This window comes from Pelosinus propionicus DSM 13327 (assembly GCF_900114615.1).
Lineage (GTDB): Bacteria > Bacillota > Negativicutes > DSM-13327 > DSM-13327 > Pelosinus > Pelosinus propionicus.
This window is the reverse complement of the sequence record NZ_FOTS01000043.1, coordinates 1-43738: the sequence shown is the minus strand read 5'-3', so window position 1 is coordinate 43738 and position 43738 is coordinate 1. Positions and strand designations below refer to the sequence as shown.

Sequence of the window (43738 nt, the reverse complement as noted above, 5' to 3'; positions counted from 1 at the left end):
GTTCTAGTTTACGGCTGGAGTAGATGCCGTTCATGTATCCATACACGAGAACTTTAAACAACCGTTTCGGTGATTTCTCGATTCTCCCCATGCGAGAGTACGCGGCGTACAATTTTCTGTAATCCATCCCTTCCATTACCGCGTTGAGTAAGCGTACCGAATCTTCTGCCGGGATCATTTCGCCAATATCCATGGGCAGAAGAAATAGTTGATAGGTATCCTCGTTTACTGTATAATCTGGTTGTAAATTCTTTTTCGTCATAAATTTGATTTTACAACAAAAAACGGCTTCTGACTCTTGTCAGTTGCCGTTTTTTGTTGCTTTTGGAGGCTGGCTTAATGCGACAGCCCCTTTTAGCATTTTTAAGGCTGAGGATGAATGAATCCCAATTTGATCTAGCTTGCTTTCTAATCCTAGACCGATATTCGATAAGCTGCTTTATCAGGAAATACTCTTAATCCTGATCATAGGCATTTAAAGCAATTGGTAAGGATTGGATCACCACATTTCCTGCTGCTGGCAGTCCTACTAGAATCGCACTTATGACTTCTTCTCTGGTCGCTCCTGCTGCTTTCGCTTGTTTTACGTGAAAAGGCAGACCGCCTTCCAGCCTCAATACAGCTAATACAGATAAATAAGAGAGCGTTTCTGTTTTCCTATCGAGCTGACTTGCTGCACCCCACTTTTGTACCGTCTCCATCCAGACCTTATGATATTCTGGAGCCTCTGTCAAAAAAGTCTGAAAGGCATTACTGATTAATAATTTATCACTCATTTTTTATCCTCCTATATGAAGTATTTCTTTTTAGTGCTTTAGGTTTTCTTGCTTTATATGTTTCGATCATCTTAACTGTTAGCTACACCGCTTGGAACATGTCCAGTTGGTACTACTTTTGATGCATTAATACAATAGGTGTGCTGGTCATCAAAAAAGATATGGGGATTAAAGCTTTCTAAAATCGCAGCTTTATCCAATCCACCTAAAAAGAAAGCTTCATCCACTGTGATTCCCCATGATCGTAATGTCTTAATTGCTCTTTTATGAGCAGGCGCATTTCGCGCTGTAACAAGTGCCGTTCGTATTGTCTTCTTCTTATCTTTATTAGCCTTCTGCACATTATTTAAGGCTGTCAAAAAAGACATGAAGGGACCAGGTAAAAGGGGTATTTCACTTTTTTCCGCTTCATGTTTTTTGAATTCTTCTAAACCCAGCTTCTGATATATTTTTTCTGCTTCATCACTAAATATAACTGCATCACCATCAAAAGCAACACGAATCTCTTCCATATCATCGTCTTGCTTTGCATAGGTTCCTGCATAAATAGTAGCACTGGCATGCCCATTTGCAAGAGCAAGTGCTACATCCTCAGGATTAGCAGATAAAAACAAATCCGCTTTAAAAGCTTTTAAATATTTATAAGGAGAACGTCCCCTAGTAAATGCAGCTCTGGTAATATCTAATTGATGCTGCTCTATAGAATTAAAAACTCTCAATCCAGTATTAGGATCATTTTTAGAAATTAGAATAATTTCTACCATAGGTTCTCCTGTCTCAGGATCTCGCAGCTTCAGCAGACGTTTTATTAATGGAAAAGCTACTCCATGATTCAGCAGCTCATTTTCATGTTCAATTTGATATTTGGTATACTGCTCTTCTCCATCCTCTTCGAAAATTTTATTACTTGCATCTAAGTCAAAAAGAGCACGTGAAGATATGGCAATTACTAACTTACCTTCTAATGTAACCGGCATGCTCACTCCTCCTGTTTGGATGATGACGCTAATACTTCATTCTATTTACCATAAAATAATAAACTCCTGCAAAGAAAACTTTGCAGAAGTTTATTATTTTTAAAGACATACAACTTTTATAACGGGCTCAAGATGATTGTACCATCCTGCGCTTTCAGCGTAACTGTATTGCCTTCCATGATTTCACCACGGACTATTTTTTTACTTAATTCGGTTTCGATAGACCTGCTGATTTGGCGGCGCAGCGGTCGAGCACCAAATGCAGAATCATATCCTTTCTTAGATAATAATGTCAAGACAGCCTCATCCCATACCAAAGTAATATTCATCTGCTTTTGCAAGCGCTTATTTAAGCTTTCCAATAGAATTCCAGCAATTTTACTAACTTGCTGCTCAGATAGAGCATTAAAGACAATAATATCGTCAATGCGGTTCAAGAATTCAGGTCTGAAATGAGATTTGAGCATGCTAAGTACTTTTTCTTTAGCCCTCTCGAACTCATTTTGCAAGATTTCAGCCGATCCTAAGTTGGAGGTCATGATAACAACCGTATTTTTAAAATTGACAGTCCTGCCTTTACCATCTGTTAGCCGTCCATCGTCTAATATTTGCAGCAGCACATTAAATACATCGCTATGCGCTTTTTCAATTTCGTCCAGTAAAATTACGCTATAAGGACGACGGCGTACAGCTTCTGTTAATTGCCCCCCTTCATCATGACCAACATAACCCGGAGGAGCACCAATTAAGCGCGCTACGGTATGTTTCTCCATATATTCACTCATGTCTACACGGATCATGCTGCGCTCGTCATCAAATAATACTTCTGCCAGCGTTTTAGCCAATTCCGTTTTGCCAACACCTGTTGGGCCAAGAAAGATAAAAGATCCAATTGGACGATTCGGGTCCTTCACCCCTGCCCTTGCTCTGATGATGGCTTCGCTTACAGCCTGCACAGCATCATCCTGTCCTACAACTCTTGAATGTAAAATGCTTTCTAAGTTCGCCAGTTTTTCTCGCTCTCCCGCTAACATGCGACTAACCGGAATCCCCGTCCAGCGGCTAACAATCTTAGCGATATCATCTTCACCGACTTCCTCTTTTAACAGGACTTTATCATTATGCTTTTTACTTAGTAATTCATCCTCATTTTTTAACCGTGCTTCTAACTCTGGCAGCTTACCGTATTTGAGCTCTGCCAAATGAGTAAGATCATAAGCCCTTTCTGCAGTCTCCATCTCGGCTTTAACAGATTCAATTTCTTTTTTCAAACCACGCAGGCGCAGTATAGCTTCCTTTTCTCCCTGCCACTGAACTTTCAGTACATCTGTTTCTTGGCGCAGATTTTTTAATTCTTCTTGAATCGTATTCAGTTTTTCCGAGGAAGAAGCATCACTCTCTTTTTTAAGAGCTTGTTCCTCAATTTCAAGCTGCATTACCCGGCGCAATATCTCATCTAGCTCACTAGGCATCGAATCAATTTCTGTACGTAATTTCGCACCAGCCTCATCTACCAAGTCAATCGCTTTGTCAGGCAAGAAGCGATCGGAAATGTACCGATCTGACAGTACAGCTGCCGACACTAGAGCACTGTCTTTGATTCGAACACCATGATGAATTTCATAGCGTTCTTTTAAGCCTCTTAATATCGAAATCGTATCCTCTACTGTAGGCTGATCAACAAGAACTGGTTGAAAACGGCGCTCTAAAGCAGCATCTTTTTCAATATGTTTACGATATTCATTCAAAGTGGTAGCGCCAATACAACGAAGTTCACCTCTTGCAAGCATAGGCTTTAAAATATTGCCTGCATCCATGGCTCCTTCCGCAGCACCAGCTCCCACTACGGTATGAAGTTCATCAATAAACAAAAGAATTTTTCCCTCTGATTTAACAATTTCATTTAAGACATTTTTCAATCGTTCCTCAAACTCACCCCTATATTTGGCACCAGCCACTAAGGAGCTAAGATCCAGGGAATATAAACTTTTATTCTTCAGTGTTTCTGGCACATCCCCAGCAACAATGCGCCGAGCTAATCCCTCTACAATCGCTGTCTTGCCAACTCCAGGTTCACCGATCAGAACAGGATTATTTTTGGTACGGCGGGATAGTATTTCTATTGCTCTGCGAATTTCTTCATCTCGGCCAATAACAGGATCCAATTTTCCCTGTTTAGCCATCTCGGTCAAATCCCGTCCATATTTTGATAATGCTTGGTAACCTTCTTCCGGATTGTCACTGGTAATCCGCTGTCCTTGACGATATTCTTTTACAATCTGCTGAATACGGCTGCGATGCAGTCCAAATTCCCTGCAGAATTCCACCACGTCACTGTCACCATCTTCTACAATAGCTAATAATAGATGTTCTGTACTAATAAATTGATCCTTCATACCAGTTGCAGTTTTCTCCGCTAAACCTAACACTCGAATCATTGCTGTATTCATTCGCAGACTGCCTTCTTGACCTCGAATAGAAGGCTGATTCGTGATTAATTTCTCTACTTTGGCCTTTAAAAGTTTAACATCAATTTGCGATTGGGACAAAATCTGCCCAATCATGCCATCGTCCTCTTTGACTAATGCTAATAATAAATGCCTGGTACTTACTTCTTGCTGGTAATGCAGCGCGGTTAGCTGCTGCGCTTCTGAAAGGGCAGCTAATGCCTTTTGCGTGTATTGCTCTTGATTCATAATGTCTACCTCCTCTATATAACAAACAGAACAGCCTTAATCATGTTTCTTTGTGGCGCAAAGCATAAATCTGTTTATAAAGCTCTATTTCTTCCTTTTTTTGATCTCTAGGAACATCAATCTGTATTTTTATATACAAATCTCCCAACGTTGCATTTTTCTTAAATCCTCTATCTTTTAAACGAAGTTTCTGGCCAGAGCCAGTTCCTGGCTGAATCTTCACCTCAACTATGCCTGATGGAGTACGTACGGAAACCAGATCACCTAAAACAGCTTGTTCCGGATAAATCGTCAAATCGCCCTCTACGTCAATCTGATTGATAACACGCCAATTAGACTGGGATTTCATCGCTGCATGAAGATACAAATCACCATTTGAACCAGCATTTGAACCTTTCCCCCCCATTCCTTTTAGACGTAATATCGTACCAGGATAAGACTTACCAGGAATTTTCACCTTTAGCTTTTTATGCTCTTCCGTAGATCCTGCTCCCTTACAGGTACTGCATATACCCCTGCTGGTAAAACGCTGGCCACCACAGGCAGCACAAATAACTGGTACATCAATTTGGACTTCTTTCTCTGCTCCCGCCATCAGCTCTTCCATTGTCAGGCTAATTGTGGCTTCCACATCGTCTCCTTCATATCTAGGCTGCTTTGCCTCATAATCTCTCCCATATCCACCTCGCCGGCTAGAAAACTCTTGCCCAAAAATGGATGAGAAAAAATCGCTAAAACCAAAATCATCCATTCCATCCATATGATACGTCTGATATCCAGCATTAGGTGGTGGTTGAAATTCTTGTCCCATCCGCCAGTTTTTCCCTAATTTATCATACTTTTCCCGATTAGAAGCATCACCCAATACTTCATATGCCTCGTTAATTTCTTTAAACTTTTCTTCAGCTTCTTTCTTTTCTTTCCCTTTTTGCACATCAGGATGATACTGCCTGGCTAGTTTACGATATGCCGTTTTTATTTCTTTATCAGTTGCAGTCTTTGGCACACCTAAAACTTCATAATAGTCAATAAATTTCATACCTATCACCTACCTTCTTTGTAAGCTGCAAATTTATTTTTACAGCAGTTTAAATCAAATTGCTTCAATTATAGTCTTTATACTATATTCTAAATTGAGGCGATATTCTTTGATCTTAATCAATGAATATTATATTTACCATCTAGTATTAACCTTATCATTTAATAATATTTTACCAATTTCCTTTATCAAAAGTCAATGTTTTTATTTGACTATTTGACTTTTGTTGGTGATTAATTACCTTTTTATTTTTTTGCAAGTTTACATTTTTTATTGACAGAAAATGATTTTATTGGTTAAATTAACTATAAACCAGCCTGCTTACTAGCTTAAATGGTTATTTTTTCAACCAGCATACTGAGAACCTCTCTCAATATGCTGGTTGAAAAAGGCACTGTAAGAAAATAATTTCGTTAGGGGTAAATGTATGGAAACAAGAAGATGGTCAATCAAATTTCAACTTTTAGGTATTTTTCTAATTTCGGTTGTTCTATTAATCGCGTTATCTCTTTTTTCTTCTTACAAATTCAGTGATATGGGAAATAGGGTAGAAAAAGTTCAATCCTACAGTATTCCAGAAGCTTTTCAAATTCGTGAAGCCTTTGCTCAGCTACAGCGGGCTCGCATTGATCGCTTAAAATATACGCAATACAATGACACACAGTATGAAAATGCGTATCGCATTGAAATTGCTGAAGTGATCAACTTGCTGACAGCCTATCGTAAAGCAGCTGCCAATACTGCCGCCCAAACGGCTGCAGATCAAACTCTTGCTAATGTGATTCACTTCCGCGATTATAGTGATAAAATTATTATTGCGCAAAAAGCTGGAGATAGACCTGAAATGGCAAAACAAATCAAGTTCATGGTAAAAACCTCAGAGGACCTTGATAAAGACTTTGAAAATTTATTTACAGTGCAAGATGGTATTATTAAAGAACAAACAACTTATATTGATGCAAGTGTAAAATTCCAAAATTCATTTGCAGTCGTAGCTAATATAGTCGTTCTTCTTCTCGTAATTGGACTACTCTTCTGGTACAGTAATCATATGAGCCGTCGATTAAATCACTTAAAAGAAGCATTAAGTAATATCGCTCATTTTGATTTAAGCACTGCCGATATTACTTCAACCATAAATGATGAAATCGGCGATATGAACAAAGAAATTGTCCTCATGAAAAACAACCTAAAAAAAATGGTCACTACCCTTCAGTTGAGTACAGACACGCTATCCTCTTCCAGTCAAGAATTAAACGCAACTGTAGAAGAATACACCGCTTCTGTCTCTATTGTTGCCTCTACTGTAGATGAAATTGCAGCAGGTGCAAATGAAAATTCTCATAGCATTGACGATATCTCTGGTACTCTTGCACGAATGAATGCTGGAAGTGAAGAGATGAATACGCAAGCTTTAGAAGTAAGCACCAATACAAATAACGCTGTAAATGAGGCCCAAAAAGGGATGGAATTACTTAGTAACGTGGTCAGCCAGAATAAAAATGTAAGCATTGCTATGGTAGAAATCACTACTGCAACGGATAAAATCTCTAATTCATCTGACAAGATCAAAGGTATCGTAGAAGTCATCAACTCAATTGCTGCCCAGACAAATCTTCTTGCTCTCAATGCAGCGATTGAAGCGGCGCGAGCTGGTGAAGCAGGCAGAGGATTTGCGGTAGTAGCGGATGAGGTTCGCAAGCTCGCTGAGCAGTCAGCTACTGCCACTACTGATATTGCACTCATTATAAATTCTATGAGTCAAGAAATTTCAACTGCAGTAGGAGTGGTAGAAAAAGCAAATTGGGAAGTAGGCAAAGGGAAAGAATCGATTGATCTGACGCAGAAAGAATTTGATTTAATTCATGAGAAACTATCCGTTGTGAAATCAGGTATTGAACAGATCACACAAGTCATTGCTGAAACAGCCTCAAGTACCCAAAATGTAGCATCTCATATTCAGCGGATTAGCTCGGTTGCTCACCAGACTTCTACAGATACCAGCGTTGTAGCACAAACCATTAATCAACAGGAAAATAATATTAATGAAATTCGCACCAATGCTGAATCATTAGCCTCCCTTGCTACAGATCTGAATGAAGTAGCTTCTACTTTTAAAATCGCTTAACAAAATGTAATGAAGACGGGCTGCGTAGATTTACAGCCCGTCTTCATTACATTTTCTATTTTAATAGTACGTTTTCTAAAGAGAATGCAGCAACATCCTCCAAAGAGTTTATCCTAATGCATCATTGAGATCGGCAATCAGATCCTCTATATTTTCCAGTCCCACTGAGAATCGGAGTAAATTATCGGGGGTTTTACTTTGAGGTCCCTCAATAGAAGCCCGATGTTCAATAAGACTTTCTACCCCTCCTAGGCTTGTTGCTCGTTTAATGATTTTTAAACGTCCAATAAAAGCTAACGCTTCTTCTTTATTGCCCCGAATTTGGAAGGATAGCATACCACCAAATTGACTCATCTGCCGCAAAACAATATCATGTCCTGGATGATCGACTAGCCCTGGATAATGTACTTTCTGGATTCCAGGATGTTTTTGTAAAAATTTTGCAATCCCGAACGCATTCTCTGAATGATTTTTCATACGGCAGCTTAGGGTCTGAATCCCCCGTAACACTAGCCAGCAATCAAACGGTGCAGGAACTGCTCCGCCGATTTGCTGCAGCATGCGAATTTTATCAAAAAAAGCATCTTTTATTTTACTGATTACAGCACCACCCAAAACATCACTATGCCCTCCGAAATATTTAGTCGTAGAATGGATAACAATATCAGCCCCCAATTCCAAAGGTCTTTGCAGTATAGGCGTTGGCCAAGTATTATCACAAACGCAAAGGGCTCCTGCTTCATGAGCAATGGCTGATAAAGCAGAAATATCGGTTATCTTTAATAAAGGATTCGAAGGAGTTTCTAAATAGATTATCTTAGTATTCGCTTTCATTACTGCCCGAACTTGAGAAAAATCATTTACATCCACATAACTTACCTGCAATCCCCACGGTACTAAAATATCTTGTAATATCCTCGTAGTTCCATGGTATAAGTCCTGGGATACAACGACATGGTCTCCAGGAAGCAATGCTTGAAATACATTCAAGATTGCTGCTAAACCGGAGGAAAATGCAGCAGCTCCTTCTCCCCCTTCTAAACCACACAAACACTTCTCCAAAGCATCTCGATTCGGATTGCTCAAACGACTGTAAACATGACCACGCGGATAACTGCCATCTGTGTCACGTTCAAAGGTTGTTGACAAATGTATAGGAGGTGCTATTGCACCTGTCTCTTGATCTATCTCATGCCCAAGATGAATTGCTTTTGTTTCAATTTTCATATCCCATCCTCCTCGTATTCTGTTAAACTCCTTTCTTCTTATAAAGAAAAAGGTTAAAGCCGGCAAAATCCCCGTACTTTAGCCTCCATTGCGCTGTTAGGTGATCGTCATTGATCAAATTAATTTAAATTTTACTATGGGTACGTATAGAAACTTTTACAATTTTATTACTACCTATAGTACAGTAGTTTATCACTTATCAATACTACTGTCTACCGCTAAAAGGCCAAACACTGCAGACTTGTTATCATAAGCTTTTTATCTTGTTTTGCTATACATGGGAAATGTTATTTGCCTTCAAAATAATTACAGCCCCAGCGAAAAAAAGCAATAAATGCTCTTGAGCATAGAAATGTAGTCAACATCGTATAAAAACTAGTAAACCAGCTCCAATTTAAATACTCAATCAGATCCGTATATACTTCAAGAGGATATTCGATAGCGGTAATCACTGCACTAAATATTCCTGCATAATAAATGATTGGCCATAATCCCCGTTTTCTTGTAACTTGATTATATAAAACGCATGCAGTAGGAAATACCCATAATTCAAACAAGATACTTGTATTATAGTAATGTGGCAGCAGCCGAACAGGATAGTCCAATAGCTTTAAGTTTACAACCGGACTCCCCCAGGCAAAGTCAATAACGGATTTAAAGAGAAAAACAACTATCCAATCCCGAAAATATCGCCAATCAACGACATAGATCAATAACATCAACGTAATTACTGCCGCTACTATGGTAATAATTGTCTCTACACTCAGCATTATTTTTGTATCCCCCACCGTTAATAGAGTTTTAAGATTATTATTTTATACGATTTACTTTAATTTATCCTTCCTCCCTCTGTAATTCATGATTCAAAAGCCTCACGGGTTCGTAGGATAAACCAATATTATTTTCTCAATACATAAGGATTAGTACATGTATGAGTTACATACACTAGTATATAAGTACTATAATAAGGTGGATGCTAAATGATAGAGTTATTTATTTTTCGGTTTTTATTAGTATGTGCTTTTATCATCAGCGTTTATCGCTTTGGAGATTGGAAAAATCTCCAAAACTATTATCCGACCATGCTTTTTGTCATGGTTGTCAATTTAAGTTCCTGTTTATTAACCTATCATCATGTTTTGTGGGGGTTTGGTCCGGATTATTTTATTAAAACATCTACTGTCGTTGAACTAATTAACTCATATATTGCTTTACCAGCTACAGTATTCATTTTCTTATCCCGTTTTCCTTCATCTGGGAAACTGTTTCAATATGCCTACTTTGCTTTATGGATTTTGATTTTTAGTACCATTGAATTGATCGATTATACATTAGGAGGAATCTCCTATCAAAATGGCTGGTCATGGCGTATATCCACCCTTTTCGATTTTGCTATTTTTTCTATTGTAAAACTTCATCATTCTAAACCTTTCTTGGCCTGGTCTATTACATTCTTTTTAGCAGCAATTATATTATATTTATTTGATTTCCATACCGCTGAGATGAAGTAAGCTACTTTTTTCCTTTTCTAATATGAAAAAGGATTTTTTAAGTACAATGGTAAATGTATAAATAAGGATTATAAATTGGAGTGCTATTGTGAAGATTATAAGTATAACAAATGACACCATTCATAAGGAACATATATGCTGCTGCTTATCTGATCAAAAATCAGAATCTGGTGTACGTCTCAAAAAGGAATGGCTAAGTAATCGGCTCTTGGAAGGTTTAATGTTTAAACGTCTCGATCAGAGAGGTAAAGTGTTTATTGAGTATCTTCCCGCTGAAAAAGCTTGGGTTCCGATCCATGCTCCTGGCTATATGATCATTAATTGTCATTGGGTGGCTGGCAGATATAAGGGAGAAGGCTGGGGGAAAAAACTCTTGGAAGAATGCGAAAAAGATGCGAAGGACTTGCATGGCATTGTTATCATCTCTAGCAGTAAGAAAAAGCCCTACCTTTCCGATAAAAAATTTTTAATAAAACAAGGCTTCGAAGTATGTGATACAGCTCCTCCCTATTTTGAGCTGCTGGTAAAACGGTTTTGTCCGACATCTCCTATGCCTCATTTCCATGATAATGCAAAAACCCTACGTGTTGGCTTTGGGCCTGGTTTAGACATCTATTACACTGCCCAATGTCCTTTTTCTATAAATTACGCTCAAGAAGCTCTTTTACTTTCTCAGGACTCTTGTCTTCCCATACGAGTTCATCAACTTACCACAAAAGAAGAAGCTCAAAATCATAGTTGTCCAGTAACCACTTATAGTGCTTTTTTAAATGGCCAATTCATAACACATGAGATATTAAATCAAGCTAAGATCTTAACATTACTATCGAATCAATAACTATTATAAATTTTTTAAAAAAATCACACATAAGCCGTATCCTTTTTTAAAAAAATTTGACTAATATTATAAGAAGCAGTAATTAATTATTTTAGGCAGGTCTTCAAAATCTGCTTAGAAATATAAGAAATCAAAAATGTAAAAATGAGGTGTCAATTATGTCCAAAGATTTTTATGCCGCTTTAAAAGCTAGACGTTCGATTTATAGTATTAGTAAAGAAGAAATTGTATCTCATGAAAAGATACAAGAAATCATTGAAGCTGCTGTAAAGCATACTCCATCTGCATTTAATTCACAAAGTACTAGAATACTCCTATTATTAGGAAAGCAGCACGATACTTTGTGGGATATTACCAAAGAAGCACTGAGGAAGATTGTTCCGGAAAATGCTTTTGCTCCTACAGAAGAAAAGATAAATTCTTTTAAAAGTGGATATGGTACTGTGTTATTTTTTGAAGATGAAACCGTGATTAAAGATCTCCAAACCCAATTTGCTCTTTATAAGGACAACTTTCCGATCTGGTCACATCATGCTTCCGGTATGGCACAATTGGTTGTATGGACTGGATTAGAAGCAGAAGGACTCGGTGCTTCCCTGCAGCATTATGGTGGTCTGATCGAAGAGCAAGTTATCCAAACGTGGAATGTTCCAACAACATGGAAATTGATTGCGCAGCTTCCTTTTGGAAAACCAACTTCAGCACCTGGTGAGAAAGAATTTAAACCTTTAGATGAACGCATTAAAGTCTACAAATAATATAAAAGCAGATCGATTCCTTCTAGAGTCGATCTGCTTTTATATTGAATTCATCATAAATATGAAAAAGTACAGCTTATGTAGAGGAATAATCCCTTATACATCGAATTATTGATAATGCTTTGCACATCCAACTTTTTAACGCTTTTGCTTAGACACCCTCTGACAAATCCCACTTTTTGAATTGCGTAAAAAGGCTGTAAAGGACTCCAGTTCTTCCGACTTAGGCAGATCTTGCTCCATTGCCTCTAATGCTTGCCCCGTATCCAATCCCGAATAATATAGCAGTTTATAAGCACGCTTCATCACTTTACGCGTAGCCTCCTCGATTCCAGCACGAAGCATTCCAATTTTATTAAGACCTGCTATCTTGGCAACATTTCCATCCACCATAATATAAGGAGGTACATCTTGTACCACTTTAGAAAAACCACCAATCATAGCATTTCGCCCGATTTTTACGAACCGATGGATTCTAGCAAACCCTCCAATCGTAACTCGATCTTCTACCATTACATGACCGGCTAGATTAACAGCATTGGACATTACAACATGATTACCAATCATACAATTATGAGCTACGTGACTATATGCTAATAACAGACAATTAGAACCGATTTGTGTTTTTCTCCCCTTGCCGATTCCTCTGTTAATGGTTACAAACTCTCTAATATGGGTATGATCTCCAATCCTTACGTAACCTTTTTCACCAATGAACTTTTTATCCTGTGGATCTGATCCAATCGATGCGCCGGCATGAATTCTGCAATTTCTGCCAATGTTTGTCCAGCCATCAATTACAGCATTTGCCCCTATCTTAGTACCGTCTCCTATGCTGACATTGTTTCCAATGATTGCACACGGTCCAATCTCAACGTCCTTGCCAAGTTTAGCATTTGGAGAAATCACTGCTGTTTCATGTATCTTATTTAAAACCAGTATCTTAGCTTGATTTTGTATCACACTCAATGCACCGCCTTATCAAGATAATGGATTAATGAAAATTCTAGACCACTATACTATTTTATAAATTCATTAAATTAAGTGATTGATTCCATTTCTTCCACTCTGTCCGCTGAGTCGTTGTTAACTTGCCAGTGATTAGATTTATTGCATTTACAGTTTTCAATTTCTGCCTCCTTTGTTCCCAGGAAAGAGAAGTATCCGAAACAACAGACCAAACTCGCTGCTGTGATTTTATCAATGACTTAACAATATCCGTTTGCTGCTTTTCCGTAAGATCTAATTGTAGCATCATCATCGTGTATCGTTCTGTAAGCTGCTGACTTTCCTCCATTTGGCTTTCAAAGATTTCTCGATCTTTTAAAGGGAGCACTTGTGTAATTTTACTGCCTGCATCCATTCGAATCTCTTTCATTTGGCTTAAGGAATCCGCATAGTTGTATAAATCATCGAAATTATACAGATCATCAACCATTTTTTGTTTCCCTCGCAGCGCTCTCATCTGCTTGTCTGCATCTAGAATAATTCCATCAATTTGATCTCTTTGTTCTTTGGAAAGATTCAGGTTTATCCATAGTGATTCCTGATACATATTCGATACACCAATTTGCGCGGAACAAATCCCGAAGCCTAATATAATTTCAAAAAACACAATACAACATATAAATGTCTTAGCTATATGCAACGTCCTGCACTCCTTCATCCATTTTCTTCTTGTTATATGATGTCTTCATCGTCTTCTTAAGAATATACGACAATTTTAGACGTATTAATATTATTGATCTTATCGCATCTATCTTTTTTTTTTCATTGAAAATGAATATATTTATCAAAATTTGTTTTTTTTTACAATTTAATCGCTAGTAAAGAAATAATTATCCATTTCATGTCGAATAATTGTATTTTTTATGAAAATATCAAATCTAATTCAAACATTCTTTTTTTAAAATAGAAAAATAATCCAAGGAAGGCTAATTTAGACAAGGAAGTTACCATAAGAGGGTAAGCAATGAAAATTTTACTAATGGAAGACGAATCGAGAAGCAATGGAACGATGTCCCAACTCTTAAAAAAGCATGGTTATGCAGTTGATACTGCAGGAGATGAAGAAACAGGGGTGGAAATGGCCACAACACAAGTCCATGATATTATCCTCCTGTACCGCTCTTTGCCATGCAGTAACAGCATCTCCTTTTTAAAGAAAATTCGCAGTCTAAAAATTAATACTCCTGTTCTTTTTCTTATTGAAAAAAATATGCCCAAATATCGAATTGAAGCATTAGATGCTGGTGCTGACGATTCACTGGCAAAACCATTTTTTACAGGAGAATTGCTGGCTAGGCTGCGCGCCTTGAGCCGAAGAAAAAATAAGGATTTTGTCGGAGATAATATTTGTGCTGCAGGTCTTACTCTTCATCCGTTAAAAGGCAAAGTAATAAAAGGCAACCAAGCCATCCATCTCACCATGAAGGAATCATTACTTCTGGAAATGTTAATGCGCAATTTCGGTCAAGTTATTACCAAGGAACGAATTATGGAAAAGGTTTGGAGTTACAATTCTGAAACCAATATTGCCAATATCGACCTTTATATTCACTATCTGCGTAAAAAATTGAACTCATCTAATATTAAAACGGTAAGAGGAGTCGGATATTTTCTGCAGGAAGATACTTGTATATGATCTTTTACAGCAAATTCTACTTCACAAAATCAAAGGAACTAGACCATCTTTTCAGATATGGTCTAGTTCCTTTGCCCTATAGTAAATTAATTCTTGGTTAACTTACCTAAACTGCACTCTTCTTTATTGACAATACTAAAAAACCATATAGTATAATTGATATACATAAAATTTGCATACCAATTATAACAATGATTCAGAGGTGAATACAATATTGCTCCAAATCCTTGATAGTATGTGTATTCTTTTAGCCAAGTCAGAACAAAAGCATTTTTCTTATACAAAGAAAATGTTAGATCAATCAGGTTTAGAGCTCTCCCCTGGTCAATTAGTCGTTCTCTATTCCTTATTCGCAAAGGATAATATCTCCATATCAGAACTTAGTAAGAGTGTCTTGTTAGATAATTCAACTCTTACTGGTCTGATTGATCGTTTGGAAAAGGCAGGTTTTGTGATGCGCATTGATACTCCCAAGGATCGGCGCTCGTATCAAATAATCCTAACAGAGAAAGCCAAAAACCATAAATCAACAATATTGCAGGTAATGGAACAGATTGAAAATAAAATGTTAGAAGGTTCTAGTGAAGCAGAAATCATTATGTTTCGCAGCATTTTACAACGCATACTAATTAATTTCAGCGGCTAAAACAATGTAAAGATAAGGTGATAGAAGCGAAATGCCTCTATCACCTTATTTTATTACATCCATTACTCCAGTATTTTACTTACCAGTAAAGTTTGCTTTGCGTTTTTCAATAAAGGCAGTCATACCCTCTTTTTGATCCTGTGTTGCAAAGCACAGACCAAAAACTTCTGCTTCGTAGGCAATTCCTGACGTCAGATCAACATCCAGACCTCTATTGACTGCTGTTTTACAAACTTGTACGGCAATTGGTGCTCTTGCTATTATTTTCTGAGCCATTGCTTTCGCTTTACCAATTAGTTCATCGGGAGCTGCCACCTGATTTGCCAGACCAATTCGATATGCCTCCGCAGCATCAATCATATCACCAGTAAACAATAATTCTTTTGCTCTACCTTTGCCCACCAAACGCGGTAACCGTTGGGTTCCGCCGAATCCTGGTGGTATACCTAAAGACACTTCTGGCTGACCAAACTTTGCCTTTTCCGAAGCAATGCGAATATCGCAAGCCATGGCAAGTTCACATCCCCCACCTAATGCATAGCCATTTACTGCTGCAATAACAGGTTTGGAAAAATTCTCAATTTTATTAAATACGCCTTGTGCTAATTGCCCCCATTGCCGCCCTTCTACTGCTGTCTTATCTCTCATTTCAAGTATATCTGCGCCAGCAACAAAAGACTTTTCACCACTGCCAGTAACGATAACCACTTTAACAGCATCATTTGCAGCCAGTTGATCAAACATTTGATCCAATTCATGCACCGTTGCAGCATTTAACGCATTTAAAGCCTTTGGACGATTAATGGTAACTGTACCAATACCATCACTATCAATCTCTACTAATAAATTTGTATAATCTCCCATAACGAACACCTCTCCTTAATTTTTTAGGAATATTGCACTCAGATCAAGCACTCTTTATTTTTTTAAATTCCTCTGTTAAGATTGGCAATACTTCTAATACATCACCGACAATACCATAGTCAGCCATTTTGAAAATTGGTGCATCGGGATCTTTATTAATTGCAATGACAATATCAGATGACGACATGCCTGCCAAATGCTGAATTGCCCCTGAAATACCACAGGCAAAATAGATTTTGGGTCCTACAGTTTTCCCCGTCTGTCCCACTTGATGCAATGCCGGCTTCCATCCTGCGTCTACTGCAGCACGGGATGCACCAACAGAGGCACCAAGAACATTAGCCAACTCTTCCACAAGTGAAAAATTTTCAGGTTTGCACATTCCCCGCCCGCCAGATACGATAATCTCAGCTTCCTCCAAATTGCAGGATACGGTACAAACGTGAATCATGTCGATCAGCTTCGTCCGCATATCTTCTTGCTTTATTTTACTAACAACACGAATCAGTTCGCCTTTCTTAGTATAATCTAACGCAGGCTTCTTAAATACAGATGGCCGAACAGTGCCCATTTGAGGCCGATGTTCCGGACAGATAATTGTCGCCATGATATTACCGCCAAATGCGGGTCTAGTCCAAGAAACAAATCCGGTTGCCTCGTCAATACCAAGACCAGTACAATCAGCTGTTAATCCGGTTCCCACGCGGCATGCAACACGTGCCCCAAAATCTCGTCCATCGTTCGTCGCACCCATAAGAATAACAGATGGTTTATAATTGCTGATTAAATCAAATAATGTCGCCGTGTAACTATCCGTATTATATTGGGCTAATTCAGCAGCATCTACCAAATACACTTTATCAGAACCTGCTGCAAAAGCGTCCTGAGCCAATCTTTCCACGTTATGTCCAATCAGAACGCTCGCTAAACTTTGCCCCATACCATCTGCCAATTTACGCCCTTCACCTAGCAGCTCCAGACCAACATTGCGCAGTTTTCCTTCACCTACCTCCAGATATACCCATACATCTTTGTATTGGTGTTTATCCATAGCTACAACTTTATCTTCTTTTTCACGAAGAATTGCCTCTACTGGACAAGTATCAACACAAGCACCGCAAGCAGTGCACGCCTCCGTTATGTATGCTTTTTCGTCCTGCATTACAATGGCACCAAAGGGACATACAGATAAACAAGCACCACAGGCAATACATTCTTCTTGGTTCACTTTTATAGCCATTGTCCTGTCACCCTTCTTTTATATAATTTTCGCATCCGATAATTTTTGAATCAAAACAGAAACGGATTCCCATGCTGTAGCTTTTTGAATTACCACGCCTTCCGTGCGCTGAGGAGGAGTAAAAATTCTGCGGACTTGAGTGGGCGATCCCTTTAAACCAAGCTTTTGCTCATCTACATCAAGATCAGCCATGGTCCATACAGGGATTTCGACCCGATTGGCTTTCATTGTTGCTTTAATCGTAGGATATCTAGGTTCATTAATGGATTTTACTACTGATATCAGCAAAGGTAGTTTTCCTTCGATGATGCCATAGCCTTCCTCATACTCACGCTCTACAGAAACGGTATCACCATTCACTTCAATTTTAGCTACGTAGGTGATTTGTGCAATCCCCAAATGTTCTGCAATCTCTGGTCCGACTTGGGCGGTATCACCATCAATGGCTTGCTTGCCACAGAATATCAAATCATATGAACCAACCTTGCGGATTGCTGCCGCTAAGGTATAGCTGGTAGCCAAGGTATCCGCCCCGCCAAAGGCCCGATCGCTCACCAATATAGCTTGATCAGCTCCCATAGCCAAACATTCCTTCAATGCCTCTTTCGCTTGTGGCGGTCCCATAGAAATCACTGTAACCTTACCGCCATGCTTGTCTTTTAGCTGCAGAGCAGCCTCCAAGGCATTTTTATCAAAAGGATTAACAATACTAGGCACTCCTTGTCGAATCAACGTATTGGTTACTGGATCAATTTTTACTTCGGCAGTATCTGGAACTTGCTTAATACAAACAAGAATTTCCATCTCTTCGCCTCCTAATATAATTAATGCATTTCTATATAACCTTATACAATGCCCCATCGTCAAAAAAGTATCGTTTATTTCGATAGGGCATTGTACCTAACAGACCTGTAATTCTTATCGCAAAACAGCACCTGAAATAACCATTCGCTGAACTTCATTTGTACCTTCATAGATTTGTGTGATTTTGGCATCACGCATCATCCGCTCTACTGGGTACTCACGAGTATAGCCATAACCGCCAAATATTTGTACAGCATCTGTTGTAACGGACATCGCAGCATCCGAGGCAACTAATTTTGCCATAGCTGCTTCTTTGGAGTAAGGAAGATGATGGGATTTATGATAGGCAGCACGATACACGAGCAGCCTTGCTCCTTCCACTTTAGCTGCCATGTCAGCAATCTTAAATGCAATTGCCTGATTGCTGGAGATCGGTTTGCCAAATTGTACCCGCTCTTTCGAATACTTAATCGCTTGTTCCAAAGCTCCTTGGGCAATACCAAGAGATTGAGCAGCAACACCAATGCGTCCGCCATCTAAGGCAGTCATTGCAATTTTAAAACCCTGTCCTTCTTTCCCCAGCAAATTAGCAGCAGGAATACGGCAGTCTTTCATAAATACTTCACGTTGTACAGAGGATCGAATACCCATTTTTACTTCTTTTTTACCAAAGCTAAGACCAGGAGTACCTTTTTCAACAATAAAAGCACTCATTCCTTTTAAACCAGCCGCTTTATCAGTAGAGGCAAATATCACTTCGATTTCTGCTTCTCCGCCATTTGTATTAAAAATTTTAGCACCATTAAAAATATAATGATCTCCATCTTTAACTGCTGTAGTAATAGCAGCACTTGCATCTGTACCAGCATTAGGTTCAGTCAAACCGAAAGCTCCTAACTTTGTACCTTCTGCTAATGGTCTAAGAAATTTTTGTTTTTGTTCTTCTGTTCCATAATGAAAAATGGGCCAGGAACACAATGATACATGTACAGAAAGTCCAATACCTGTTGATGCACATACACGGGATATTTCTTCAACTGCCATAGCATATGATAAAAAGTCGCTTCCTGCACCACCGTATTCTTCTGGATAAGGCAGTCCTAAGATTCCCAGTTCCCCCATCTGATTAAAGATTTCACGTGGAAAATATTCTTTTTCATCCCGCTCTGCCGCCGTCGGTGCCACCGATTTTTCAGCAAAATCTCTTATCATGTTCCGAATGTCTTCCTGCTCTTTGGTTAATTCAAAATTCATAGTTTCTTCCTCCCACATTTTTACTGTTCTCATGAAAAATCTATGTGATACGCATTTTGCGTAAGCCACCAATCATTAAAAATTGATTAATACCAGATTCTCAGTTTACAAATATTTAGTTTGCATCCATATATCTTGCGTACAAACTAAATATTTGTTGTAAATCATCATAATTATTAGACTAGCGTGAATATTTACGACATGATTTATGTGTGCATACTACAAATTCCCTATATCTGGCGGACGAAATTGTTCTTTGGGCAATGTCATCAAATAATCAATGTTTTGCAGCATCCCGTCTTTTGCTGCAGGCAGTTTCCCATTAACATAGGCATAATTGGAATGATGATCACTATACAACATACTGCTTACTTCAAGATTTCAGCAATCTGGTTTCTTGTAAAGCGTCATGAGCATTCAGCAGTCGAAATGTACCTTGAAGATATTCCTCATACAGCTGCGTTCCAGACATAGGAATGAATGTACGAAGACGGATAAAATCCGGATTAATTTGATTGAGTGCTTTAGCACTATTTCGTGCATGATCCCTAGAACGCTCTCTTCCCCCAATTCCCAGCATGACATATTCACTAAGCTCAATGCCTGCTTTTTTTACCTTACGGCCTGCCAGAATTGTCTCTTTAGCACTTGCACCTTTGCAGATTTGCTTTAATACAATATCATCGCCTGATTCCATGCCTGAATGAATTCGAGTAAGGCCACTGTTCTGCAATAAAAGCAATTCTTCATCTGATTTTCGCAAGATATATTTCGAAGATCCATACATGGTAATTCGCTGTAAACCTGGGAAAGTCTCTTTCGCGTAATGAATGATTTCTACCAAATCAGAGGTTTTCATCAGAATGGTATTGCCATCAGGAAAAAAAAGAGTCTCCACTGTATTAGAATAGACTTTTTTTGCTTGGTTCAAATCTTCTTTAATCTCAGCAATCGACCGAATGCGAAATTCTTTCTCTTTATACATTCCGCAGAATGTGCATTGGTTATGCGGACAGCCAATCGTTGCCTGAATCAGTAAGCTGCCTGCTTCACTAGGCGGGCGGTAGACAACGCCTTCATAACGCATACTTCGACTCCTTTCACTTCAGCTTTGCCAGGTATTAAAATACAGTTGACGTTTTATTAAAAAAGCCTATTTGCAGCAATGTCATCAAAAAACAGCAACTACATCCTTAATCCAGAGTAATGCCCCTATTCGATCATTACTCTACAAAATATTGTTTCACTTAAAATAGACTGGTCGTCTATAAATAGATTCAACACTACTATCCTCTATAAATCAAAATCAATTATCATGTGATGAATCCGCCTAACTCACCACATGATTCAGTCTTGGTATGATTCGGTTAAAAGAATATTCAATAAATTTGTCAATTGGTCCAAGATCGCGATTCACCTGCATACGGATGAGTGCACCTTCCCAAGAAGTATAAAGAAATTCTGCCATGAACTCTGCATCATATTCTAATGAAATTTCCCCTATTTTTTGCCCTTCTTTTATACAAGCTACAAATAGCGCTGTCCATTTATCAAATTCTCGTTTTAATGCATCCCCCATAACAGCACTGGGGTTTTCCACTTCAATTGCCAGTTTAGCCACCAGACATCCTCTACCGCATCCATGTATCGCATAATAATCACGAATACCTAAAAAATAGTTTTTTATTCTTTCTCTAGGGGAACCTTCTTCATTTGCTAATTTCTCTGCAATGGAATTAGCTAATTGTTGTCCATAATACTCAATAATAGCTATCCCAAAGGCTTCTTTCGACTCGAAATAATGATAAAAAGATCCTTTTGGAACATCTACTGTTGTTAGTATTTCTTGTATTCCTACAGCATGATAGCTTTTCGCCACCATTGCTTTAGCGCCTGCTTTAATTAATTTTTCTTTTGTCGTGTTTTTCATAATTAAATAATAGACCAGTCGTCTTGAAAAGTCAAATAAATTTTAGAATAACATTAGACTTTTTGATCTGAGCTTAGTATGATATATAAGTAAGTTTTGCCATACTAAGAAAGCTGCCTTCTCTTTACATTACGAACAGAGTGAAGCAACCTTTGCAACAACTACATAAGGATGTGACAAAATGAATTTAGAAAACCTGCCTATTTTGATAATTTTGTGTTTATCAGTTATTGGTAATAACCATTCTGTATCAATTGCTGCTCTCATATTGCTTCTGATAAAACTTTTAGGATTGCATACTTGGTTTCCTCATATTGAAGCTCATGGCATTACAATAGGCATTACCATTTTAACTCTAGCCGTATTAACACCAATTGCTCAAGGACGCATATCCTTAATTGGGATCTTGGAAGCATTTAAGAACCCCATTGGCTTAGTAGCAATTATTGTTGGCATTCTCGTTGCCTGGATCGCTGCCCAAGGTGTATTTTTTATGAAAGAGTCGCCAGAAGCAGTCACGGCTTTGGTTGTCGGTACGATTGTGGGAGTGTGTTTCTTCAAAGGTCTGGCAGTAGGACCTCTAATTGCAGGTGGAATGGTATCTTTAATCATCAGTGCAATTGGAATGTTTAAAAATTAAGAAGCCTAGTACCGCAGCAGCGGTATTAGGCTTTTTCAGCTATTTCTGCATATCCTACATATCCTTTGCTGCAACCGGTCCTCTGGAAACTGCAATTCTTCCTGTGCGAACAATTTCAATAATACCAAAGTCAGTTAAGACCTCACACAAAGCATCAATTTTCGATTCTTCACCAGATAATTCTACAACTAAGGTTTCTCTATTCACATCTACAATTTTAGCACGAAAAATTTCTACAACATCAACAAGCTCTGATCGATTAGCTTTATTGGCACGAACTTTGATGAGAGCTAATTCACGCTGAATCGAGTCCACATATGTGAGATTTGCAATCTTAATTACATTAACGAGTTTCGATAACTGGTTGACTACCTGCTCTAATTCAAATTCATCCTCCACCTCAACACCAATGGTAATTCGCGTTGTATCAACTTCTTCAGTAGGTCCTGCTGCTATACTTTCAATATTAAAGGCACGGCGGCTGATAAGCCCAGATATATGGGTTAATACCCCTGGCCGATTCTCTACTAAAACCGCTAATGTATATTTCATCCAATTATCCCCCTCAAGACCATTTGATCCAGCCGCCCGCCAGGTGCAACCATAGGTAATACATCTTCTGTTTCCGGCAGAAGAACATCAATCAGCACTGGACCTTTCATCTTCAAAGCTTTTTCAAGTACAGTATCCAGCTCTTCTGATTTTGTGACTCTAAGTCCAGCAACCCCCATAGCTTCAGCAAGCTTTACAAAATCAGTACACCCCTTTGTACTGGAATGGGAGTAGCGTTTCCCATAAAACATCCGCTGCCATTGATTCACCATGCCAAGCACCTGATTATTCATAACGATAATTTTTACGGGCAAACCATTATCAGCAAGCGTTGCAAGTTCTTGACAATTCATCATAATGCTGCCATCACCAGTAAATAATATGACATTTTTCTCTGGTAAGGTTATCTGCGCCCCAATTGCAGCTGGCAATCCATATCCCATGGTTCCCAAGCCACCAGAAGTCAAGAAGGAACGCTGTGCATTAAAATTATAAGATTGTGCAGTCCACATCTGATGCTGTCCAACATCTGTTACAATGATAGATTCACCTTGAGTAAGCTCACTAACCTTCTCAATCACGGCTTGCGGCCGAATTCCTCCTGCTGGCAAACTGGATGCTAAAGGCTTTTCCCGCTTCCATTCCTGTACTAACCCCACCCAATCTGCTCTTGCCCACTGTTCTTTCCCCATATTACGCTCCGCTATTTTCTCACACAAAAGCGGCAAAGACCAGCGTAAATCTCCTATTACTTTAAAATCAGCACGGACATTCTTATTTACCTCAGCTGGATCAATATCAAAATGTATAATCATTGCTTCAGGAGCAAAATTTTGAACTAAACTGGTGACCCGATCATCAAAGCGAACTCCAATTCCCATTAGAAGATCACAGTCGATTGTCGCCATATTGGCAGCATAGGTTCCATGCATTCCCACCATTCCTAAGTGCTCAGATGCATCACTGGGAATACAGCCTAATCCCATTAAGCTTGATATGACTGGAATGCCAGTTACATCAACCAATCTGCGCACCTCTTCTGCTGTTCCTGAAAGATTAACACCGCCGCCTACAAAAATTACAGGTTTTTCTGCTTTCTCTAAGGCTTCAATCACTAAATCAATCTGGTTTGAGTCACCAGCAAATAACGATCGATATCCCCTGAGACAAACAGTCTCAGGATATACAAAATCCAAAGTATCATTGAAAACGTCCTTAGAGATATCAATTAATACGGGTCCTGGCCGTCCTGTTCGTGCAATATAAAATGCTTCTTTCATTACACACGGCAAATCCTGAATCTTTTTTACTAAATAATTATGTTTGGTAATAGGAGTCGTAATACCACAAATATCCGCTTCCTGAAAAGAATCTTTACCAATCAAAGACACTCCTACCTGGCCAGTAATCGCCACTAAAGGAATGGAATCCATATACGCTGTTGCAATACCAGTAACCAGATTCGTTCCTCCAGGACCAGAGGTGGCAAAACAGACGCCTGTTTTCCCCGTTGCCCGAGCATATCCATCAGCAGCATGCACTGCTCCTTGTTCGTGGCGGGTTAAAATATGGGGGAAATCAGTTTTGAATAAAGCGTCATAAAGAGTCAAAACGGCTCCTCCAGGATAACCAAATACAATATCCACCTCTTCCGCCTTCAAACATTCAATTACAACTTCCGCTCCCAGCATTTTCAAAATAAGTTCCCCCTTATTTAAAATAAAAGACCTCCGCCCCTTATAAAGGGACGGAGGTTAATCCGCGATACCACCCAAATTATTATGGTTTAAAACCATAATATCTCATAGGTACGAAGCACATACATGCTCTATACCTCGCCGCAATAACGGGCAGCAATTCCTCTAAAAGAGGCCCGGCGCAGCTTACTAATTCTTCAGCCCGCAACTCGTGGATGATTTTCATTGTATTTCATATTGCCGGCTTACACCATCTCCAGCTCGCTGTGAATATCACCAATACAATTACTCTTCCATTCATCGTCATTATAGTCTTCTTTTTGATTATAATACAAAAAATTCTTCACACTGTCAACAACATTCTTTATCAAATGGACATTTAATTACAGAAACACATAATCACTTCACAACTTTTGTTTCTACACCCATTAGCATTACAGCAATTTCTCATGTTCAAATACTTTCCGCAAAAAAGTAAGAGGCATATTTCCCGCCTTCAGATACATATTGTGAAATGCTTTATCCAATTCATATCCCTCTAGCTTGCCATGCTGTGCTTTGATCATATCTTCCTTTAATTCCCACACTAACTTATTGCCAGTAAGATAGCAAAGAGGATAAGCTCTTTCTTGAGAGTACCAGTTTAATTCCGCTTGTACTCTTCCTCCTACAAACCCCGTAACCTTTTGCAACAGTTTGCCAGCATTTATGAAGGGATCATTTGAAGTTATATCCACATCAATGCCTACCTCTAAATACTTTATATCTCCTGTCATAAAGTACAAATCAATCGCTACTCGCGCACCAATTCTAGAGATATCTCTTTTTGCGCAAAAGCGGGCTTCATCCGTTAATTCTCCCATATACCCAATGTCCAGCATATAATCTTCCAGCATCGTGGTCCAGCCTTCTGCATGTTCCAGAGCATCAAAGTGACGCCTTACTACAGATGGATGTTTGGCCGCAGTAGCAAGTTGTAAGTGATGTCCAGGAATCCCCTCATGAATCATCATCGAAGGGATCGATAGTTCCGTATGTTCATCTAGTAACTCTCGGCTCAGTGTAAGGTAAATCATACTTCTCTTTGTTCCAGGTCGAAAAGGCGGAGGAGAAACCATAGCACCGGCCGGAATAGAAGGAGCCATAAAAGCAGGTGTCTGCATAATCATCATATCCTGTCCTTCGCCGATAGGAAATAGTTCTTTTTCCTGAAGATATTTGATAAGCTTATCCTTTTCCTCTTCATACCGCAATATAATATCAGATAAAGAATCGTTATGCGTAAGCTTTACTTGATATCGTTGATTTAAGAAATCATGCAATTCTTCTAAGGTCGTAGTCTTCGGTAAATTATATTTATCAATTAACTTCCCACGCAAAAGTCCCAGCTCTTTTGCAGTGTCCTGCAAAAACTGAGCTGCCATCTTATGTAACTCTTCTAATGATTTATCAATCCCTCGTAACCTAATACACGTTTTAGCCTGCTCAGTACCAATAAAAAAATTGGTAGTTGTAGGCATTGCTTTGAGTTTATTTATATATTTCTCTAAAGCCTCATTAGCTTGCTGTTTTGCAGCTCCTAACCTTTCTAACTGGTTATATTGTTCATTCTTAGCCCAATTATAAACCGTCTCAAAGAATTCCGGCAGCCCGTTAACTTTTTCAATATCCATACTAACCCAACGTTCTACAGGCTCATCTAGCACCAAAAGCAACTGCTCCAGATATTGAGGTACTTTTTCCAGTCGTGCTGTAATATGATCTAATCTTTCGTGAGAAGGTCTGGGATCGTTGACAAACAGCAAAAATAATCCATCACTAATATCTGGACCAGCAGTAGGTTTTTGCTGCAGCTCCGTTTTACCATTAAAGTGGTAGGTAAGCTTAAAGATGGCAAATTCAACAGCTAATGCCGCTAGATCCAAGTCTAGCATTTGCTCAAACTCCAATACTCCTTTCGGAAAACTTACGATATCAGCTAATAAATTCTTTCCTTCAGCAACGCGGAGTGCAGCATTTTCCAAACTAGGATTAGGAAGATCATCCAAATGCTTATTCACTCCCAAACTCACACAAGAGTTCCCATCCTGAGTAAAGAAATCATGAAATTTTTCGATTAAAACATCATATTCTCTCATCCTAATTTCCTCCAGCTGTTAAAGCTATACTGATTTAGAAATTCTTACTATCTATATAGAATATATTTTATGTTAAAACCAATTACAATATCCATTGTATCAGAAAAATGCTACGTGTCGAAAAAATATAAACCATTTGAAAGGCAAAGGCACAAAGATTAGTTTTGCCGTTGCTTACTCTGTTCACAATGACAGATCGATCGATTTATAATTTTTTGATAAAAAACACGCACCTCACAAGTGAAGTGCGTGCTGTATATAACTTTTATTTTCTAGTTGCGACAGTTTCCAGATATTCATCATAAGTCATACGTTTGTCAATAATACCATCTTCCGTAATTTCTATAATACGGTTGGCAATGGTTTGCACGAACTCATGGTCATGAGCAACAAATAACATGGTTCCCTCAAAACTGATTAAACCATTGTTCAACGAAGTAATAGACTCCAAATCCAAGTGATTTGTCGGTTCATCAAAAATCAATACATTGGCACCACTCAGCATCATTTTAGAGAGCATGCACCGTACTTTCTCACCGCCGGATAATACATTGGCAGCTTTTTGACTTTCCTCACCAGAAAACAGCATACGACCTAAGAATCCTCGAACGAAAGTTTCGTCTGGGTCTCGAGAAAATTGTCTAAGCCAATCTACCAGATTTAATGTACTGTCAAAATACTCCGCATTATCTCTTGGGAAATAAGCCTGAGAAGTAGTGACACCCCATTTAAATTCGCCACTGTCCGCTTCCATTTCACCCATTAAGATCTTAAACAGTGTAGTCTTCGCCAAGCTATTAGCACCAACGAAAGCAATTTTATCTGCCTTTGTAACAACGAAGCTAACATTATTCAGCACTTTTTCTCCATCAATCGTTTTGCAAAGATTCTCAACGGTTAATAATTGATCTCCTGCTTCACGATCCGGTTTAAAAGCGATATATGGATATTTACGTGATGAGGGCTTGATATCTTCTAATGTCAACTTATCCAATTGTTTTCTACGTGACGTTGCTTGTTTTGATTTGGAAGCATTCGCACTAAAACGCTGGATAAAGCTTTGTAAGTCTTTCATTTTTTCTTCCGTCTTCTTATTGGCTTCTTTAGCCATTTTCAATGCTAATTCACTTGACTGCTGCCAAAAATCATAATTACCTACATACAGCTGAATTTGGCTAAAATCAATATCAGCAATATGAGTACAAACTTTATTTAAGAAATGACGATCATGGGATACCACAATAACCGTATTATCAAAGTTATATAAAAACTCTTCCAGCCAGCGAATCGATTCTACATCCAAATGATTTGTTGGTTCATCCAGCAGCAAAATGTCCGGAGACCCAAATAAAGCTTGAGCTAACAAAACCCGAACCTTTTCGTTACCGCTTAGATCTTTCATTAATTTCGTATGTAGCTCTTCACTAATTCCTAAACCAGTCAACATGCGGGCTGCTTCCGTTTCTGCATCCCAGCCGTTGAGTTCAGCAAATTCACCTTCTAATTCGCCAACCTTTATACCATCTTCGTCTGTAAAATCGGCTTTTGCATATAATACTTCTTTTGCTTCCATAATTTCAAAAAGTCTGGCATGTCCCATAATAACGGTTTTCAATACATCAATTTCATCAAATTCATAATGATTCTGTTTCAAAACCGCTAGGCGCTCACCAGCTGAAATAATAACCTCACCAGAATTTGGCTCAATTTCACCTGATAAGATTTTTAAGAAAGTCGATTTCCCTGTACCATTGGCACCAATTAATCCATAACAATTGCCTGGCGTGAATTTTATATTGACATCCTCAAACAATGCCCTTTTTCCATAGCGTAACGTCAAACCACTTGTACTAATCATATTTTTACCAGCCTTCCTTTTTTAAATGGTACTAAAATCTACTTATTTAAATTGACAGAAATAAAGAGCCTAACAGGCTCTTTATTTACTTATTTACTATATGCAAGAGAAAAATTATTTGCTAATTTTTCATAATCTTCCAAGATATTAACAACTTTAATTTTGTCAGCAGTAGTTGCTGACTCTAAATCGCTATTGCCAATTGCAAAGTGTATAATACTTTTTACTTGAAATGGATAATATCCTAATTGTAGCAACTTTTTATAAAGCTGCTGAATACGCTGTTCTATTCTCATTTGAATCCTCCCTAATAACCTATAAACTATAGCGGTAACCATATACAACACACCTTGTAAAATAACCACTATGTACTTAATCAACATTACCACCATTTTATAGGATATGCAGAGATAGGATTTATGATTACTCTTTTTTAAGGAGAACAACTCTAATCAACCAATCATTTTTTTACAATCGACTTTTTGTATCGCTTTGTCGGAACATACTCGATTACTTGCAATTACTATATAAATATAAGCCGTCAAATATGACGGCTCTTAGCTTTCGATATTGATCTTTGTCATTATAACATTATATTTTAAATATGTCAACATCTGTATTTCTCTTAGTACTGCATTTCCTAAATTCTCTTATTTAATGTTATGCTTTTGCAGCTTTTGATAAAATCCAGACCGATGAATACCTAAAATTTTAGCTGCTTTACTCTTATTGCCACCAGCTTCTTCTAATACCTTTAAAATTGCCTGCTTTTCTGCATCATCCAGCATCCCAGCCAAATTATCTGAAACCTCAATCGGTTCAATGTCTTTATTTACCTTCTTTACTATGGGAGGTAAATGTTCAGGAGCAATTAATACTTCATGATCATCCATCAAATTTAACGCTCTTTCAAGCACATTTTCCAACTCACGAACATTACCTGGCCATTTATAAGCCATTAATAGTTTTAAGGTTGCTGCTGCGACCCCTTCAACATCATGCTGCACACGCTTGTTAATCTTTTTTAACAGCATGTCACATAGCGCGGGTATATCTTCTGTACGTTCCCGCAAGGGAGGAATGGCTAAAGAGATAATGTCCAGACGATAATATAAATCTTGACGAAATTCCCCTTTTTCAATCATTTTTGTCAAATCTCGATTGGTAGCAGCAATCACCCGCAGATCAAGCTTTATTGTTCTGGTTCCCCCAACTCTTTCAAACTCTCGCTCCTGCAGCACTCTGAGCAGTTTAACCTGCATGGAAATTGGCATATCACCAATTTCATCCAAGAAGATTGTCCCCCGATTTGCAAGTTCAAATTTTCCTGGCTTCCCGCCTTTTTTAGCCCCTGTAAAGGCCCCCTCATCATATCCAAATAGTTCTGTTTCCAACAGATTCTCTGGCAGAGCTGCACAATTTACTTTAATAAAAGGACCATTGTTACGGATACCGCCATTATGAATCGATTGGGCAAATACTTCTTTCCCAGTACCACTTTCACCTAATATTAGTACCGTGGAATTTCCTTTAGCGGCCTTTAGTGCAATGGATTTTATCCATTGCATTTTCTCACTCGTTCCAATAATGCTGTCAAAAGTATATTTACCGCCATAGGCTTTGCGCAGTTCTTCCTTATAATACTCTAACTCGAATTCTAGTTTATTGAGCTTGTTTGATAGTATTTTCAAATCTTTTACATCTTTAAATACAACTTTTCCTACTGCCCCAACTGTTTCACCATCTTTCACAATGGGAATACGGGTTACTACACAATTATGGTCATTGATTCTTTGGATTTCTGTAATTTCTGCCTTACCATCCTGAGCGACCACATGCATGCGTGTATTTGGGATTACATCAACCACATGCTGTCCAATGACTCTTTCCCGTTCGGCTCCAAGAAAATCACAATAGGACTGATTAATCATTGTAATTTTACCACTCCGATCTACAATTACAATGCCTTCAAAAAAGCTTTCAATTGCAGATTCCAACGTACTTTTTAAATTCTTTACATTTTCTAACTCAACAGCAACGGTTTGCAATTCTGTGATGTTTTGAAAGACAGCGACTGCTCCAATCACCTTATTGCCATTTAAAATTGGCGATCGAGTCGTAATAATCTTGCAATTACCAATCGTTTGCTGCTGATTTACTTCAGTTTCACCTGTCTCCAATACCCGCATAAGTCTCGAATTCGGTAATACATGATCTACATGGTGTCCAATTACAGCATCAGCCGTTAATCCAGTAATAAATTCTGCAGCCGCATTAAATAATGTTACAATTCCTTCTGCATTTACTGCTGTAACACCATTATACAGCGACTGGATAATGGCTTGGGTATCCTCTACTAATAGCAAGGATCTGTCTGATAAATAAGTAACTACATCTGTTTGGTGTAATATACCGATTGGACGATTTTCTCCATCTACTACAGGAAAAAAAGGGCATTCATTCAAGGTAAATTCTTCTTTTAATTCACTAACACTCTTCGTATATAACAAAGGAACGATACGATTCGTCATAATATCTTTAACACAAAGACCGTCTATTCCACTAATCGCTACCGCCTTAATAAATCCTCTTTGGCTAATGAATCCGATTAATTTACCATCATCATCAACTACTAGTGCTTTGTCTGCACCAGCATTATTAAGAATGACTGCCGCTTCCTTCAACATCATAGTAGGTAACACTGTTACTACGTTCATGTTCATTAAATCCCGTATACGCATTTCCCACCTCCAAATGTCTTCTATATAATAAGCCATTAGACATTTCTTCTATTATTCCTGCTAATTGTTGTACTCATTCTTAGACATCCATACAATAGCTAATTTTCAATCTTTCAATTATAATTAAAAACACTGCACAAAAGACCCCGCCATATCAGAAACACGCCTTTATATTCTACAAAACTTCATTTTTGTGAGACCTTTTCTATCTTTCTAGTATAAAATGAGAGCCCCTGGAAAAGCTATTATTAATTATGTTCTAAATACATGTCTCTTTTCTTGTACATACTGTCTAAATATCTGTACAGATATTTATCTAAAAAACAGTAAACTACTAATATTCACCCTAATTTGAATTGGCATAAAATTTGCATATATTTAGAGATATCATGAAAGGAGGCTTATCAAGACAATAGCTTGCTTTTAGGTTCATATTTAAACTAAAATAGAGGAGGTCATCATTTTGGAAGTAGTAGGTATTATCTTAAGTTTATTTCTTTTAATGTTTTTTGCGTATAGAGGTTTTTCTGTTATCTTATTTGCCCCTGTTTTTGCTTTGTTAGCAGCCTCTCTGTCTGGATTGCCATTAATGCCAGCTTATACCGAACTATTTATGGCGAAAGCAGTCACGTATATTAAATCCTTTTTCCCCGTATTCTTACTAGGTGCTGTCTTTGGTAAAATTATGGAAGACACTGGCCTTGCAAAAGGTATAGCTCATACCATTATGAAATCCTTAGGAAAAGAGCGCGCTATTTTAGCAGTTGTTTTAGCTGGCGCAGCACTTACCTATGGCGGAGTAAGCTTATTCGTAGTTGTATTCGCAGTATACCCTTTTGCGTCTGCATTATTTAAAGAAGCAGATATTCCTAAAAGATTATTACCAGCTGCTATTGCCTTAGGAGCTTTTACAGCAACAATGGATTGCCTGCCTGGAACTCCACAAATTCAAAATTTGATCCCTACTAACTTTTTTGGTACCAACATTTATGCTGCACCGATCTTAGGTCTTATTGGCGGCATTTTGATCTTTACCTTGGGTACGATCTGGTTAGAACGCCGTCGTAAGCAAGCTGCTGATCGTGGGGAAGGCTATGGCACACATACATTAAACGAGCCTGAAGCATCGTCCTCAATCAAATTACCTTCTTTTAAAGTTGCAATTCTTCCACTGATAGCAGTATTAGTTATTAACTATGTTATGACACAAGTCTTCACATGGGATCCTAATATGCTAGAACCATTTAAAGCAATGAAACTGCCTTTAACTGCACCAGCTATTAAAAATGTTATTAGTATTTGGTCACTCATTATTGCTCTAGTATGTGGTATTTTGTTAGCAATTGCTCTTGGATTTAACAATCTAGGAAAAGGTACACTAGCTAAATCCTTAAATGCTGGTGCTATCGGCTCCTTACTAGCAATTATGAATACTGCATCTGAAGTTGGTTATGGCAACGTAATTTCTTCTCTTTCCGGTTTTAAAAATATTTCTAATGCGTTAATGAGTATTAAAGTCGGCGGTTCACCTTTAGTATCTGAAGCAGTAACGGTAAACATTCTGGCCGGTGTTACAGGTTCAGCTTCTGGCGGTATGTCCATCGCTCTGGACTTAATGGCAAAAGATTGGTTAGCTTGGGCAAACTCAATCGGCATGTCTCCTGAAATCCTGCACAGAGTAGCATCTATGGCTTCTGGCGGTATGGATACATTACCTCATAATGGCGCTGTCATTACTCTGCTTGCAGTTTGCGGAATGACTCACAAAGATTCTTACGGCGATATTTTTGTACTAACTGCTATCAAAACTTTGATGGTATTTGTAATTATTTTGATCCACACGACTACTGGAATACTGTAATAGAAAGTCTCTCGGAAAATCTCATGTATGACGGCGAAGGACAAGCATCTTTTGCCTGGTACAGCTATCTATCATTGCTTGTCGAGAGTAATCATCAATATAGGGGAGGGTCTTTTCATGATACAAGACGTAAAGTTCGCGGATATTCAGGTTGGAGACAAAGCCAGCATGTCAAAAACAGTAACGGAATATGATGTATATACATTTGCTGGATTAACTGGGGATTTTAATCCCGTACATGTAAATGCTGAGTTTGCTAAAACCAGCATGTTTAAAGAACGTATTGCTCACGGTATGCTGTCAGCAGGATTTATTTCAGCAGTACTTGGCACTACTCTACCTGGTGCAAATACTATTTACATGGGACAGGAATTGGCTTTCAAAGCTCCTGTAAAAATAGGTGATACGGTAACAGCTACCGTCGAAGTAATCGAAAAAATTGAAGCAAAAAATCGTTTGATTTTTAGAACCTTCGTTACCAATCAAGAAGGAACAATTGTGATTGATGGCAAAGCCACTGTCATGAAAAAATAAGATAACTTCCAATTCATAAAAAAGTCTCTTGGTATTCACAATGTGATGCCAAGAGACTTTTTACTATGTATTCTTTAAATTTTAAACTTATGTGCTGCGATTTGCAGTTCTTCAGCCATAGTAGTTAGACTACGGCTAGTAGCTGCGATTTCTTCCATAGATGCAGTTTGTTCTTCTGTTGCCGCTGATACAGTCTGGGTTTGTGCTGCCGTGTCTTGGGTGACTTCGTTGATTCCACGAACGATTTCAACAATTTCCTGGCTGCTGGCTAATACATCATCCCCTGATTTAGCGATTTCTGTCACTTCAGTGGTAATTACTTTCACTAACTGTATAATGTTCTGGAAAGCCAGTCCGGCATCAGCTACAACTTTACCACCAATCCGTACTTCTTCTGTGCCACTATGCATAGCTACAACAGCTTGATCCGTCTCAAGCTGAATCTCTCCAATTAATTGTGCAATTAATTTGGCAGCATCTTCTGACTGCTCCGCCAGCTTTCGCACTTCTTCTGCCACCACAGCAAATCCTCGGCCCTGCTCTCCTGCACGAGCCGCTTCGATCGCAGCATTGAGTGCTAAAAGATTAGTTTGCCCTGCAATTCCCGTAATGGTATCCACGATTTGTCCAATATGCTTAGAACGTTCGCCCAATTTTTCTACGATTTGCGCTGAGCTTCCTACTGTAGTTTCAATACTATTCATTTGGTGCTGTGCTGAGGTGATTAGTTTTTCACCCTCTACAGCGGCTGCAGTAGCTGCATCCGACGTAGAAACCGTATTTTTCGCATTGCTAGCTACCATTCTAGAGTCCGTAGATGATTTTTCCACTACAGCTAACGTAGTATGGATGGATTTTGCCTGTTTATCCGTGCCTGCAACCACATTCATAATCGAATCAGCTACCTGACCAGATGCCTGGGCTGACTGTTCTGCACTAACATATAATTCTTCAGAATAACTGGCAAGCAGTTCTGTCTTTTCTTGCACATTTACAATAAGGGCTTTCAAGTTCATCTTCATCTTAGAAAGAGAATCTGCAACATGTCCAAATTCATCACTTCTGGCAATGAGTATCGGATCATCTTTCCCCGTAAAAATTCCATCTGCCATAAGCTCAATATCATTCGTAATTTTGCTGATCGGTGAAGTAATCTGCTTCGTTAAATAAATGCTGAGTATGATCCCAAATACGAGTGCAACAAGGCTTAATACAATTGCAGTATAAATACCACTCGATACTTTTTGATTAACCTGACTAACTTCTGCAATTGCATCATTAGAGTTGGCCTCAACACTGGTATGAAGAGCTTGCTGTATTGCTTGAGCAAAAGGGGTCAATTCCCGGGTAATAATACCACTTGTTTGAGATAGGTCATTTGCCCTTACCTGATTTCCAGCAGTTTTTTCTTTGTATTGTTCCCTCAATACAGGAATTAGCCTAGTGACGACGCCACTTTTATATTTTTCTGTATCATCAATTAGTTTCTCTACATCTGCTCTTTTTCCTTGGGGCGTTAAACTGAGCAGCTGCTTTTCCAATTCAATGACTGATCCTAGCTTGTCCTCAAAGTTCTTGCTATACTTTTCGTCCCCATCTGCTATATAGCGCCTGATCTCCAATACTGCGCCTGTATATTCATTTTCAGCCTTTGCTGAAATAATGGCTCTGGCATTACTGGATTGTATATCGCCAACACCATCTTTTATTCGATCAGAAGACCATATAGAATAAATTCCCATAATAACGATTAAACCTAGAATAACTGCTAAAGACAATGAAATTTTTTGACCAATCTTCATTTCCAGCCTCCTTTTGCCTTAATTGATTTATTTTAACAGAAAACGACTATTTTCGCCTCTATCGAAAGTAATAGATCACAAACTTTTTTTTAAAAAAACCTCTTTCAGTAACTACATGTATTTTACTGCATGCATCTGAAAGAGGCTTTAATTAATGGTTATTTTCCGGAAAAATTAGCTTTTCTTTTTTCTACAAATGCAGCCATGCCTTCTTTTTGATCTTCTGTTGCAAAGCACAAGCCAAAAACTTCTGCCTCATAAGCAATTCCTGACGCAAGATCCATATTTAGCCCTTCATTCACAGCAGCTTTTGACAACTGTACAGCAACAGAAGCTTTCGCTATAATCTTTTCTGCCATAGCCTTAGCTGCATTCATCAATTCATCAGGAGCTGCCACTTTGTTAACCAGCCCAATTCGATAGGCTTCTCCTGCATCAATAATATCACCAGTATAAATCAGTTCTTTAGCACGTCCTTTACCGACCAGCCGCGGCAAACGCTGCGTACCGCCAAAACCAGGCGTAATTCCCAAAGAAACTTCTGGCTGTCCAAATTTCGCTTTCTCGGAAGCAATGCGAATATCGCATGCCATTGCCAGTTCACATCCACCGCCTAGCGCAAAGCCGTTAATGGCAGCAATTACTGGCTGAGGCAAACTTTCCAGTTTATTAAATACTTCTTGACCAATCTTGCCAAAATTACGACCTTCAATAGCAGTTAACGACTGCATTTCAGCAATATCAGCCCCTGCAACAAATGACTTTTCACCACTACCAGTTATAATCACAACTCCAATGGAAGTATCTTCTTTGACACAATCTAACAGATTGTTTAATTCTTGTAACAATTCTGTGTTAAGAGCATTCAATGCTTTCGGTCTGTGTAACGTAATCAATCCAATACTGTCTTTAACCTCAAATAAAAGATTCGCATACTGGTTCATATATAAACACTCCTATAAATTAATTGTAGTAATTTACACAAGGACTAAGGCTTATGCCAATCTATTTAGCATAAGCCTGCCTTTTTCCATAATCAAGCGATGAATTCTTACCTCTCCAGGCAACGATTCCATCTGACTATGCTTTTTATTTTAACGTATAGTCATAAAAACCCTTACCGGATTTGCGTCCTAAATAACCTGCCTGTACCATTTTTTTCAATAATGGGCATGGGCGATATTTAGGATCACCATAACCTTCATGCAATACTTCCATGATATACAATACAGTGTCATTACCAATTAAGTCAGATAGTGCCAAAGGTCCCATTGGGTGATTAAAGCCTAATTTTGCTACATTATCAATGTCTTCTGCACTGGCTACCCCTTCCATCAAGGTGAATACTGCTTCATTGATCATTGGAATCATAATACGGTTACCAATAAAGCCAGGGAAGTCTGCAACTTTTACCGGTGTTTTGCCTAATTGTTCTGCAAGAGCTTTTACGGAAGCATATGTTTCTTCACTCGTTGCTAAACCGTTAATAACTTCTACTAATTTCATTACAGGTGCTGGATTAAAGAAATGCATACCAATGACTCGATCCGGACGTTTGGTAGTCGCTGCTACTGCAGTAATCGGCAAGGAGGAAGTATTCGTTCCTAAAATCGTGTGAGCAGGGCATAATGTATCTAAGGTTTGAAAGATATCCCGTTTAATGTCCATATTTTCTACAGCAGCTTCAATAACAAGATCAACATTGCAAGAAGCATCGTTTAATTCTACCACTCCAGATATGCGTTTAAGAATTGCTTCTTTTTCTTCAGCAGTTAATTTATTTTTTTCTACTGCACGAGTTAGATTTTTTTCAATTCCTTTGATACCTTTTTGCACAAACTCATCTTTGATATCCCGTAATATTACGTCTAATCCACCTTGTGCCATGACTTGAGCAATACCGCTCCCCATCTGTCCTGCCCCAATAACTAATACGCGTTTAATTTCCATCAAAAAATCCTCCTCTAATTTTAAATAAGTATGATACAATGCTACTTTTATGATAAAAATATGCCAAAAACATAAAAGACTTGAACCGCAGAGGCGCAGAGATCACAGAGGGAGTCGCGATTAAGGATCTTCGAATCCCCTCTGCGTACTCTGCGCCTCTGCGGTTCACTCCACACTTGTTCAACTAACAAGCTTCATGATGACCTAACCAGCTGTCTTGACTTTTTTAATCTCATCAATTAAAGCCGGTATAACTTCCATTACATCGCCTACAATACCGTAGTTGGCAATTTTGAAAATGGGTGCTTCTGGATCTTTATTAATCGCAATCACAATGTCTGAAGATGACATTCCGGCTACGTGCTGTATGGCACCAGAGATGCCACAGGCAAAATAGACTTTAGGACCAACGGTTTTGCCTGTCTGCCCAACCTGATAAAGTGCCGGCTTCCAACCTGCATCAACTACTGCACGGGATGCACCAACGGCTCCCCCCAGCACCTCAGCCAGTTCCTCAATTAAGGCAAAGCTTTCCGGTTTTGATAAACCGCGACCACCCGAAACAATAATTTCTGCTTCTTCTAAATTTGCCGATGCAACACCTTCGCGAATGATTTCCAGCAATTTAGTGCGAATATCCGTCATTTTCACCTTACTGTCTACTCTTATGATTTCGCCAGTTCGTGAATAATCCGGTGCTGAACGTTTAAAAACATTAGGGCGTATGGTTCCCATCTGTGGACGATGATCGGGGCACAAAATGGTTGCCATAATATTGCCGCCAAATGCAGGACGAGTCCAGGCGACTAAGCCTGTGGCTGGATCAATGCCAAGATTGGTGCAATCCGCAGTCAATCCGGTGCCAACCCGCCCAGCTACTCTTGGTCCTAAATCTCTTCCATCATTGGTCGCCCCCATCAAAATAACCGCGGGTTTATACGTGTGAATCAAATCTGTCAACGTAATGGTGTAGGCATCAGTACTATAATGAGAAAACTCTTTGCCTTCTACCAAATAAATTGTATCAGCCCCCCGGGCAAATACTTCTTTGGTTAATTGATCCACATTGTCGCCAATGAGTATTCCTGCCAACTCCTGCCCCATAGCATCTGCCAGCTTGCGGCCTTCGTTTAGCAATTCGTACCCCACATTACGCGCCTGTCCGCCAACTTGTTCAATATAAACCCATACGCCTTTAAATTCATCCTTATTCATGGAAACATTTTTTTCTTCCACTTCACGATGAATTGCCCCTACAGGGCAAACATCAATACAAGCACCACAAGCGGTACACGCATCCGTTATCAGCGCTTTGCCATCTTCCATGACAATCGCACCAAAGGGACAGGCGCTCACACAGGCAGTACAGCCAATACATTCTTCCGGGTTAACTTTTACAGCCATTTTTCTTCACCCCCCACTTTAAATAATTTTTACATCAACTAAACGTTTGACAAGCAGCGCAGCAGCTTCTCTTGCCGTATCCGCCTGCATGATTTCACCCTGCACACGGCGTTCAGGAGTAAAAATTCGACGTACTTGTGTGGGTGAACCTTTTAGTCCAAGGGCATCCCGATCCACTTCCACATCATCTACGGTCCATATGGGTATTTCTTTTCGGTTTGCTTTCATTGTGCCTTTCACGGTAGGGTAACGCGGCTCATTAATGGATTTCACTACAGTCAGTAAAACAGGCATTTGCGCCTCAATCACTTCATAACCTTCTTCATGCTCGCGCTCTACACGAATTACCTGCTCATCTACAGCAGTAATTTTAGATACATACGTAACTTGTGCAATCCCCAAATGTTCAGCAATTTCAGGGCCAACTTGAGCAGTATCCCCATCAATTGCTTGTTTGCCGCACAGGATAATATCCACCTTCCCCATTTTTCGCAGACCAGCTGCCAATGCATGACTGGTAGCTAAGGTATCGGACCCGCCAAAAGCCCGATCACTTAGAAGTATGGCTTCATCAGCACCCATCGCCAAACACTCTTTTAATGCTTCTTTTGACTGTAAGGGACCCATAGAAAGTATGGTAACTTTACCACCATACTTTTCTCTGAGCTGCAACGCTGCTTCTACTGCATTTTTATCAAAGGGGTTCACAATACTTGGAACTCCTTGACGAATCAGCGTATTGGTTTCTGGATCAATTTTTACTTCCGTAGTATCTGGCACTTGCTTGACGCAAACTACTATGTCCATCACATAACCCCCCCATTTTTTATCACATCAACCTCTACATCGCCGGAAAAGAATTTCGAAAAATTTTTGCAGTTATAACATTATTTTAATATCGCACCGGAAATAACCATCCGCTGTACTTGATTGGTTCCTTCATAAATTTGCGTAATTTTTGCATTACGCATTAAACGCTCTACTGGATATTCCCGACTATAACCATAGCCGCCGAAAATTTGTACCGCATCTGTAGTAACTTCCATAGCAACATCCGATGCATATAATTTTGCCATAGCAGCTTCTTTGGAATAAGGCAAGCCTTGATCTTTCAAATAGGCTGCGCGATATACCAAAAGACGAGCAGCATCAATTTTAGTAGCCATATCAGCCATCATAAATGCCAATGCCTGATTGTGCGCAATTGGTTTGCCAAATTGCACTCTTTCCTTAGAATACTTAATAGCATGATCAAGGGCTCCCTGGGCTATTCCTAATGCTTGAGCAGCTACGCCGATGCGACCGCCATCTAAGGTACTCATTGCGATCTTAAATCCTTCGCCAATTTTACCTAACATATTTTCTTTTGGTAAACGAACGTTTTGGAATACTAATTCATTTGTTAAGGAAGTATGGATGCCCATTTTATGTTCTTTTTTTCCAAAGGTAAAGCCAGGCATATCCTTCTCTACGATAAATGCAGTAATCCCTCTTGTTCCTCTTGATTTATCAGTCATAGCAAAAACCACATAGGTTTCAGCCTCACCACCATTGGTGATAAATACTTTGCTGCCGTTTAAAATATAATCATCGCCATCAGCTACTGCCACGGTTTGCTGGGCTGCTGCATCCGTTCCCGCATTGGGTTCGGTCAAACCAAAAGCTCCCAGTTTTTCGCCTTCCACTAACGGCACTAAATATTTCTGTTTTTGTTCTTCCGTGCCATAGGCATAAATCGGCCAAGCACATAAGGACACAGTAGCCGATAGAGTAATGCCTATACCATCATCGACTTTTGATAATTCCTCCACTGCTAAGATGTAGCTTAAAACATCACCTTCAGCACCACCATAAGCCTCTGGAAAACAAATACTTGTTAAGCCCATTTCTCCCATTTCATTGAACAGTTCACGAGAAAATTCTTCCTTTTCATCCCGTTCTGCTACACTTGGTGCCAATCGTTTCTCTGCAAAATCACGTGCCAATTTTTGAACCATTTGCTGATCTTCTGTTAACTGAAATTGCATATTGATAAGCCTCCTCTTTTTTGTGAAAAATGTCACATATTTATTTCAATATCGTGTCAATAGCTTATCTATTGACACGATATTAGGACTACTTAAATTATATTAAACGCGTTCAACAATCGTCGCTACACCCTGTCCGCCACCGATACATAAGGTCGCCAAACCAACCTTAGCATCTCTTGCCTCCATCGCATGAAGCAGAGTTACTAAAATACGAGCTCCACTTGCGCCAATCGGATGACCAATAGCAATGGCACCACCATTTACATTTACTTTATCCGGATCAAAGCCAAGCTCCTTGCCCACTGCCAAGAATTGAGCAGCAAATGCTTCATTTGCCTCAATTAAATCAAGATCAGCAACAGACAAACCAGCCTTAGCTAAAGCTTTACGCGCTGCTGGCACTGGACCAATCCCCATAATACTAGGATCAACCCCTGCAGCAGCAAAACTGCGTACACGCGCCATCGGTTTGATTCCTAATTCTTTTGCTTTGTCAGCTGACATTAATACGAGAGCTGCTGCTCCGTCGTTAATACCAGAGGCATTACCTGCAGTAACGGTGCCATCCTTTTTAAAAGCTGTACGTAGTGCTTGTATTTTTTCAAGCATCGCATCACTCTTAGGATATTCATCCGTAGCAAAAATAGTATCTCCTTTTTTGCCTTTAATGGTGACTGGCAATATTTCTTTCGTAAATGCTCCAGTTTCAATCGCCTTTACTGCTTTTTGCTGAGAAGAAAAAGCAAGCTGATCTTGGGCTTCACGAGTAATACCAAATTTTGCTGCTACATTTTCAGCTGTAATACCCATGTGATAATCATTAAATGCACACCACAAGCCATCTTGGATCATGGTATCTTTCATTTGAGAATGTCCCATCCGTAATCCTTGACGAACTTTGCTATCAAGAACATAAGGTGCATTTGTCATGCTTTCCATTCCACCGGCAACAACAATCTCTGCATCCCCAGACATAATCGCCTGTGCTGCTAAGTTTACTGTTTTTAAGCCAGAACCGCATACTTTGTTCACAGTATATGATGGCACTTCCACAGGAATTCCAGCTTTGATCGAAGCTTGACGAGCTGGGTTTTGCCCTAAACCTGCCTGCAGAACATTGCCAAAGATAACCTCATCAACCTTCTCTTTTTCGATGCCAGCTCTTGCAATGGCTTCTTCGATTACCATACTGCCTAGTTCTACAGCAGAAAAAGATGACAACGATCCATTAAAACTACCAACAGCTGTTCTTACTGCACTTACAATCACTACTTCTCTCATTACAGACACCATCCTCATTAAAAAATTATTTTAACCCCATCAATTCATTATAAAAAATACGTGCATCCATTAGTTTTAGATTTGGCGAAATAATCGGCTTAAAATCCATTAATGCCAAAATATCTTTTTCTAAATCGACGCCAGGTGCAATTTCAGTCAACATCATACCTTCGCTTGTTAATTCAAAAACTGCCCGCTCTGTAATATACATAACGATTTGGTTTGTTTCTTGAGCATATTTCCCGCTAAAAGTAATTTGTTCAACATGATCAATGAACTTCTTGGCTCTTCCCTCATTGAGAATCGTTAATTTTCCATCGGTTACTGCTACTTTCAAGCCGCCAGCCATAAAGGTACCGCAAAAAATTACTTGTTTTGCATTTTGGGTGATATTAATAAAACCACCACAACCAGCTACACGGCCTTTAAACTTACTCACATTAATATTACCATATTTATCCGTTTCTGCCAGTCCTAAATATGCTAAATCCAAGCCGCCGCCATCATAAAAATCAAATTGGTACGGCTGATCTAAGATAGCCTCAGCATTGGTCGCTGCACCAAAACTTAATCCACCGGCAGGAACCCCGCCAATAGGACCCGCCTCAACAGTTAAGGTCATTTTATTACCGATGCCTTCTTCATTTGCTACTAAAGCGACTCCTTCCGGCACTCCAATTCCAAGGTTTACCTTTGCATCAGCAATTAATTCCATTACCGCCCGGCGAGCAATTACTTTGCGCTCATCTAAAGGCATGGGAGGTAATGCTGACAGAGGTACAGCAATCTCGCCTGAATAAGCAGGATTATACTGTTCAGCAAACGTTTGCATGTGCTGTTTCATATCTTCTGCAACTACAATATAATCCACAACAATGCCAGGAATCTTTACGCTCATAGGAGGCAAACTACCATTAGCCACCAGTCGTTCTACTTGTACAATAACAATACCGCCTGATGCTTTAGCAGCTTGAGCCAACGACAGAATTTCCAATGAAACAGCTTCATGCTCAATCGTTATATTGCCTTTTTCATCAGCACTCGTACCTCTTAGCAAGGCTACATGAATTGGAAACGGCTTATACCACAACCATTCCTCACCGCCAAGTTCGATAACTTCAACTAAATCTTCTTTGGTAACATCATTAATTTTCCCGCCTTCTACTCGCGGATCGACAAAAGTGTGCAAACCAACTTTTGTCATTACTCCAGGTTTTCTGCCTGCAATATTGCGAGCTAGATGAGCTAACGTACCTTGAGGAAAATTATAAGCTTCAATTTTATTTTCTACAGCCAGTTTACCTAACTTTGGAGCTAAATTCCAATGACCGCCAACTGCTCTTTTCACCATACCTTCATTGCCAAAATGGTTAAGACCAAGGTCTTTACCATCTCCCTGACCAGCACAGTAAAATAGAGTTAAATCACAAGGTCCAGCCTCTTCTAAAAAACGTTTCTCCATAGCAGCACTTAATGCTTCAGGATGTCCATTGCCAACAAATCCACTAACACCAACTGTATCACCGCTTTTTACAAGCTTTGCAGCATCTAATGCACTTATCACCTTGGCCATAATTATCGACTCTCCTTACCAAGCTATCTTTAGCTAATACTTATGCAATTATTATGCCAAGCTTCCAAGTAAAAAACTCAGTGACAGCAGTATTGCTCTTAAAACCTCCAACCCATGATATTTTTTTGCATTTTTCTTTTTAATTCTTAATATTTCTACTATTGTGTTAGACACTTTAGTAGGAGTAATCCGTCCACATATGTATACATAGTTGTCTAAAATTATGTACAACTTTTTTTCATATGTCTATGGGGCTGTCGCATTAAGCCAGCCTCCAAAAGCAACAAAAAACGGCAACTGACAAGAGTCAGAAGCCGTTTTTTGTTGTAAAATCAAATTTATGAC

At 39.0% G+C, this 43738-nt stretch carries 39 protein-coding genes and 1 other annotated feature; of the genes, 9 read left to right on the top strand and 30 right to left on the bottom strand.

The genetic code is table 11. The features are described from left to right. The 5 genes from BMZ99_RS19335 to BMZ99_RS19315 all read right to left on the bottom strand — a co-directional run. Window positions 1–262, bottom strand: a 262-nt coding sequence (locus BMZ99_RS19335; RefSeq protein WP_139214800.1) for a transposase, incomplete at its 3' end; no start/stop codon positions are given. Window positions 263–455: 193 nt separating this feature from the next. Next, complete coding sequence (locus tag BMZ99_RS19330) at window positions 456–776, bottom strand: carboxymuconolactone decarboxylase family protein (protein ID WP_090941344.1); 321 nt, start codon at window positions 774–776, stop codon at window positions 456–458. Between the two features lie 71 nt (window positions 777–847). Next, entirely contained in the window at window positions 848–1753 is a 906-nt protein-coding gene (locus BMZ99_RS19325; protein WP_090941341.1) for a 5'-nucleotidase, read from the bottom strand. A 116-nt stretch (window positions 1754–1869) separates the two neighbouring features. Further along, on the bottom strand, window positions 1870–4449 hold the full coding sequence (gene clpB, locus BMZ99_RS19320) for an ATP-dependent chaperone ClpB (protein ID WP_090941338.1): 2580 nt from the start codon (window positions 4447–4449) through the stop codon (window positions 1870–1872). Window positions 4450–4489: 40 nt separating this feature from the next. Further along, a complete protein-coding gene (locus BMZ99_RS19315; protein ID WP_090941335.1) occupies window positions 4490–5488 on the bottom strand; it encodes a DnaJ C-terminal domain-containing protein in 999 nt (332 codons plus the stop codon). Window positions 5489–5915: 427 nt separating this feature from the next. Between BMZ99_RS19315 and BMZ99_RS19310 the strand changes: the two genes are divergently transcribed. Next, the gene (locus BMZ99_RS19310) at window positions 5916–7616 is read left to right on the top strand and encodes a methyl-accepting chemotaxis protein (RefSeq protein WP_090941332.1); all 1701 of its coding nucleotides are present in this window, start codon (window positions 5916–5918) and stop codon (window positions 7614–7616) included. Window positions 7617–7724: 108 nt separating this feature from the next. On the opposite strand, the gene BMZ99_RS19305 is transcribed toward BMZ99_RS19310, so the two are convergent. Both BMZ99_RS19305 and BMZ99_RS19300 read right to left on the bottom strand, forming a co-directional pair. After that, window positions 7725–8843 carry a trans-sulfuration enzyme family protein gene (locus tag BMZ99_RS19305; protein WP_090941329.1) on the bottom strand — a complete coding sequence of 373 codons (1119 nt, stop codon included), beginning with the start codon at window positions 8841–8843 and terminating at the stop codon, window positions 7725–7727. A 287-nt stretch (window positions 8844–9130) separates the two neighbouring features. Next, the gene (locus tag BMZ99_RS19300) at window positions 9131–9613 is read right to left on the bottom strand and encodes a CBO0543 family protein (protein ID WP_090941326.1); all 483 of its coding nucleotides are present in this window, start codon (window positions 9611–9613) and stop codon (window positions 9131–9133) included. 210 nt (window positions 9614–9823) lie between these two features. Between BMZ99_RS19300 and BMZ99_RS19295 the strand changes: the two genes are divergently transcribed. From BMZ99_RS19295 to BMZ99_RS19285, 3 genes are all read left to right on the top strand, one after another. Further along, the gene (locus BMZ99_RS19295; protein ID WP_090941323.1) at window positions 9824–10354 is read left to right on the top strand and encodes a CBO0543 family protein; all 531 of its coding nucleotides are present in this window, start codon (window positions 9824–9826) and stop codon (window positions 10352–10354) included. Between the two features lie 88 nt (window positions 10355–10442). Next, window positions 10443–11192, top strand: a complete 750-nt coding sequence (locus tag BMZ99_RS19290) for a YoaP domain-containing protein (RefSeq protein WP_090941320.1) — start codon at window positions 10443–10445, stop codon at window positions 11190–11192. Window positions 11193–11350: 158 nt separating this feature from the next. Then, window positions 11351–11950, top strand: coding sequence for a nitroreductase family protein (locus tag BMZ99_RS19285; RefSeq protein ID WP_090941317.1), 600 nt, complete (start codon window positions 11351–11353; stop codon window positions 11948–11950). A 138-nt stretch (window positions 11951–12088) separates the two neighbouring features. Here BMZ99_RS19285 and lpxA read toward each other — a convergent pair whose 3' ends face one another. Both lpxA and BMZ99_RS19275 read right to left on the bottom strand, forming a co-directional pair. Then, on the bottom strand, window positions 12089–12913 hold the full coding sequence (gene lpxA / locus BMZ99_RS19280) for an acyl-ACP--UDP-N-acetylglucosamine O-acyltransferase (protein WP_090941314.1): 825 nt from the start codon (window positions 12911–12913) through the stop codon (window positions 12089–12091). 61 nt (window positions 12914–12974) lie between these two features. Beyond that, window positions 12975–13598, bottom strand: a complete 624-nt coding sequence (locus BMZ99_RS19275; protein ID WP_245755058.1) for a hypothetical protein — start codon at window positions 13596–13598, stop codon at window positions 12975–12977. A 324-nt stretch (window positions 13599–13922) separates the two neighbouring features. On the opposite strand from BMZ99_RS19275, the gene BMZ99_RS19270 reads away from it, so the two are divergent. Next, window positions 13923–14594, top strand: a complete 672-nt coding sequence (locus tag BMZ99_RS19270; protein WP_090941307.1) for a response regulator transcription factor — start codon at window positions 13923–13925, stop codon at window positions 14592–14594. 289 nt (window positions 14595–14883) lie between these two features. Next, window positions 14884–15240, top strand: a complete 357-nt coding sequence (locus BMZ99_RS19265; RefSeq protein WP_245755057.1) for a MarR family winged helix-turn-helix transcriptional regulator — start codon at window positions 14884–14886, stop codon at window positions 15238–15240. Window positions 15241–15315: 75 nt separating this feature from the next. On the opposite strand, the gene BMZ99_RS19260 is transcribed toward BMZ99_RS19265, so the two are convergent. The 7 genes from BMZ99_RS19260 to BMZ99_RS19235 form a co-directional block, all read right to left on the bottom strand. Next, window positions 15316–16104, bottom strand: coding sequence for a short-chain-enoyl-CoA hydratase (locus BMZ99_RS19260; protein ID WP_090941301.1), 789 nt, complete (start codon window positions 16102–16104; stop codon window positions 15316–15318). A 43-nt stretch (window positions 16105–16147) separates the two neighbouring features. Beyond that, window positions 16148–17344: an electron transfer flavoprotein subunit alpha gene (locus BMZ99_RS19255; protein WP_090941297.1), complete on the bottom strand. Its 1197-nt coding sequence runs from the start codon at window positions 17342–17344 to the stop codon at window positions 16148–16150. A gap of 18 nt (window positions 17345–17362) precedes the next feature. After that, on the bottom strand, window positions 17363–18148 hold the full coding sequence (locus BMZ99_RS19250) for an electron transfer flavoprotein subunit beta/FixA family protein (RefSeq protein WP_090941294.1): 786 nt from the start codon (window positions 18146–18148) through the stop codon (window positions 17363–17365). Between the two features lie 114 nt (window positions 18149–18262). Then, window positions 18263–19402, bottom strand: coding sequence for an acyl-CoA dehydrogenase (locus tag BMZ99_RS19245; RefSeq protein ID WP_090941291.1), 1140 nt, complete (start codon window positions 19400–19402; stop codon window positions 18263–18265). 219 nt (window positions 19403–19621) lie between these two features. Beyond that, a complete protein-coding gene (locus BMZ99_RS27115; protein WP_245755056.1) occupies window positions 19622–19765 on the bottom strand; it encodes a hypothetical protein in 144 nt (47 codons plus the stop codon). A 10-nt stretch (window positions 19766–19775) separates the two neighbouring features. Further along, window positions 19776–20489: a radical SAM protein gene (locus tag BMZ99_RS19240; RefSeq protein ID WP_245755055.1), complete on the bottom strand. Its 714-nt coding sequence runs from the start codon at window positions 20487–20489 to the stop codon at window positions 19776–19778. Window positions 20490–20732: 243 nt separating this feature from the next. Next, window positions 20733–21332, bottom strand: coding sequence for a TetR/AcrR family transcriptional regulator (locus tag BMZ99_RS19235; RefSeq protein WP_090941289.1), 600 nt, complete (start codon window positions 21330–21332; stop codon window positions 20733–20735). A 181-nt stretch (window positions 21333–21513) separates the two neighbouring features. Between BMZ99_RS19235 and BMZ99_RS19230 the strand changes: the two genes are divergently transcribed. Beyond that, window positions 21514–21972, top strand: coding sequence for a DUF441 domain-containing protein (locus BMZ99_RS19230; RefSeq protein WP_090941286.1), 459 nt, complete (start codon window positions 21514–21516; stop codon window positions 21970–21972). Window positions 21973–22026: 54 nt separating this feature from the next. On the opposite strand, the gene ilvN is transcribed toward BMZ99_RS19230, so the two are convergent. From ilvN to BMZ99_RS19200, 6 genes are all read right to left on the bottom strand, one after another. Beyond that, complete coding sequence (gene ilvN, locus BMZ99_RS19225) at window positions 22027–22524, bottom strand: acetolactate synthase small subunit (RefSeq protein WP_090941283.1); 498 nt, start codon at window positions 22522–22524, stop codon at window positions 22027–22029. Beyond that, the gene (ilvB, locus tag BMZ99_RS19220; protein ID WP_090941280.1) at window positions 22521–24221 is read right to left on the bottom strand and encodes a biosynthetic-type acetolactate synthase large subunit; all 1701 of its coding nucleotides are present in this window, start codon (window positions 24219–24221) and stop codon (window positions 22521–22523) included. Before ilvB ends, ilvN begins: the two co-directional genes overlap by 4 nt. A gap of 43 nt (window positions 24222–24264) precedes the next feature. After that, window positions 24265–24531, bottom strand: a binding site (T-box leader). A gap of 124 nt (window positions 24532–24655) precedes the next feature. Continuing rightward, complete coding sequence (locus tag BMZ99_RS19215; protein WP_090941277.1) at window positions 24656–26359, bottom strand: DUF885 family protein; 1704 nt, start codon at window positions 26357–26359, stop codon at window positions 24656–24658. A 265-nt stretch (window positions 26360–26624) separates the two neighbouring features. Continuing rightward, the gene (locus tag BMZ99_RS19210; RefSeq protein ID WP_090941274.1) at window positions 26625–28217 is read right to left on the bottom strand and encodes an ABC-F family ATP-binding cassette domain-containing protein; all 1593 of its coding nucleotides are present in this window, start codon (window positions 28215–28217) and stop codon (window positions 26625–26627) included. A gap of 89 nt (window positions 28218–28306) precedes the next feature. After that, window positions 28307–28513 (bottom strand): hypothetical protein, encoded by a 207-nt coding sequence (locus BMZ99_RS19205; protein ID WP_090941271.1) that lies wholly within the window; start codon window positions 28511–28513, stop codon window positions 28307–28309. A gap of 354 nt (window positions 28514–28867) precedes the next feature. Then, entirely contained in the window at window positions 28868–30958 is a 2091-nt protein-coding gene (locus tag BMZ99_RS19200; protein ID WP_090941268.1) for a sigma-54-dependent Fis family transcriptional regulator, read from the bottom strand. Between the two features lie 463 nt (window positions 30959–31421). Between BMZ99_RS19200 and BMZ99_RS19195 the strand changes: the two genes are divergently transcribed. Next, entirely contained in the window at window positions 31422–32819 is a 1398-nt protein-coding gene (locus tag BMZ99_RS19195; RefSeq protein ID WP_090941265.1) for a GntP family permease, read from the top strand. 117 nt (window positions 32820–32936) lie between these two features. Next, window positions 32937–33353 carry a MaoC family dehydratase gene (locus BMZ99_RS19190; RefSeq protein WP_007941272.1) on the top strand — a complete coding sequence of 139 codons (417 nt, stop codon included), beginning with the start codon at window positions 32937–32939 and terminating at the stop codon, window positions 33351–33353. A gap of 74 nt (window positions 33354–33427) precedes the next feature. Here the strand turns inward: BMZ99_RS19190 and BMZ99_RS19185 are convergent, their stop codons facing one another. The 8 genes from BMZ99_RS19185 to BMZ99_RS19150 all read right to left on the bottom strand — a co-directional run bounded on the left by BMZ99_RS19185 (window position 33428) and on the right by BMZ99_RS19150 (window position 43393). Next, window positions 33428–35155 (bottom strand): methyl-accepting chemotaxis protein, encoded by a 1728-nt coding sequence (locus BMZ99_RS19185; RefSeq protein ID WP_090941262.1) that lies wholly within the window; start codon window positions 35153–35155, stop codon window positions 33428–33430. A gap of 158 nt (window positions 35156–35313) precedes the next feature. After that, the gene (locus BMZ99_RS19180; RefSeq protein WP_090941260.1) at window positions 35314–36099 is read right to left on the bottom strand and encodes a short-chain-enoyl-CoA hydratase; all 786 of its coding nucleotides are present in this window, start codon (window positions 36097–36099) and stop codon (window positions 35314–35316) included. 145 nt (window positions 36100–36244) lie between these two features. Beyond that, a complete protein-coding gene (locus BMZ99_RS19175; RefSeq protein WP_090941256.1) occupies window positions 36245–37105 on the bottom strand; it encodes a 3-hydroxybutyryl-CoA dehydrogenase in 861 nt (286 codons plus the stop codon). A gap of 204 nt (window positions 37106–37309) precedes the next feature. Then, window positions 37310–38509, bottom strand: a complete 1200-nt coding sequence (locus BMZ99_RS19170) for an electron transfer flavoprotein subunit alpha (RefSeq protein WP_090941253.1) — start codon at window positions 38507–38509, stop codon at window positions 37310–37312. Between the two features lie 18 nt (window positions 38510–38527). Continuing rightward, window positions 38528–39316, bottom strand: a complete 789-nt coding sequence (locus BMZ99_RS19165) for an electron transfer flavoprotein subunit beta/FixA family protein (protein WP_090941251.1) — start codon at window positions 39314–39316, stop codon at window positions 38528–38530. Between the two features lie 80 nt (window positions 39317–39396). Next, entirely contained in the window at window positions 39397–40536 is a 1140-nt protein-coding gene (locus BMZ99_RS19160; RefSeq protein WP_090941248.1) for an acyl-CoA dehydrogenase, read from the bottom strand. Window positions 40537–40638: 102 nt separating this feature from the next. Continuing rightward, window positions 40639–41820 carry an acetyl-CoA C-acetyltransferase gene (locus tag BMZ99_RS19155; RefSeq protein WP_090941245.1) on the bottom strand — a complete coding sequence of 394 codons (1182 nt, stop codon included), beginning with the start codon at window positions 41818–41820 and terminating at the stop codon, window positions 40639–40641. Window positions 41821–41845: 25 nt separating this feature from the next. Next, window positions 41846–43393, bottom strand: coding sequence for an acyl CoA:acetate/3-ketoacid CoA transferase (locus BMZ99_RS19150; RefSeq protein WP_090941243.1), 1548 nt, complete (start codon window positions 43391–43393; stop codon window positions 41846–41848). Window positions 43394–43738: the final 345 nt, after the last annotated feature.

Coding starts and splice junctions, on each gene's coding strand:
- BMZ99_RS19185 (WP_090941262.1), bottom strand. CDS start 35,155: ATGAAGATTGGTCAAAAAATTTCATTGTCTTTAGCAGTTATTCTAGGT.
- clpB (WP_090941338.1), bottom strand. CDS start 4,449: ATGAATCAAGAGCAATACACGCAAAAGGCATTAGCTGCCCTTTCAGAA.
- BMZ99_RS19330 (WP_090941344.1), bottom strand. CDS start 776: ATGAGTGATAAATTATTAATCAGTAATGCCTTTCAGACTTTTTTGACA.
- BMZ99_RS19315 (WP_090941335.1), bottom strand. CDS start 5,488: ATGAAATTTATTGACTATTATGAAGTTTTAGGTGTGCCAAAGACTGCA.
- BMZ99_RS19310 (WP_090941332.1), top strand. CDS start 5,916: ATGGAAACAAGAAGATGGTCAATCAAATTTCAACTTTTAGGTATTTTT.
- BMZ99_RS19245 (WP_090941291.1), bottom strand. CDS start 19,402: ATGAATTTTGAATTAACCAAAGAGCAGGAAGACATTCGGAACATGATA.
- BMZ99_RS19155 (WP_090941245.1), bottom strand. CDS start 41,820: ATGAGAGAAGTAGTGATTGTAAGTGCAGTAAGAACAGCTGTTGGTAGT.
- BMZ99_RS19210 (WP_090941274.1), bottom strand. CDS start 28,217: ATGATTAGTACAAGTGGTTTGACGTTACGCTATGGAAAAAGGGCATTG.
- BMZ99_RS19215 (WP_090941277.1), bottom strand. CDS start 26,359: ATGAGAGAATATGATGTTTTAATCGAAAAATTTCATGATTTCTTTACT.
- BMZ99_RS19295 (WP_090941323.1), top strand. CDS start 9,824: ATGATAGAGTTATTTATTTTTCGGTTTTTATTAGTATGTGCTTTTATC.
- BMZ99_RS19165 (WP_090941251.1), bottom strand. CDS start 39,316: ATGGACATAGTAGTTTGCGTCAAGCAAGTGCCAGATACTACGGAAGTA.
- BMZ99_RS19265 (WP_245755057.1), top strand. CDS start 14,884: ATGTTAGATCAATCAGGTTTAGAGCTCTCCCCTGGTCAATTAGTCGTT.
- BMZ99_RS19250 (WP_090941294.1), bottom strand. CDS start 18,148: ATGGAAATTCTTGTTTGTATTAAGCAAGTTCCAGATACTGCCGAAGTA.
- BMZ99_RS19325 (WP_090941341.1), bottom strand. CDS start 1,753: ATGCCGGTTACATTAGAAGGTAAGTTAGTAATTGCCATATCTTCACGT.
- BMZ99_RS19255 (WP_090941297.1), bottom strand. CDS start 17,344: ATGGCTATAAAAGTGAACCAAGAAGAATGTATTGCCTGTGGTGCTTGT.
- BMZ99_RS19305 (WP_090941329.1), bottom strand. CDS start 8,843: ATGAAAATTGAAACAAAAGCAATTCATCTTGGGCATGAGATAGATCAA.
- ilvN (WP_090941283.1), bottom strand. CDS start 22,524: ATGAAATATACATTAGCGGTTTTAGTAGAGAATCGGCCAGGGGTATTA.
- BMZ99_RS19205 (WP_090941271.1), bottom strand. CDS start 28,513: ATGAGAATAGAACAGCGTATTCAGCAGCTTTATAAAAAGTTGCTACAA.
- BMZ99_RS19160 (WP_090941248.1), bottom strand. CDS start 40,536: ATGCAATTTCAGTTAACAGAAGATCAGCAAATGGTTCAAAAATTGGCA.
- BMZ99_RS27115 (WP_245755056.1), bottom strand. CDS start 19,765: ATGTTGTATAGTGATCATCATTCCAATTATGCCTATGTTAATGGGAAA.
- BMZ99_RS19300 (WP_090941326.1), bottom strand. CDS start 9,613: ATGCTGAGTGTAGAGACAATTATTACCATAGTAGCGGCAGTAATTACG.
- BMZ99_RS19200 (WP_090941268.1), bottom strand. CDS start 30,958: ATGCGTATACGGGATTTAATGAACATGAACGTAGTAACAGTGTTACCT.
- BMZ99_RS19230 (WP_090941286.1), top strand. CDS start 21,514: ATGAATTTAGAAAACCTGCCTATTTTGATAATTTTGTGTTTATCAGTT.
- BMZ99_RS19240 (WP_245755055.1), bottom strand. CDS start 20,489: ATGCGTTATGAAGGCGTTGTCTACCGCCCGCCTAGTGAAGCAGGCAGC.
- BMZ99_RS19190 (WP_007941272.1), top strand. CDS start 32,937: ATGATACAAGACGTAAAGTTCGCGGATATTCAGGTTGGAGACAAAGCC.
- BMZ99_RS19260 (WP_090941301.1), bottom strand. CDS start 16,104: ATGGGAGATTATACAAATTTATTAGTAGAGATTGATAGTGATGGTATT.
- BMZ99_RS19235 (WP_090941289.1), bottom strand. CDS start 21,332: ATGAAAAACACGACAAAAGAAAAATTAATTAAAGCAGGCGCTAAAGCA.
- BMZ99_RS19175 (WP_090941256.1), bottom strand. CDS start 37,105: ATGGAAATTAAACGCGTATTAGTTATTGGGGCAGGACAGATGGGGAGC.
- BMZ99_RS19285 (WP_090941317.1), top strand. CDS start 11,351: ATGTCCAAAGATTTTTATGCCGCTTTAAAAGCTAGACGTTCGATTTAT.
- BMZ99_RS19150 (WP_090941243.1), bottom strand. CDS start 43,393: ATGGCCAAGGTGATAAGTGCATTAGATGCTGCAAAGCTTGTAAAAAGC.
- BMZ99_RS19270 (WP_090941307.1), top strand. CDS start 13,923: ATGAAAATTTTACTAATGGAAGACGAATCGAGAAGCAATGGAACGATG.
- BMZ99_RS19170 (WP_090941253.1), bottom strand. CDS start 38,509: ATGGCTGTAAAAGTTAACCCGGAAGAATGTATTGGCTGTACTGCCTGT.
- BMZ99_RS19180 (WP_090941260.1), bottom strand. CDS start 36,099: ATGAACCAGTATGCGAATCTTTTATTTGAGGTTAAAGACAGTATTGGA.